General features: G+C 62.1%; 47 protein-coding genes and 2 pseudogenes (2 of these 49 cut by a window edge). 17 read left to right on the forward strand and 32 right to left on the reverse strand.

The window, feature by feature from the left end; translation table 11 throughout:
* Positions 1 to 441 carry the 5' portion of a TetR/AcrR family transcriptional regulator gene (locus CDQ91_RS17085; RefSeq protein WP_088473907.1) on the reverse strand. Its footprint begins 201 nt before the window's first position, so 441 of the gene's 642 nt are visible here — the first part of the coding sequence; it begins with the start codon at positions 439 to 441; its stop codon lies beyond the left edge, outside the window.
* Between the two features lie 96 nt (positions 442 to 537).
* Here CDQ91_RS17085 and CDQ91_RS17090 point away from each other — a divergent pair, with 96 nt between their 5' ends.
* Positions 538 to 1,494, forward strand: coding sequence for a Coq4 family protein (locus CDQ91_RS17090; RefSeq protein ID WP_158213712.1), 957 nt, complete (start codon positions 538 to 540; stop codon positions 1,492 to 1,494).
* Positions 1,495 to 1,523: 29 nt separating this feature from the next.
* Here the strand turns inward: CDQ91_RS17090 and CDQ91_RS17095 are convergent, their stop codons facing one another.
* The gene (locus tag CDQ91_RS17095; protein WP_201791912.1) at positions 1,524 to 2,870 is read right to left on the reverse strand and encodes an oxygenase MpaB family protein; all 1,347 of its coding nucleotides are present in this window, start codon (positions 2,868 to 2,870) and stop codon (positions 1,524 to 1,526) included.
* Positions 2,871 to 2,954: 84 nt separating this feature from the next.
* Between CDQ91_RS17095 and CDQ91_RS17100 the strand changes: the two genes are divergently transcribed.
* Both CDQ91_RS17100 and pgl read left to right on the forward strand, forming a co-directional pair.
* Positions 2,955 to 3,635, forward strand: a complete 681-nt coding sequence (locus CDQ91_RS17100; protein ID WP_088473910.1) for a CerR family C-terminal domain-containing protein — start codon at positions 2,955 to 2,957, stop codon at positions 3,633 to 3,635.
* A 151-nt stretch (positions 3,636 to 3,786) separates the two neighbouring features.
* A complete protein-coding gene (gene pgl, locus CDQ91_RS17105; protein WP_088473911.1) occupies positions 3,787 to 4,497 on the forward strand; it encodes a 6-phosphogluconolactonase in 711 nt (236 codons plus the stop codon).
* Positions 4,498 to 4,944: 447 nt separating this feature from the next.
* On the opposite strand, the gene CDQ91_RS17110 is transcribed toward pgl, so the two are convergent.
* The 8 genes from CDQ91_RS17110 to CDQ91_RS17145 all read right to left on the reverse strand — a co-directional run bounded on the left by CDQ91_RS17110 (position 4,945) and on the right by CDQ91_RS17145 (position 12,648).
* Positions 4,945 to 6,116, reverse strand: a protein-coding gene (locus tag CDQ91_RS17110; RefSeq protein ID WP_088470872.1) for an IS3 family transposase whose coding sequence is annotated in 2 segments (ribosomal slippage) — positions 4,945 to 5,852 and positions 5,852 to 6,116 — 1,173 coding nt in all. Because the reading frame shifts where the segments join, the coding sequence is not laid out codon by codon here.
* On the reverse strand, positions 6,067 to 7,773 hold the full coding sequence (locus CDQ91_RS17115; RefSeq protein WP_158213713.1) for a TonB-dependent receptor: 1,707 nt from the start codon (positions 7,771 to 7,773) through the stop codon (positions 6,067 to 6,069). Before CDQ91_RS17115 ends, CDQ91_RS17110 begins: the two co-directional genes overlap by 50 nt.
* Positions 7,774 to 7,961: 188 nt before the next feature.
* On the reverse strand, positions 7,962 to 8,297 hold the full coding sequence (locus CDQ91_RS17120; RefSeq protein WP_088473913.1) for a 2Fe-2S iron-sulfur cluster-binding protein: 336 nt from the start codon (positions 8,295 to 8,297) through the stop codon (positions 7,962 to 7,964).
* A complete protein-coding gene (locus CDQ91_RS17125; protein WP_088473914.1) occupies positions 8,297 to 9,715 on the reverse strand; it encodes a cytochrome P450 in 1,419 nt (472 codons plus the stop codon). Before CDQ91_RS17125 ends, CDQ91_RS17120 begins: the two co-directional genes overlap by 1 nt.
* A 96-nt stretch (positions 9,716 to 9,811) precedes the next feature.
* Positions 9,812 to 10,615 (reverse strand): helix-turn-helix domain-containing protein, encoded by an 804-nt coding sequence (locus CDQ91_RS17130; RefSeq protein WP_088473915.1) that lies wholly within the window; start codon positions 10,613 to 10,615, stop codon positions 9,812 to 9,814.
* Positions 10,616 to 10,672: 57 nt separating this feature from the next.
* A complete protein-coding gene (locus tag CDQ91_RS17135) occupies positions 10,673 to 11,305 on the reverse strand; it encodes a Dabb family protein (protein WP_088473916.1) in 633 nt (210 codons plus the stop codon).
* A complete protein-coding gene (locus CDQ91_RS17140) occupies positions 11,298 to 11,663 on the reverse strand; it encodes a hypothetical protein (RefSeq protein WP_237246026.1) in 366 nt (121 codons plus the stop codon). Before CDQ91_RS17140 ends, CDQ91_RS17135 begins: the two co-directional genes overlap by 8 nt.
* Positions 11,650 to 12,648 (reverse strand): quinone oxidoreductase family protein, encoded by a 999-nt coding sequence (locus tag CDQ91_RS17145; protein ID WP_201791913.1) that lies wholly within the window; start codon positions 12,646 to 12,648, stop codon positions 11,650 to 11,652. The genes CDQ91_RS17140 and CDQ91_RS17145 overlap by 14 nt, the downstream gene beginning before the upstream one ends.
* A gap of 136 nt (positions 12,649 to 12,784) precedes the next feature.
* Between CDQ91_RS17145 and CDQ91_RS17150 the strand changes: the two genes are divergently transcribed.
* Entirely contained in the window at positions 12,785 to 13,549 is a 765-nt protein-coding gene (locus CDQ91_RS17150; protein ID WP_237246027.1) for an SDR family NAD(P)-dependent oxidoreductase, read from the forward strand.
* Positions 13,550 to 13,590: 41 nt separating this feature from the next.
* Here CDQ91_RS17150 and CDQ91_RS17155 read toward each other — a convergent pair whose 3' ends face one another.
* A complete protein-coding gene (locus CDQ91_RS17155; protein ID WP_237246028.1) occupies positions 13,591 to 14,727 on the reverse strand; it encodes a helix-turn-helix transcriptional regulator in 1,137 nt (378 codons plus the stop codon).
* Positions 14,728 to 14,776: 49 nt separating this feature from the next.
* Here CDQ91_RS17155 and CDQ91_RS17160 point away from each other — a divergent pair, with 49 nt between their 5' ends.
* A complete protein-coding gene (locus tag CDQ91_RS17160) occupies positions 14,777 to 15,706 on the forward strand; it encodes an alpha/beta hydrolase (protein WP_088473919.1) in 930 nt (309 codons plus the stop codon).
* Between the two features lie 28 nt (positions 15,707 to 15,734).
* Here the strand turns inward: CDQ91_RS17160 and CDQ91_RS17165 are convergent, their stop codons facing one another.
* Positions 15,735 to 16,511 (reverse strand): SDR family NAD(P)-dependent oxidoreductase, encoded by a 777-nt coding sequence (locus CDQ91_RS17165; RefSeq protein WP_088473920.1) that lies wholly within the window; start codon positions 16,509 to 16,511, stop codon positions 15,735 to 15,737.
* Positions 16,512 to 16,666: 155 nt separating this feature from the next.
* On the opposite strand from CDQ91_RS17165, the gene CDQ91_RS17170 reads away from it, so the two are divergent.
* A complete protein-coding gene (locus CDQ91_RS17170; protein ID WP_088473921.1) occupies positions 16,667 to 17,461 on the forward strand; it encodes an SDR family NAD(P)-dependent oxidoreductase in 795 nt (264 codons plus the stop codon).
* A gap of 2 nt (positions 17,462 to 17,463) precedes the next feature.
* The gene (locus CDQ91_RS17175; RefSeq protein ID WP_088473922.1) at positions 17,464 to 17,931 is read left to right on the forward strand and encodes a nuclear transport factor 2 family protein; all 468 of its coding nucleotides are present in this window, start codon (positions 17,464 to 17,466) and stop codon (positions 17,929 to 17,931) included.
* Positions 17,932 to 17,940: 9 nt separating this feature from the next.
* Here the strand turns inward: CDQ91_RS17175 and CDQ91_RS17180 are convergent, their stop codons facing one another.
* The 3 genes from CDQ91_RS17180 to CDQ91_RS17190 form a co-directional block, all read right to left on the reverse strand.
* Entirely contained in the window at positions 17,941 to 18,411 is a 471-nt protein-coding gene (locus tag CDQ91_RS17180) for an Lrp/AsnC family transcriptional regulator (RefSeq protein WP_088473923.1), read from the reverse strand.
* Positions 18,408 to 18,929, reverse strand: a complete 522-nt coding sequence (locus CDQ91_RS17185; protein ID WP_088473924.1) for an Lrp/AsnC family transcriptional regulator — start codon at positions 18,927 to 18,929, stop codon at positions 18,408 to 18,410. The genes CDQ91_RS17180 and CDQ91_RS17185 overlap by 4 nt, the downstream gene beginning before the upstream one ends.
* A gap of 77 nt (positions 18,930 to 19,006) precedes the next feature.
* On the reverse strand, positions 19,007 to 19,387 hold the full coding sequence (locus tag CDQ91_RS17190) for a nuclear transport factor 2 family protein (RefSeq protein WP_088473925.1): 381 nt from the start codon (positions 19,385 to 19,387) through the stop codon (positions 19,007 to 19,009).
* 244 nt (positions 19,388 to 19,631) lie between these two features.
* Between CDQ91_RS17190 and CDQ91_RS17195 the strand changes: the two genes are divergently transcribed.
* The gene (locus CDQ91_RS17195; RefSeq protein WP_088473926.1) at positions 19,632 to 20,414 is read left to right on the forward strand and encodes an SDR family NAD(P)-dependent oxidoreductase; all 783 of its coding nucleotides are present in this window, start codon (positions 19,632 to 19,634) and stop codon (positions 20,412 to 20,414) included.
* A gap of 19 nt (positions 20,415 to 20,433) precedes the next feature.
* Here CDQ91_RS17195 and CDQ91_RS17200 read toward each other — a convergent pair whose 3' ends face one another.
* The gene (locus CDQ91_RS17200; protein ID WP_088473927.1) at positions 20,434 to 21,912 is read right to left on the reverse strand and encodes a flavin-containing monooxygenase; all 1,479 of its coding nucleotides are present in this window, start codon (positions 21,910 to 21,912) and stop codon (positions 20,434 to 20,436) included.
* A gap of 214 nt (positions 21,913 to 22,126) precedes the next feature.
* On the opposite strand from CDQ91_RS17200, the gene CDQ91_RS17205 reads away from it, so the two are divergent.
* The 3 genes from CDQ91_RS17205 (at position 22,127) to CDQ91_RS17215 (ending at position 24,293) form a co-directional block, all read left to right on the forward strand.
* Positions 22,127 to 22,366 (forward strand): acyl-CoA thioesterase domain-containing protein, encoded by a 240-nt coding sequence (locus CDQ91_RS17205; RefSeq protein ID WP_144036808.1) that lies wholly within the window; start codon positions 22,127 to 22,129, stop codon positions 22,364 to 22,366.
* Positions 22,367 to 22,474: 108 nt separating this feature from the next.
* Positions 22,475 to 23,095 carry a GNAT family N-acetyltransferase gene (locus tag CDQ91_RS17210; protein ID WP_088473929.1) on the forward strand — a complete coding sequence of 207 codons (621 nt, stop codon included), beginning with the start codon at positions 22,475 to 22,477 and terminating at the stop codon, positions 23,093 to 23,095.
* Between the two features lie 142 nt (positions 23,096 to 23,237).
* On the forward strand, positions 23,238 to 24,293 hold the full coding sequence (locus tag CDQ91_RS17215) for a transglutaminase-like cysteine peptidase (protein ID WP_088473930.1): 1,056 nt from the start codon (positions 23,238 to 23,240) through the stop codon (positions 24,291 to 24,293).
* Here the strand turns inward: CDQ91_RS17215 and CDQ91_RS17220 are convergent.
* The 6 genes from CDQ91_RS17220 to CDQ91_RS17245 all read right to left on the reverse strand — a co-directional run bounded on the left by CDQ91_RS17220 (position 24,290) and on the right by CDQ91_RS17245 (position 42,427).
* Positions 24,290 to 25,540, reverse strand: coding sequence for an HlyD family type I secretion periplasmic adaptor subunit (locus CDQ91_RS17220; RefSeq protein WP_088473931.1), 1,251 nt, complete (start codon positions 25,538 to 25,540; stop codon positions 24,290 to 24,292). The genes CDQ91_RS17215 and CDQ91_RS17220 overlap by 4 nt on opposite strands.
* 12 nt (positions 25,541 to 25,552) lie before the next feature.
* A complete protein-coding gene (locus CDQ91_RS17225; RefSeq protein ID WP_336580042.1) occupies positions 25,553 to 26,650 on the reverse strand; it encodes a cell wall hydrolase in 1,098 nt (365 codons plus the stop codon).
* A complete protein-coding gene (locus tag CDQ91_RS17230; RefSeq protein WP_158213714.1) occupies positions 26,647 to 28,752 on the reverse strand; it encodes a type I secretion system permease/ATPase in 2,106 nt (701 codons plus the stop codon). Before CDQ91_RS17230 ends, CDQ91_RS17225 begins: the two co-directional genes overlap by 4 nt.
* An 83-nt stretch (positions 28,753 to 28,835) precedes the next feature.
* Positions 28,836 to 30,230 carry a TolC family protein gene (locus CDQ91_RS17235; protein WP_088473933.1) on the reverse strand — a complete coding sequence of 465 codons (1,395 nt, stop codon included), beginning with the start codon at positions 30,228 to 30,230 and terminating at the stop codon, positions 28,836 to 28,838.
* Positions 30,230 to 30,952, reverse strand: a complete 723-nt coding sequence (locus CDQ91_RS21900; protein WP_088473934.1) for an OmpA family protein — start codon at positions 30,950 to 30,952, stop codon at positions 30,230 to 30,232. The genes CDQ91_RS17235 and CDQ91_RS21900 overlap by 1 nt, the downstream gene beginning before the upstream one ends.
* A 51-nt stretch (positions 30,953 to 31,003) precedes the next feature.
* Positions 31,004 to 42,427, reverse strand: coding sequence for a beta strand repeat-containing protein (locus tag CDQ91_RS17245; RefSeq protein ID WP_088473935.1), 11,424 nt, complete (start codon positions 42,425 to 42,427; stop codon positions 31,004 to 31,006).
* A gap of 622 nt (positions 42,428 to 43,049) precedes the next feature.
* Between CDQ91_RS17245 and CDQ91_RS17250 the strand changes: the two genes are divergently transcribed.
* Entirely contained in the window at positions 43,050 to 43,538 is a 489-nt protein-coding gene (locus CDQ91_RS17250) for a PilZ domain-containing protein (protein ID WP_158213715.1), read from the forward strand.
* A gap of 22 nt (positions 43,539 to 43,560) precedes the next feature.
* Here the strand turns inward: CDQ91_RS17250 and CDQ91_RS17255 are convergent, their stop codons facing one another.
* The 5 genes from CDQ91_RS17255 to CDQ91_RS21065 form a co-directional block, all read right to left on the reverse strand.
* Positions 43,561 to 44,199, reverse strand: coding sequence for a helix-turn-helix domain-containing protein (locus tag CDQ91_RS17255; protein WP_088473937.1), 639 nt, complete (start codon positions 44,197 to 44,199; stop codon positions 43,561 to 43,563).
* Positions 44,200 to 44,990: 791 nt separating this feature from the next.
* Complete coding sequence (gene gdhA / locus CDQ91_RS17265; RefSeq protein WP_088473939.1) at positions 44,991 to 46,340, reverse strand: NADP-specific glutamate dehydrogenase; 1,350 nt, start codon at positions 46,338 to 46,340, stop codon at positions 44,991 to 44,993.
* A 94-nt stretch (positions 46,341 to 46,434) separates the two neighbouring features.
* Positions 46,435 to 47,100, reverse strand: a complete 666-nt coding sequence (locus CDQ91_RS17270; RefSeq protein ID WP_336580050.1) for an HPP family protein — start codon at positions 47,098 to 47,100, stop codon at positions 46,435 to 46,437.
* 393 nt (positions 47,101 to 47,493) lie between these two features.
* Positions 47,494 to 47,715 (reverse strand): hypothetical protein, encoded by a 222-nt coding sequence (locus CDQ91_RS17275; RefSeq protein ID WP_088473941.1) that lies wholly within the window; start codon positions 47,713 to 47,715, stop codon positions 47,494 to 47,496.
* Between the two features lie 139 nt (positions 47,716 to 47,854).
* The gene (locus tag CDQ91_RS21065) at positions 47,855 to 48,169 is read right to left on the reverse strand and encodes a hypothetical protein (RefSeq protein ID WP_144036809.1); all 315 of its coding nucleotides are present in this window, start codon (positions 48,167 to 48,169) and stop codon (positions 47,855 to 47,857) included.
* Positions 48,170 to 48,371: 202 nt separating this feature from the next.
* On the opposite strand from CDQ91_RS21065, the gene CDQ91_RS17280 reads away from it, so the two are divergent.
* The 3 genes and pseudogenes from CDQ91_RS17280 to CDQ91_RS21755 all read left to right on the forward strand — a co-directional run.
* Positions 48,372 to 49,460, forward strand: a complete 1,089-nt coding sequence (locus CDQ91_RS17280) for a tyrosine-type recombinase/integrase (protein ID WP_237246029.1) — start codon at positions 48,372 to 48,374, stop codon at positions 49,458 to 49,460.
* Complete coding sequence (locus tag CDQ91_RS17285; protein WP_174688521.1) at positions 49,457 to 50,461, forward strand: tyrosine-type recombinase/integrase; 1,005 nt, start codon at positions 49,457 to 49,459, stop codon at positions 50,459 to 50,461. The genes CDQ91_RS17280 and CDQ91_RS17285 overlap by 4 nt, the downstream gene beginning before the upstream one ends.
* Positions 50,462 to 50,545: 84 nt before the next feature.
* Positions 50,546 to 51,334 (forward strand): annotated as a pseudogene (locus tag CDQ91_RS21755) (IS110 family RNA-guided transposase); the annotation flags it as partial.
* A gap of 255 nt (positions 51,335 to 51,589) precedes the next feature.
* Here CDQ91_RS21755 and CDQ91_RS17300 read toward each other — a convergent pair.
* The 3 genes and pseudogenes from CDQ91_RS17300 to CDQ91_RS17310 all read right to left on the reverse strand — a co-directional run.
* Positions 51,590 to 51,802 (reverse strand): annotated as a pseudogene (locus CDQ91_RS17300) (nucleotidyltransferase); the annotation flags it as partial.
* Between the two features lie 60 nt (positions 51,803 to 51,862).
* Positions 51,863 to 52,117, reverse strand: coding sequence for a sigma factor-like helix-turn-helix DNA-binding protein (locus tag CDQ91_RS17305; RefSeq protein WP_088473945.1), 255 nt, complete (start codon positions 52,115 to 52,117; stop codon positions 51,863 to 51,865).
* Positions 52,114 to 53,007: an ArdC family protein gene (locus CDQ91_RS17310; RefSeq protein WP_088473946.1), complete on the reverse strand. Its 894-nt coding sequence runs from the start codon at positions 53,005 to 53,007 to the stop codon at positions 52,114 to 52,116. The genes CDQ91_RS17305 and CDQ91_RS17310 overlap by 4 nt, the downstream gene beginning before the upstream one ends.
* Positions 53,008 to 53,556: 549 nt before the next feature.
* Here CDQ91_RS17310 and CDQ91_RS17315 point away from each other — a divergent pair.
* Entirely contained in the window at positions 53,557 to 53,778 is a 222-nt protein-coding gene (locus tag CDQ91_RS17315; RefSeq protein WP_088473947.1) for a helix-turn-helix transcriptional regulator, read from the forward strand.
* 55 nt (positions 53,779 to 53,833) lie between these two features.
* Here CDQ91_RS17315 and CDQ91_RS17320 read toward each other — a convergent pair whose 3' ends face one another.
* Positions 53,834 to 54,157, reverse strand: coding sequence for a DUF736 domain-containing protein (locus tag CDQ91_RS17320; protein WP_088473948.1), 324 nt, complete (start codon positions 54,155 to 54,157; stop codon positions 53,834 to 53,836).
* Positions 54,158 to 54,785: 628 nt separating this feature from the next.
* On the opposite strand from CDQ91_RS17320, the gene ltrA reads away from it, so the two are divergent.
* Positions 54,786 to 56,294 (forward strand): group II intron reverse transcriptase/maturase, encoded by a 1,509-nt coding sequence (gene ltrA, locus CDQ91_RS17325; RefSeq protein WP_201791914.1) that lies wholly within the window; start codon positions 54,786 to 54,788, stop codon positions 56,292 to 56,294.
* Between the two features lie 975 nt (positions 56,295 to 57,269).
* On the opposite strand, the gene CDQ91_RS17330 is transcribed toward ltrA, so the two are convergent.
* Positions 57,270 to 57,671: the final stretch of a tyrosine-type recombinase/integrase gene (locus CDQ91_RS17330; protein WP_088473950.1), read on the reverse strand. Its footprint extends 840 nt past the window's final position; the window shows 402 of its 1,242 coding nt (coding positions 841–1,242); its start codon lies off the right edge, out of view; the stop codon is at positions 57,270 to 57,272.

Consider the following 57,671-nt stretch of genomic DNA (forward strand, 5'->3'; position numbering starts at 1 on the left):
GTCGGCAATATAGTCGGTCATCAAATCGATCTGAAGCCGCTGATGCCCATACCATACCGGCAAGAGCTCGGGCTCTCCGGCGAGTGCGCGCCCGAGGTTGATCTGACCATCCCCATCGCGTTCATAGGCGTGCGCGATCCGCGCGACCTGATTACGCCAGAAGGACAGCACCGGCACGCCTTGCGCGCGCTGCATCGTAACGACCTCTCCGAAACGCTCCCCTGCCCGGACCGCGATCGCGGCGGCGAGTTCGCGCTTCGACGCAAAATGGGTGAACAGGGTAGTGATGTGGATGTCGGCCGCATCGGCAATCGCCGCCATCGTCGCATCGCCATAGCCGAGCGTCACGAACAGCCGCCGTGCGGCCTCTTCGATACGCTGGCGCGTCCGCGCTTTCGCCGCGGTTCGCCTTGGAAAACTGACTTTGGATGCTTCGCTCATGCCCGGATTATAATCATTGCAGCGCGAAGCGCCAGCTATATAAGTTGATCATTCTATTCTTATAGTGCAATCTCGAAAGAGATGAACAGGGAGGCTATGGCCATGATCGACGTGTCGATGCGAAACGAGTTTGAAAAATGGGTCGAAACGGGTCGGCCACCGCTGGCGGAGGAGCCGGCACTGGGGCTCGCCGCGCTGATGACGACCGCAGCCTTTGTCGATCCCGTCGCGCAGGTGCCGATCTTCGACGCCATCGCGGCGGCCACCGCAGCGACCAGCGACGGCGCCGAGCGCGCCGCGCAGATCACAGCGGCTTTGCCATGGGTGATCGACGGCAAGCCGCGCATCGCGCTGCCGCGCGCCTTGTGGGACGCGTTCTGGACCATCATTGAGCGACCACGGTCGACAGAGGATGGCGAACTCGACCTGACGCTGGCCGTCGTCGCGCTCGGCCATCATTATGACCAGCGGATGATCGATGGCTGCGAGGCCGCACTGCTTGAATTCGACGGGGTCCACGACCTCATCGCCCAGCCCGAGGTGCGGTTGACCACCGCCGATCTCGAAAGCCATGCGACCGACAGCCTCGCCAAGGATCTGCTGTCGATGCTCAACGCCAATGGCTATGACATTGAGGTGATCGACGCCGACACCGTCGTCCTGCCCGGCGACTATCCGGCGCAAAACCGCACCAACCGCCGCATCCTCCAGCTTCACGATATCTGGCATCTCGTCGGCGGCTATGGCTTCACGCCTGCAGGCGAAGTCGCGATTTCGGGTTTTCAGATGGCGCAGTTCGGCCAGAATTACTCGACGCGTTTTCTGGCGACGGTGGCAACCAAGGCCGCGGTCGATGCGCCGGAACTGATCGACATATTGCTGACCGTGATGTTCGACGGCTGGCGGCACGGCCGCGCCACCAAGGAACTGATCGCGGTTCCCTGGCACCAACGCATCGCCGATCCGATCAGTCGCATTCGCGCAGACCTGAACATTCAGCCGATCGACAGCGACGCGGTGCGGATGATGGAAGCCTTCACGCCCGCGGTGTGAGTTGGGGGCGCCCCGGTGGGCGCCTCGCATCACTCGGCCGGAACGGGGGCTGCCGACGGGCGATATTGCGCGGCGTCGGTGGTGAATTCGGCGTGGCCATAGCTGACGAGCTGCGCCTTGAGCTTCGCGACCAACCGGCGGTCGGCAATGCCGCGCACTCCGGGAATATAGGCCGCGAGTGCGTAGAGGCGCATCCGGGCATAGATAAACAGTCCCGCGACCGCCGCGAGCGCGACATCGCCCGAGGTCAGCTTCACGCCGATCGACGCCGCCTTTGCCTTGTCGCCGCCCATGAAGCTTTTGACGAAGAACAGTTTGGCAAAAGCCAGCTCGAAGATCTCATGGACGCGTGCGCCCCGCGAGTCATCCGGTCTCAGATCGGCCGCCATCGTCGCGCGCAGCAATTCGCCGCAGGTGCTGTCGTCATAGCCGCTGCGCAATGTGCCGCTGCGGGCGTTCATCAGGTTGACGATGCCCTGCGGCGTATCGGCAAGCAGTTCCTCGGGCAGGCCGAGCAGGAAGCAGCGATAGCGCGCAAGTTCGACCATCGCGCGTTCGCGCGGCGTGAACTGGGTACGCCCCTCCTCGATCATCTTGTATGACAGAAGGAAGACCGAAATCAGCCCCGCGGGCATCTGGTCGACCTGCGGAATGGGGATGCCATAGACGCCCATGTCCCAGTCCTTCGGTCGCCGCAGCACGTTCGCGCGCACCATCGAATGCATCAGCCGGACCATCGCCGCCGATTTGAAGCCGGGACCAAAGCGCTCCAGCGCGCCGGGCAGCACCGAGGTGGTGAAGAAGGTCGCGGTATCCTTGACGCGCCGCCCAGCCGTCTGACTCGACAGCGTGCCGGTGACCGCCATCGGCAGCGCGGCATATTTGTTCATGAAGGTCGCGATGAAGGCGCCGCGGATGATGAAAGGGCCAAGGTTCGCCGCCGCATTGCGATCGACCCGCGCGCCCTCCTCGACCAGCTTCATGTCGAGCCAGTCGGGAATACGCTCCATATCCTTGATGAAGGCGACGAGCTCGGGCGGTGCGCCCGGCACATTCTCGACACCATGGTCGCAGGCGTTGGTCAGCATATCGACCAGCGCACGAAAGCCATGTTCGCGCATCAGGGCAGCATAGGCGTCCGCGGTGACATCGCCGATCATCGTATAGGCACGGATGAACTCGACCCGGTCGGCGTCCGCGAGCAGCGCATCGCGGTCGCGATCATATTTCCCCGACAGAGCGGTCGCATCGCCCGGCGTCGCGGTAAAGCGTTCGGGGATGGCGCGAAAATCGACCTTCCCATACATAGCGGGCACGCGTTCGCGTTGCGATTCCACCCTGGCCCAAAGATTGTCGAGCGCCGCACGTGTCATCAATGTCCATCTCCCTCTCGACGAGATGGCGCCCCTCATATATATCAGTTGATATAAATTCAAGCGAAACGGACGAAGCCCTTGCCGATGGCCCGCACGACAACCCCGATCACTCCGCTCCGCACCGCCGCCGACGGCTATCGCAAGGGCGAGGAGACGCGCACGCGCATCCTCGACGTTGCGCTGACCGCCTTTGGCAACAGCGGCTTCGCCAGCGTCACGACGCGGCAAATCGCAAAGGAAGCGGGCGTAAACCTGCCCGCCCTCACCTATTATTTCGGGAACAAGCGCGGCCTCTATCTTGCCTGTGCGCACGCGATCGTCGCGCGCTATCGCGAAGGCATGGGTGCGGTGGCCGAAGTATCTTATGCGGCGCTCTGCGGACCGCTGACGCCCGATGAAGCTCGCACCCTGCTCAAGCGTCTGTTCGCGGCGCTCGCCCGCTTCCTTCTCGCGGCACCCGAAGCGCAAAATCCGTCGCTGTTCGTCCAGCGCGAGATCGCGAGCCCCGGCCCTGCCTTCGAAATTCTCTATGCCGAGCTTTGGCGCCCGGGGATCGAGCTTGCCACCAATCTGATCATCCAGACGGCGAACGGGCAACTGGCAGAAACCGAGGCGCAGGTGCGTGCGATCCTGATGATATCGAGCCTGACGGGCTTCCTCTCAGGGCTTCCCGTGGTCGCACGCACGTCAGGCAAAGCCGATTACACCGCGCTCGTCATCGCCGCACTGGAGGGGCAGATCGATTCCCTTGGACGAGGAAATTGACGGCTTTTGGCAAGCGCGGTGCAATCGGAAGTGGCAGACAGGCTGCGCAGTGTGAGATAATGGCTGCACACCCGGCGTTTTGTCGGCACTGAACCAGAAAGAAGTGCCGGCCCAGCACTGGCGTTAAACAATTTTGTTCAAGGAAAATCATGTGAGCGACGAAGTCGAATGGTGGGAATATGATGACGCGGCGGAGATGGCGGCAGCAGTAGCAGGCGATATCGGCTTCATCATCGAAAGCGCGATCGAGGCGCGCGGTGCCGCGGTGATCGCGCTCGCTGGCGGGAAGACGCCCGTACCCATATACGAAAAGCTGTCGTCTGCGAAATTGGACTGGAAGCGCGTGACGATCATCCCCGGAGATGAACGCATCGTGCCGCTGGGCGACCCGCTCAGCAACGTGACGGTCCTCGCCAAATATTTCTTGCCCAAAGGCGCGCGCGTCATGCCGATCGTTCCGAACGCGATCGCGGACTATAAGGCGGCTGGACGTTCTGCTGACGCACTGATGCGCGATCTGCATTGGCCGCTCGATCTATGCCTCCTCGGGGTAGGAAATGACGGACATACAGCCTCGATTTTCCCAGGCCCCGATTTCGACGAAGCCGTAAATGGCCCAAAAGATACCCGGGCGCTGGGCGTGATGCCGGATCCCATGCCTGGCGATGCACCGGTTCCACGCGTCACCCTCAGCCTTGCTGCGATCACCGAAGCGCGCGCCCTGATAATCGCCGTGCGGGGCGACGAAAAGCGCGCTGTGATCGAGACCGCCATCAAGCAGGGGCGGACCTCGGCCTATCCCATAGGGCGCGCATTGGCTGGTACAGAGCTGCCCGTCGATATCCATTGGGCGCCAGGGTGAAGGCTGACGGCGCGGTAACGCTCAGGGCAAATTAGGACCGTTTGCGGACCGCCCGCTTTTGGGCGCAGATCGTGAACAGGCGGCTTTGCGCGCCGGCCACCGGTTGCAGATGAGCTTCAAACGGGGCTCGCGCAACCGGGCCAAATTCCCGTCCCCACATCCGGAAATGCGAATGCGTTGCATTAGTTAGTGGTCCGTGCCACTAGGCGCCGGTCATTCGAAGGGGAACGCCGTGCTGCTGCAACTTCCGGGTGGCGCCGTCCTTGCATTGGCCGGCGCGCTCCTGTTTTACATTTCGGCATCGCATCAAAGGCTCGTTCCCGCCTTTGGATCGAAAGTGGCCGCCCGGAGTGGCGGGCTCCTGGCGCTTATCGTTTCCGCAATCCTGCTATCCCGAGCGCTCAGCGCCACCGTGACCGGCCCCCACCGAGTGGTCCGGGTGGATTGTTAGTGCATTGACGCCTCCCTCGCCAGTGTTGGCCGTAGGTGGAGCGAAGCGGAACCGGAGGGCAACACTGGCGAGGGAACGGCCTCCGGCGCCGGTGGCCGATATCCCAGCGAGCTGTGCGGCCGGACGGTGTTGTAATGTCGCCGCCAGGCCTCGATCAGGATCCGGGCCTCGGCGAGCGAGTAGAAGATTTCGCCGTTGAGCAGTTCATCGCGCAGCGATCCGTTGAAGCTTTCGCAATAGCCATTCTCCCAGGGCGATCCGGGCGTGATGTAGAGCGTCTTCACACCGACCTTCGCCAGCCATTCCTGCACTGCCGTGGCAATAAACTCCGGCCCATTGTCAGACCTGATATGCGCTGGTGGCCCGCGCGTGACGAACAGTTCGGCCAGCGCCGCCAGCACGTCGTCGCTCTTGAGTTTACGCGCCACGGGCAACGCCATGCACTCCCGGCTCGCCTCGTCGATGATCGACAGGATACGATATTTGCGACCATCGTGGGTGCGGCCCTCGACGAAGTCGTAGGACCAGACATGGCCGGGATACTCTGGCCGAAGCCGGATGCACGATCCGTCATTCAGCCAGAGCCGCCCGCGTTTCGGTTGTCTTTGCGGCACCTTCAGCCCCTCGCGTCGCCAGATGCGCTCGACTCGCTTGCGGTTCACATGCCACCCCGCATCGCGCAGCAACGCCGTCACCCGGCGATAGCCATAACGACCATATTGCCGCGCCAGCGCAATGATATCCTCGGTAAGAGCCGCTTCGTCATCTGCCCCGCGGGGCGCCTTGCGCTGTGTCGATCGGTGCTGCCCGAGTACGCGGCAGAGCCGCCGCTCGGACACCGGAATCATCGTTCTGATGTGGTCGATACAGCGCCTTCGGCGCGCGGGGCTCAGAAGTTTCCCCGGGCAGCTTCCTGCAATATCAGCTTGTCCAAAGTGAGGTCGGATATCGCACGCCGAAGCCGAAGATTCTCCTTCTCCAGGTCCTTCATCCGACGCGCCTGGTCGGTTTTCAGGCCGCCATATTCCTTGCGCCACCGATAATAGGTCTGCTCGCTGACCGCGATCCGGCGACACGCTTCAGCCGTCGTGGCGCCCTGCGCCAGCACAACCTCCGCTTCACGCAGCTTGCCAATAATCTCTTCCGGGCGATGCTTCTTGCTCGGCATTCATAATCTCCTTCGTAATCCAAAATATCATCAATTTTGGACCACTCAGAAGGGGGCAGATCATCATGATGTCGTCAGTCCATTGATAGCTGATATTGGCGAGCCAGTTCAGGCGCGTGAATTTGCGCGTCAGTTCGCGCGGCGCGGGCGGTGTCGGCGATGTCTGGATCAGATGCTTCTTGTCCTCAGTATAGCGGATGCCGCCGGTGACGCTCAGCCGGTTGTCGAGCCCGCCGGGTTTCCAGGTCAGCTGGCTGAACGCCGCGGCCGAGCGCGAGACGTGGCGATAAGCCAGGAGCGTTTCGAGGTTGAGCCCGATGCTGTTCAGCGTGATCCCCGGCCCGATCGGCAGTGTCGTGGCTCCGGGGATGACGGCGCCCACCGGCAGGATCGCCGTGAAGCCCTGCGGATTGACTTCGGTCGCGCGCTCGCGGAAATAATAGGCGCCGACGACATATTCAAATTCATCGCCGATCGAGCCGATCAGGTTGAGCTCCTGCGAGAATTGCTTTTGATGGCGTTCGTTGCTGGTGTGGAACAGGTCGATCGGCGCAACGCCAAAGGTCGGGACGGCGACGACGCCAAGCAAGCCGCCATTGCCGTCGAGATCGGACCCGTCGATCTTGTTGTCCCACTGGCGAAAGCCGGTGATCGAGCGCAAGGTCGCGTCGCCGATTTCAAGGTTGAGGGTCAGCGCATGTCCCTTCACCCTGTCGCTCACATTGCCGTCGCGATCGAGCCGGACCTCCGACAATCTCTCGGACGAGACCTGCGGCGCGGTGCCGCCGAAGGCCGGCGAGAAGCTGATATAGTCGAGAATGTCAGGGCGGATAGCGCGCAACTGAAAGGCGTTCGCCCGGCCGTTGCGGTCGCTATAATCATAGACATAGTCGGCGGTAAAACCCGTGCCGCGATCGAAGCGGATCGCGGCGCGAACCGCGTCGGTGTTGCGGGCCCCCGGATCGCGCTTGTTGGATGGCTCGAGCAGATTGTCGACCGTGCCGTCGCGTTGGCTATGGAAATAGCCGAGCTTCAGCGCCAGCCCGGTATCGCCCAGCACGCCGGTGTCGAGCAGCGCCTTCACCGTCATTTCGTCGAAGCTGCCATAGCCGACCTGCAGGCGCGCGCCGAAATCCTTCGCGGGCTTGGCCGAGATCAAATTGACCGCGCCGCCCGTCGTGTTGCGGCCATAGAGCGTGCCCTGCGGCCCGCGCAGAACCTCGACGCGCTCGAGGTCCATCATGTCGAACAGCGCGCCCGCCGAACGCCCGACGATCACGCCGTCGACATAGAGCCCCACGGCCGGATCGGCGGTCAGAATCGGGTCGTTGTCGACGATGCCGCGGATCGAAATCGAAGGATTGGCCGTCGCCGCCGGGGTTTCGGCGATAACAAGGTTGGGCGCCGCGCCACTGAGCGACGCCACGCTGGTGATGCCACGCTGTTCGATCGCCTGTGCGTCGATCGCGGTGATCGCGAGCGGGGTGTCCTGAACATTCTCCGCACGTTTTTGCGCCGTGACGATGATTTCACGAAGCCCTTCGGACGCGGTGCCCTCGGCCTGCTCGGCCTGCTGCGCCTGTGCGGCGCCGGTCATCCAGGGTGCGATCAACGCAACGGCTGCGATTTGCGCGCGATGATAGGTGCGTAGCTTCATTAGTCCATCCCTCCACTTTGCCATTTTCTGCGTATTATGTGATATTTTTTGTCAAAAAATCACATCATGCGTATTTATTGCAACAAATAACTACGCAATCAGCCAATAAGGCGCAGGCGGCCGTCAGGAGGGACGGCAATCAGCAAGAGGGGACGGCAACGCCATCCCCTTCCATTTCCGTAACCGCTTCAAATCCCCGGCTGTTCTTTGGGAATATGGACGCGCAGCCCGTCGAGCTCCTCGGTGATATGAATCTGGCAGCTCAGGCGACTGGTCGGCTTGACCTCGATAAAATCGGCGAGCGCGTCGAGCATCTCTCCCTCTTCCGGTCCCGGCGGTCCGACCCGTGCGCTCCAGGCATCGTCGACGAAGACGTGGCAGGTCGCGCATTGGCGGACGCCGCCGCACAGCGCGTCGATTCCGTCGACAAGATTGGCGATGGCGAGGTGCATCACAGCCATCCCCTCGAAATTGGTGCAGGTCCGCTCGCTGCCGTCAGGCTGAACATAGGTGACGCGCGCCATCAGTTCTGGCCCTTCGCATGCGCCGGGCATCCCGCCGCCTCCGCGAGCGCGCCCACATCGGCCGGCGCGCGCGCCGCGATCGTACGGCGCTTGTAACGCACCCGGCAGGGTTGTTCGGGCCAGTAAGTTCCCGCCCCAGCGATCGGCCGCGGGGTATCGATCAATTCCATGTCATAGCGCTGGAGCAGGATGGCGATCAGCACCTTCATTTCCATCCGCGCGAAATTGACCCCGGCGCAGCGGTGCATGCCGCCGCCAAAGCCAATCAGGCTGTTCGATTCGACTTTGACGTCGGCCCGTTCGGTGTTGAACCGCTCGGGATCATAGTCATCGGGCCGGTCGAAAATCTCGCTCATCCGGTGGGTGACCGACGGGGCGAGCAGGATCCAGTCGCCTTCGCGGACCTGATAGCCATCGCGCTCGAAGTCGGCGGCTGCCTTGCGGATCATCGTGAAGGCCACCGGGTGCAACCTTTCGGTCTCGCGCAGCGCCAGATCCATCTTCTGCATCGCGATCGCCTGTTCCCAGCTGAGATCGGCGCCCGACGCCGAGCCCAACAGATTCTCGATCTCGCTGCGCAACACGTCCTGATAGTCGCGGTTCTGGAGGATATCGATCATCGCCCAGCTGACCTGCCCGGCGGTGGTTTCATGCCCCGCCCAGACGAGGAGCAGGATCATATGGATGATCAGTTCGTCGGGGATCGGTCGGCCGTCGGGATAGGTTGAGGCGACCATGTCCTGAAAGAAATCGGCGGGTTCCACCGGATTGGCGCGGCGCTGCTGGATCCAGTCGCCGAGGATGCGGTGGAGCTTTTTCTTCGCGGCCTGGCTGCGGCGCATCTTCCTGGTCGGAAGCCACAGCGGCAGGACGAATTCCATGCCGCCCGAAAAATCGCGGAACAGCTCGAAAAATTCATGGCCCAGCTTTTGCTTGAAATCGCGGCCCATGAAGCTGTGCGCGGCGATGTCCATGACCACCGGGCCCAGCGTCGAAATGAGATCAAATTCACCGCTGTCGCCGAGCCGATGAACAAGCGCCATCGCCTCCTCGGCCATCAAAGGCACATATTGCTTCATCGCCGAAGCCTTGAAGCGCGGCATGATCACCGCGCGCTGGTTCAGATATTCCTCCATCTCGGCGAAGGAGTAGAAGTTCGGCGAGAACATCTTGTGGAAGAAGGGCATCGATTCGCGGATCGACAGCAATTTGTCGGTTTCCTGGAAGACGAAGCGGTTGTTGTCCGGCCCCAGCATCACAACCATATTCCGTCCGGCCATGCGGAAGGAATAGATCGAGCCATGATCCTCATAACCCTTGCGCAGCAATCCGACGGGGTCTTTGAAAAAGTTCGTCAGATGGCCAAGGAACGGAATGCCGCCGCTCATCGCTGGCGGCTTCATCGCGATTGCCATCATCCTATATCTCCTCTCGTATCGGCTTCAGGACCGATTGCGACGGATATTGCGCGATCGTGTCGCGGCGCCGAGGGGATCGCACGGCTGTAGCGAATTTTAATCCTTAAAGGATCGCCTAGAACGACTATCGGTACCAAGCGAACCCGATCCGACATCGCGGGCGACCATCGGTAGCGGGATCGGGGTCGATGCGATCAACAGCCCGACGTTGGTCTTGACGCTGGGTGGCAGCAGCGCGTCGCGCGCGATCAGATCGCGTACTTCGCGGAACAGGCTGGTCAGCCGCCGCTCGAGCAGGACGCGCGAGGCGTCGGACAGCTCGCCAATCTCAAACTCCCAGATCGAACCCGCGGTCGAAAAATCATATTGGAGGAACTCCTCCTTCACGCGCCGGTCAAAGAAACGCCGCATCGGCCCGCCGCGCCGCCAGCTGATGCTGCGCGCGGTCAACAGGCGGATGACGTTGCCGGGAAGCAGCTGGATCAGCCCGATGCGTTCGAGCTTGAGCAGCGCGGGGACCAGCATCGTCTGGTCGATCCCGTAATCGGCCTCGATCCGGTCAACGGTCCAGCCGCCGAGCGCGAGGTGGAAACAGAAAAGCGCCAGCGGCTCATCAACCAGCGCCTGTTCCTGCGCGTCGGTCAGCATATCGGGCATCGCGGGCTGCGCCGCGTCGGCAAGCCGCGCGAGCTCCAGAAAATTGATGCCAACCAGCTCGCAAATCTCGTCGATCCGCGCGAGCGTGAAGCTGCGCTGCGCAAAGGTACGCCGAACGCTGGCGTGGCTTATGCCCAGCGCCGCCGCGACGTCGGCATAGGTCAGCCCGCGCTCCTTGAGCACGCGCTTCAGCGCCTCGACCAGATAGATGCTCTGCGTGTGCAATCGCTCCGCCGCCGTCATTTGGGCCACCTTTCGTCACCACCACCATGCCTGCGGATCGATGTCGGCGCCATGCGATTATAGGACGGATGCCTGCATCGCGCAGAAACTGTGGCAGAGCCGCGCATCGACAATATGGTCAGGACATTCAGGGTCGAACCAGCGGTCGATCCGCGCCCAATGATAGGGATGCATCATATAGGGGCCCATCAACCCGGCGGCGTCGGCATATTCCTGTTCCCAGACATGCGTCCAGCGGCGCGCGCCCGTCGCCGTGTCGAAGCGGCTGAGCTGCCAGTTGCGAATGGCGGGAATATAATGCGGCATCATCCGCGTCTCGGCTTCGAAGCGCTCGACCAGCGCGGGATCGGTGCCTTCGTCGACGCTGAGCAGCAACACGCGGTAAACGCCGTTGGCAAGCCCGGGGTCAGACCGCCCGCCCGCCCCGCTCTGATAGGCGACACCATCGACCGATACGACCGTCGGAACCGCGAGCAGCGGCGCAAGCGCTGTGTCGAAAGCGGCACATTGCGCCGCATCGTCAAACGCGAAATGCGCGATCAGATCGCCACCAAAATGGCTGCCGGGAAGCGTGGGCGCGACGAGCTGGCGAGAAACGGAATACGCCGCGGCCAGCGCACGGATATCGTCGGCCAACGCCGGTGCGCTTGCGGGATCGGCCAAAGTGACAAGCCGGGTCAGCTTATACATCGCACAGCCCTTCGATATCGGCAGGTTCGGACGCGAAGAAACGGCGGCGGCTGACCGCCCGCACATCGACCTCCGCCCACCAGGCGGCGACATCGGGGTCATTGCCGCCGACAAAGCGCATCTGCCACCAGGCTCCGGCACCAGCGAGCGACCAGCGAAAGGTCAGCGTGTTAGACTGATCATCGAGCCACATCGGCGGGCTGACCAATATCTGTTCGAGCTTCATCCCTCGCGCCCGCGCGCCAAGGGCGTAGTGCGCCAGATAATCGTCGAGCAGCGCCTTGCCCTCTCCCGGCTGTGCCACAATTTCGTCGATCGCATGGACCATAGGCGTTACCGCCGTGTCACCAGTCGTCATGGGACGCTACCTCCAGGATGATTTTGCCGCGGACATGCTGGCCTTCGATGCGGCGATGCGCCTCGCCGGCTTCGGCGAGCGGCATGATCTCGATTGCGGGCGGTTTCACCCCGCCGGCGGCACAAAGCGCGGCCAGTCCGCCGAGATGCTGCGGAAGGCGCATGACCGCGTCCATGTTGGACAGGATGCTCACCCCGTTCGCCGCCGCGTGCGCGACGTCCTCGACGCTCGCTTGCGATATCAGCGTCGCGATCTCGACATAGCGGCCGCCCGGCGCGACGATGTCGAGCGCCGACGGCAGCAAGCTATCGAGCCCGACCGCGTCGAGGACAAGATCGACCCCGTCGGGCGCCCATTTACGCACCGCCTGCGCAACATCGCCAGCGCGATAGTCGATCGCATGGTCGGCCCCGAAACCCCGGACATAAGACATATTGTCCGGGCCGCAGGTCGCGGCAACGCGCGCGCCGAGCGCATGCGCGACCTGAATGGCGATGCTGCCGACGCCGCCCGCCCCGCCGTTGACGAGAACGCTCTGCCCGACCTGCAAATCGCCGACGTCGACCATACCGCCATAAGCCGTCGTCCCCGCAACCGGCAGCGCCGCCGCCTGTGCGAAACTCCATCCGGTTGGCAGGGGAGTGAGAAAAGCCGCGTCGGCGATGCAATATTCGGCATAGGAACCATCGCGGCCCTGCCCCTGTTTGGACATGCCGAAAACGCGGTCGCCGGGTGCTAAGGCGTCGAGGCCCTTCCCCACCGCCTCGACAATGCCGGACAGGTCGAAACCGAGCACGAACGGAAAATGATAATCGATATAGGCCGACAATTTGCCGACGCGCGTTTTCCAGTCGGCGGGATTGACCCCCGCGCAGGCGACCCGGACCAGCACTTCGCCGGCACCGGGTTCGGGCATAGGCAGATCGCCCCAGACAAGCTGTTCGGGGCCACCGAACGCATTGATCACCATCGCGCGCATCGTCATTTTTCCCTCTCCGCCATTGCGGTTCGTGCGCGAGCTTAGGACGCGCGCTCATCCTCCCACCTCCTCCAATTGGATCAATTCGCCCGTTGCCGCCGGTGCTACCGAGGTCCCAACAAAAGATAGGGAGAGGATCGACATGGGTATGTTCGCAGGCAAGGTCGCGCTGGTAACCGGCGGCGCATCGGGAATCGGCGTCGCGGCAGCGCTGCGCTTTGCTGAAGAGGGCGCGGCAGTGGTTATCGCCGACCTCAACGAAGTCGGCGCCGAAACGATCGCCGCGGAGATTCGCGCCAAGGGCGGCCGCGCGTGCGCTGTCCGATGCGACGTCGCGAGCGAGGCCGACAATGCGGCGATGGTCGCGCTGGCCAAGAGCGAGTATGGGCGGATCGATGCGGCATTCCTGAATGCCGGAGCCTATGCCCAAACCGGCTTTGCCGAAGCCGACGCCGCGACCTTTGACACGATGGTCGCGATCAACCTGAAGGGCGCATGGATGGGGCTGCAGGCGGTGCTGCCCGCGCTCGAACCCGGCGGCGCGGCGGTGGTGACCGCCTCGACCTCGGGCGTCACCGGCCTCGCGGTCGCCGCCGCCTATAGCGCCGCCAAGCATGGCGTAATCGGGCTCGTGAGGTCAAGTTCGCAGGCCTTTGCCGCGCGCGGACTGCGCGTCAACGCCATCTGTCCCGGTCCGGTCGCCACCGCGATTCTCGGCGTGACCGAACAGCCGCCGCTGCAGGTCCCCGATGCACTTGAGGTCCCGGGCTATGCGGGGACGATGCAGCCGCAGCATATCGCCGAAATCGCGCTGTTTCTGGCGAGCCCCCGGTCGGGCGCGATCAATGGGCAGGAAATTATCGCCGACGCCGGCTTCCTCGCCTCCTATCCGCCGATGCCGCAGTGATCCCGGCGCCGTTCCTCAAGGGCGGCGATGGCGATGCCGGGCTAGGCGCCCGAACCGCTAAGCTCGGTCATTCCGGCATGGATCAGGTGCACAAGTTGCGACTGCCGGCGCGCGCCGGTCTTGGCGAAGATCGACCGCAAATGCGTGCGCGCGGTGTTGTGCGCGATGCCCAGCCGGTCGGCGGCCTCGACCAGCGAGCCACCGCCGGCCAGCGCCGCCGCCAGTATCGCCTCCATCCGCGTCAGCTGGAACAGGTCGCGGATCGCCGCGGGATCGGGCGCGGCATCCTGTCCAGGGTCGCTGATGAACAAGGCCAGCGCGGCGCCCTTGCCACCGCGCATGAACGCCGGGGTCGTCACCGCCTTGGCGACGACGCCCAGATCGCGCTCGCCCGAGGGCCGCTCGATACGAAAGCGCTGCGGCGGCGACGCAGCAGGATCGGCCTGCCCCTTGAGCAATTTGAGCAATTTTTCGAGCGTACGGTGCGCGTCACCCGCCGCGAGGCGCAGCCGTCCGCCCGCGAGCGTCAGGCCATCGGCCGCGGCGAGCAGCCTTTCGGCGACCGCATTGGCGCGCATCACCTTGCCGTCATGGTCGAGGATGATCGCCGCGACCCCCATTTGCTCGACGACGCCGCGATAGACGCCATCCTCTGCGCCCGAGGCTTGCAGCCGTTCGAACAGGCGGATCGCATCGCGCAGATGCGGGACGATTTCCTGCAAGGCATCGCGTTCGGCACTGCCGAAATCGCTACGACTATTGTCGCGCATCACGCGCAGCCGCGCCTCGAACCCGCTGTCGAAACGCAGATCGACGCCAAGTATCTGGTCGCCGCCCGCGGCTTCGAGGAAATCGCGCCAGAAATCGCTCACACGCGCCGCGCCCTGGACGAAATCGGTGAAGGACGTCACCTGACCTTCGGGCAGTCCCTGAAAGGGATCGCTGGCGAAGTAGCTTTCGGCATAATCTTCGCTGGTTTGCGGATCGGCGTCGGGGGTCACGATGGTTCCGGGCTTGCCGGTACCCGGCATCGTCAGGATCAGCGTCGCATAGCTGCCGTCGAGATAGAGCGCGAGGCGGCGCAGGAAGTCTTCCCACGGCACGTCGGCGAGCAAACCGCCGAACAGGTCGGTCAGCAGCTTCGAAAATTCTGCGGTTGTGCCGCTTTGTCTCACCACCGCCCTCTCATTTCCGCGCATCCCATCTCACAAACAGAAAGGCTTTGCCATGCCCATTGATCCCGCACTCGCACCGTTGCTCGATATGATGAGCGCGCTGCCGCACATGAACCCGCCGTTCGACGTCACCGCGCTGCGGCTGGGCGACGAACAGCCGATGCCGGTGCCCAAGGCCGAGGTCGCCGAGGTCCGCGACGTGACGCTCGACACCAGCGCAGGGCCGGTCGCCGCACGCCTCTATCATCCCCAGCCCGGCACGATGTTGCCGCTGCTGGTTTTCCTCCACGGCGGCGGCTGGGTGTTCGGGACGATCGAGACGCATGATCCGCTGTGCCGCGCGATCGCTGCGGCGGCCGAGATTGCGGTGCTCTCGATCGACTATCCGCGCTCGCCCGAACATCGCTATCCGACCGCCCTCGACACCGTCCGCGCCGCCATCGTCGCGGCGGCCGCCCAGGCCGACACGCTCGGCATCGACGCCAACCGGATCGCGGTCGGCGGCGACAGCGCGGGCGGCAATTTGTCCGCCGCGCTGTGCCTTGCAACGCGCGATGCGGGCGGTCCCCCGATTGCCCATCAACTGCTCCTCTACCCCGTCATCGACAATGATTTCACCCGCGCCTCCTATGCCGAAAACGCGACCGGCTATATGCTGAGCAGCGAGATGATGCAGTGGTTCTGGGCTCAGTATCTGGGAGATCAGGCGGTCGATGCACTCTCGGCACCGATCCGCGCCGACAGCCTCGCGGGCCTGCCATCGGCGACCGTCATCACCGCCGAATTTGATCCGCTGCGCGACGAAGGCGCCGCCTATGCCGCGCGGCTGAAGGCCGATGGTGTCGCGGTGACGCACGATCATGTTCCCGGCGTGATCCACGGCTTTGCCAGCATGCTCGGCATGTTGCCGCAGGCCGACGTCGCGGTGGGCACCGCTGCGCGGAACCTGCGCGCCGCCTTCGGGATGACCCCAGCCGCGTAGTCGGGTGACCGGGGTCTGAGCGCTGGCGTCAGACCCCGTAACCGCCCGCAACCGCAATCTGCTGCCCGGTGATATAGGCGGCTTTCGATGAGGCAAGAAAGACAGCGGCATGACCAATTTCCTCGGGACGACCCCACCGCTTGAGCGCAAGATTCTTGTGAACCTCGGTCGTCCAGGCGTCGTCGAACACGCCCTGTTTCGACAGCTCAAGAAACATGCCCGCCTCGATCACCCCGACGAGGATGGAGTTGGCGCGGATGCCATGCTTGCCCTCTTCGCGCGCAAGCCCCTTCACCAGCGCTTCGTTCGCCGCCTTGGGCGCGACCGACAGGCCATCCTTGTCGGGCCAGCGCAGCGCGCCCGCCGACCCCAGATGGACGAACGAGCCGCCGCCCTGTTCCCGCATATGCGGGACGAGGTGCCGCGTGGCGTTGAAAAAGCCATGAACCTCGACGTCGATCGCGCGGCGCCATTGTTCGGGCGTCGTATCGGCGAGATGAACCTGCGCGACGAGCGGCCCGGCGCCCCACAGCATCGTGTGGATGCGCCCATGCGCAGCAATGGCGTCGGCGATCGCACTGGCCAGCGCCATATCATCGGCAACGTCACACTGGTGCAGGCTCGCCTTGCGCCCCTTCGCCTCGATGGCCTTGGCCAGCACCTCGGCCTCCGCCTGTTTCGAGCGCCACATGATCGCAACATCGCTCCCCGCCGCAGCAAATTCGCCCGCGACCGCCGCGCCAATGCCGCCCGTTGCGCCGAAAATCAGCGTCGCGCCTTCGGGAAATTGTGCTTGATCGGTCATGGCCACTCTCCTGGATCTGGAAATTCTTGTATGACGTTATCATTTTTGCAATAAAATATGCAAATGCGTTTTAATTTACACATTATTCAACGCAAAACATATATTTCTTAACGCCGATCATCGGCGACACCACAGACTGAAAGTAAGGAAATCCCATGAATAGACTGGCAGACAAGGTCGCAATCATCACTGGCGCAGCACAGGGTATGGGCGCGGCAACCGCGCGGCTGTTCGCCGCCGAAGGCGCCAAGGTCGTGCTGTGTGACGTGATCGAAGACAAGGGCCAGGCACTCGCGGCCGAGATCGGCGATGCCGCCATCTTCCACAAACTCGACGTGCGATCGGACGGTGAATGGGAAGCCGCAGTCGCCGCCGCGATCCAGCGCTTCGGCAAGCTCGACATATTGGTCAACAATGCCGCAGTCGTCCATTTCAGCCCGATCGAGGCGATGCCCGCCGAGGATATCGAGCGGGTACTGGCGATCAATGTGATGGGAACGATGCTCGGCGCCAAATATGCGGCGCGTGAGATGATGAAGGTCGGCCGCGGTGTCATCGTCAACATCTCGTCGGTCGACGGGCTGCGCGGTTGCAACGGCCTGTCGGCTTACACCCCCAGCAAATGGGCGGTGCGCGGGCTGTCGAAGTCGCTCGCGCTCGAACTCGGCCCGCGCGGCATCCGCGTCTGCACCGTCCACCCCGGCGGCGTGAACACGCAAATGGGCAACCCCGGCGGCCTGACCGGCGACGCACTCAACGTCGGCTATGAGCGCGTGCCCTTGCAGCGCATCGGCGAACCCGAGGAAATTGCGCGCGCGACCCTGTTCATCGCGTCGGACGAGGCCAGCTATATCAGCGGTGCCGAACTCGCGGTCGATGGCGGCTGGTCGGCGGGCTATTATCAGACCATGCTGCCGGGGTCGCCCGACAGCCTGACCGGATCGCTGTAAAGATGGTCGACATCGAATCCCGCATCGCGCGGCTGGAGGCCGAAAGCGACATCCGCCGCCTGAAGGCGCGCTATCTGAACGCCTGCGACGCCAAGGATGTCGCCGCAATCCGCGCCTGCTTCACGGCGGACGCGGTGATCGACTTCCCGCCGATCGGCGAATTCGATGTCGACGGGCTGATCGGCGTGTTCACGCAAATGGCCGTGAGCACGCCGATTACCGACGTCCACCAGGGGCATAATGGCGAGATCGAGGTCGACGGCGATGACGCGACGGCGCGGTGGAACCTGGGCTTTGCGACCTATGACCCACGCGAGCGGAGCTTTCGTCTGCTCGCGAGCTTCTATCACGACCGCTATCGCCGCACCGCCGAAGGTTGGCGGATCTGCTACACCCGGTCGGAACCGCGCGCGGTCGTCGATGGCAAATTGGCGGAGGATGGGATCAAGGCCGATTGGATCGCGGGATAGCGCGCCAGATCAATCGATCAGCGCGCACCAGCGATAGTCGTGCTTGATGAAATTCTGACCCAGGCTGTAATTGACCCGTCGGACCCCGGGGATCTTGTCGATCGTCTGGTGGAGGAAATCGGTCAGCTGATTGCCATTTTCCACCAGCGTCATCGCCAGCACATCGGCGCGTCCCAGCGTCGTGGCGACAAAACCGATTTCGGGCAGGCGCGCGAGGCTTTCCGCGACATTTTCGATATCCGCCGCAGTATCGGCCTCGACCCAGAGATAGGCGAGGATCGGGTTGCGGAGACGATTGGCGTTGGTCACCGCCGCGACGCGGATCACCTTATTGTCGAGGAGGCGCTTCAGTCGCGACCGGATCGTCCCTTCGGTCAGGTCGAATTCGCGGCCGATCTCGCGGTTCGACACCCGCGCGTCATGCCCCAGTCGCTCGATGATCTTGTGGTCGAGCTCATCGAGGTTGATCTTGCCGGTCATAGCGGGGCCCATTCGGGATTATATTTGAGGACTTTGAGCGCGAGGCTGGGAAAGATGCGTTCAACCCCGTCGATCTTGGCGATCACACCGGTCAAAAGATGCTGCATCTCTTCCAGCGTTTCGGCGACGACCTGGATTTCCAGATCATGGGTGCCAATCGCGACATTGACCGTGATGACACGCTCTAGTTCAGCAATGTCGGCCCCGACGTCGCCCGCGGGCCGCCCCTTCACCTGCACCCCGACGGGCGCCAGATAGCCAAAACCCATCGCCGACAGGTCGCGCATCGCGACAACACGCACCATCCGCGCATCCTCCAGCCGGCGCAGCCGTGTCCGCACCGTGGCTTCGTTGAGCCCCATCTCGCGTGCGATATCGCGGTTGGCGATCCGGCCGTTCTTGCGCAGTTCGGCGATGATCTGCTCATCGACGTCATCGAGCGTCGGCAGGTCTTCGCCCTGATCGGCATTTGCCGCCTTGCCGCGCGTTCGTTTCCCGGCCTTGGTCGCGGTTCGCAACGCCTTTTCTCCCCAATTCGCCTCAGGCTTCTCTCGCGAAGCACAGACCGCATCAATGCGGCGCTGTCAACGCCGCGTCATGCCGCTGCGGTATCGCGCATATTGGCTGGATTCCAGTAAGCCCGCATCTCCATCACCTTCCCCTCGGCGTCGAATTTGAAGGTGTCGATCACCTCGATCTCCTTGGGCCCGCCGAAATCGACAAGGACCGTGAAGGCAAAGGCCGCGTAGTCGCCGCCGGTGCGCACGGGTCCGTCGAGGCGAAGCTTGGCATTCGCCTGCATCGATGCCGCATAAAAAGCATGGATCGCATCGCGGCCGCGGTGAATCGGAGTGCCGATCGGATCCTCGACCGTCGCATCGGTGGCATAAAGATCGGCTGCCATCGCGGCGTCATTCTTGTCGAACGCCTCGACATAGCGTTCGACGGTGCGGACCATTTCGTCATGGCTGGGCATAAGATATCTCTCCAGGGATGCGGAAAATGACGAGGTGGAAAACACGCCGGATGGCCATTGCAGAACTCGCCATTTTCTTCTTCATATTACGTGTTTGCGTATTTATTTTTTCAAATTGATACGATATTGATGATAAAAGTCCATCGAAAATCGAAATATGCATGAGCGCGATGAAATCAACGCAAAGTATCGTCGAGGAAGCCCTTATGGCGAACCACCCTTTCCTGTCCCGGAGAATATTAGCATGACCGACAATCTATCCCCTTCGCTCGGCGCGCCCGGAACCGCTGTGATCGTCACGGGCGGCGCATCGGGGATCGGTCTCGCCTCGGCGCAGGCGCTGGCGGCGGTCGGGCGCGGCGTCGCGCTTTGGGATATCGACGCCGCCAAGGCGGAAGCCGAAGCGCGCACAATTGCGGAGCGGTTTGACGTGACGGCACTGGCAGTCGGGGTCGACCTGTCCGACCTCACGGCCTATCCCGCCGCGATCGCGACGAGCCGGACGGCGCTGGGCCCGATCGGCGGCCTCGTCCACGCTGCAGGCATCGTCGACATGGGTTCGCTTGAGGGGATTACGGCGGAAAGCTGGGACGCCGGGATCAACACCCACCTGCGCCCGCTCGCACTGCTGACACAGCAGCTGTACGATGATTTTGCGACGAACCCCGGATCGGCGGTGGTCGCCATCGCGTCGATCAATGCGACGCTCGGCAATGCGATCAACCCGATCTATAGCGCGGCGAAGGGCGGCATGTTGTCGCTCGTGCGCTCGCTCGCCGATCGGCTGGCCCGCGATAATATCCGCATCAATGCGGTATCGCCGGGCCAGATCCTGACCGCGATGACCAAGCCCGCGGTCGACAATCTTCCCGAGGGCTGGTTCGAACGACGCATCCTGCTCGAACGGCTGGGCGCCGCCGACGAAGTCGGGCGCGTCGTGCGCTTTCTGCTGTCCAATGAAGCCAGCTATATCACCGCCGCCGAGATCGTCGTCGACGGCGGCAACATCTCGTCGCAGCGACAATAAGCGGCGCCGCGGCGCACCCTCAGGCGGCGACCTCGGCCGTCACCATGTCGAAATCGCCGAAATCGGGGGCGGCCATCACCTCGGCGAAGCGGCCATAGCTCCACGGCCAGGTCATCGGCACGCCGTCCTTGCCGAGATACCAGCTCGAACAGCCCGAAGCGAAGATCGTGCCCTTCGCCGCCGCGATGCGCGCTTCTTCATAACGCGCCATCGCGTCGCCGCTGACCGAAATCTCGGCACATTCGCCTGTTGTCACCTTGTCGAGCAACTGCTCGATATAACCCCATTGGCGTTCCGCGACGTCGATCAGCGAGAAGTTGCCGACCGGCCCGGTTGGCCCGTTGAGGAAGAAGAAGTTCGGGAAATCAGGCAGCGAGATCGCGTTGTAAGCGGTCGCATGCTTGCGCCAGACATCGTCGAGCGCGACCCCGCCGCGCCCGGTGACGACCGCCGGACGAATGAATCGGTCGCTGTGGAAACCCGTGGCGAGGATGATAAGGTCGAGCTCGTGCAGTACGCCGTCCCTAGTGCGGATGCCCTCGGCCTCAATCCGGTCGATCCCCTCGATGACGACGTCGACGTCGTGCTGCTGGACCACCTGATAATAGTCGGGCGAGAAGATCAGCCGCTTGCACGCAGCGCGGTAATCAGGACGAAGCTTCTCGCGCAGCACCGGGTCGACGACACCTTGTTCCAGATAGCCCAACACCATCGTCTCGATGAACTGCATTTCGTCTGAATCGGGCCGGATGATGCCTTCGGTAAAACGCAGAACATTGGCGAGATATTCTTCGTCATAGCGGATCGCGTCGATCAGTGCCGGGTCGCGGCGAAAGGCGTCGCGCTGCGCCTCGTCATAAGGCTCGTTGATCACTGGCATGATCCATTGCGGCGAACGCTGGAAATGGCTGAGCTTGTCCGCACGACTGCCGAGGGCGGAGACGAGTTGCACCCCCGTCGAACCATTGCCGACCACGCCGATGCGCTGCCCGTCGACCGGGGTCGCCTCGTCCCAGCGCGCGCTGTGAGCGATGGTTCCTGCAAAATCGTCCAGCCCAGCAATGTCGGGCATGCGCGGATGGTGGAGCACGCCGGTCGCGGTAATGACGACATCGGCCTCGCAATTCATCCCCGCTTTGGTCGTGATCCGCCAGACGCCGCTTTCATAAGCGCAGCTGTCGACCTCCTGCCCGAAGTGCGCGATTTCATGCAGCCGGTAATCGGCGGTTACCTTTTCGAAATAGTCCTGAATCTCGGGCCCGGGGGCGAGATAGCTGCTCCATTCGGCATTGGGCGCAAAGCTGTAGGTATAGGCGTGGGCGGGAACGTCGCAGTTGAGGCCCGGATAGCGGTTCTCGCGCCATGTGCCACCAACGGTCTTTGCCTTTTCGAGCAGTATGACGTTGCGACAGCCCTTTTCGCGCAGGCTGATCGCGGCCAATATGCCCGACATACCGGCGCCGATGACGACATATCGCAGGTCCAAATTGCGTTGCATGGGCGATCCACTCCATTTCCTGTTTTGCATTGCCCCCTCCCTAAAGTCGCGGTCGGATGCCCACATCACTCAAATGGATGAATTCGGAAGGGGGCCGAAAGTGCGATCACCCGGTTCGAGATACTGGACCTTTGGTCGAAAATTGGCATTGGATTAATGCCTTCCCCCGCCTTCTGCGGGCGACGACGTCGACTTTCTCCTGCAAGGAACGGTATTGGCCCATAGTTCATCGCCCGAAGCACCCACCTTGCCCGCCGCGGTGTTTGTCCAAGAAGATAATGTGTGGCATCCCAGCATCCTGGCGCGTGGCCCGTGGGACCCGCATGCGCAACATGGCGGCGCCCCCGGCGCCCTCTTCGCGCATCTTGCCGAAGCCGCCGTACCGGACCCCGAATGGCAGTTGTCGCGCCTGAGCATCGAATTGATCAAGCCAGTGCCTGTCGCGCCTGTATGACATGCACGGCCCGATCGGCGTCGCGACGCAGACACTGGTGCTGCGCGAGCGCGCGCCGGCGCGATAGCCCGGGAACAGAGGCTTCAGAGAGAGAGGATTGTTGGGAAAATGAGCGCGCCACCAACGACACGGCTCGACGTGACCGCGCAGGAGGCAGCGACCATATGCGCCGCCGTTCGCAGCGCCGACCTTTCACTCCTCAGCCCTATGCATCGCATCGCCGGCCCCGAACATGTTGCGGGTCTGATCGTCCTGCTGTCCGACCCCGCGGTCTCCGACCCCATTTATGACCTGCCCCGGCCGTTCACCCCTGATGTAATCGCAGGCTGGATTTCGGATGCGCGCAACAAGCAGACGCGCGGCGAAGCGATATTGGCGGTAACGGTCGACGATCAGGAATCCGTGGCGGGCTATTCCTATTTCACCATCTGGCCCGAACGTTCGGCGGCCGAACTCGCTGGCGCGCAGCGCGCCGATGCACAAGGTCAGGGCCGAGGAAAAATGGGCGCCGCGCGCAGTTTTGGATGGATATTCGAACATCTGGGGGTTCGGCTGATCGGCCTCACCGCCGCGAGGGACAACGCCCGATCGGCCCGCGTTATCGAGGCCGCCGGCTTCATAGCCAGAGGCGAACGGCAAAGCGTCAGGGCCGACGGATCGACGCGACTGTCACTCTATTGGGAGCTCACCCGTGACCAGTGGCGAAACGCGTCGCAAGCCATGACGTGAGCCAGGACATTATCATTTTTTGAGAAGAGCGTGGCTAAGCGCCGATTTTGAGCCGCCTGTTTCCAATATGTTAACATACTGAAGACGGTGTTTACTATCGTCATGAAACGAATCCTCATCCCGCCGCGGCAAATTCGGCAGCATGAGAAAGAACGCCCATCTTGTCGCTGGCGAATCGCGATGGCTTCCCGTCTCGATCGCACTGGTCGCCACCCTGCTCGTGCCGTCGGCCGCGCTGGCCTCGCCAACGCTTCTCGACGCTGAATCCGAGGTTCAATGCACGGCCGCATCCAGCAACGCGGTATGGAACCGGCCCGATGTTTCGCGCATCATTTTGGGTGGCGCTCCTAGCGCGCTCGATCGCATTCGCGAAACCCAGCAGGATGGCCCCATCGCCGCACCGGCATCGCGCCGTATGCCCGTGCCTGTCACCGCCGGCCTGGGCAATTTCCCGGTCCGCATGACGCTGGAGCCCGCAAGCCGCGCACCAATCGCCCTCACGCCGCCCGGCGCCGGGAACTGTTCGTCGGAGGGATTATTCCCGAACGGCAATACGCCGTCGATCTTCGACAATGCCTCGGACAGCGGCGGCGCCTATGACCCGGAAGCAGAACTGGGCACCCGGGCGATCCCCGTCAAGCGGACCCGCTTTGACGATCGCTGGGATCGGGTTCGTCGCGCTGCACCCGCGGGGCTGATGCAGACGCAGTTGCGCCGCGCCAATGCGACGTCAAGCCTGAGCGAGCGCGACCTGCTGGCGCGCGTCAATCAATGGGTCAATCAGCAGATCGCCTATGTCAACGACGACCGCAATTATCGCCAGAGCGATTTCTGGGCGACGGCCGAACAGACGATCGCACGCGGCAGCGGCGACTGCGAGGATTATGCGATCCTGAAAATGCAATTGCTCCGCGCCGCCGGCGTCGATGCCAGCCGGATGAAGCTCGTCCTGCTACGCGATCTCGCGGCGAACAGCGACCATGCCTTCCTGCTCGTACAAACGGCAGAGGGGAAAGTCGTCCTCGATAATATGACCGACCGCGTCTATGATGGCAGCCACCATAATTCGGTACGCCCCGTCCTGTCGTTCAGCGAGAATCGGCGCTGGGTGCATGCCTATCGCGGGTTGCAGCCGTCGCCGAATCTGGCTTCGCTACCAGCGTCCGGGAAAGGCGTCGCGCTGGCGCTGAACGATTAGCGTTCGGTCAATGCCGACCCGCTGACCTTCAAGACCGGCTTCAGCAAATAGCTGAGCACCGATTTTTTCCCGGTCACGATTTCAACATCGCACATCATCCCCGGCGTGATCGGCAGGCGCCGACCATTGGACGTGAGATAGGCGTTGCTCGTCTCGACCACGACGGTGAAATAGGCCTGTCGTTCGACTTCGTCATAAATGCTGTCGGCCGAGACACGGACAACCCGCCCCTTCAACCCGCCATAGATGGAGAAGTCATAGGCTGTGACCTTGACGTTGGCGGGGTCGCCTACCTTGATGAAAGCAATGTCGCGCGGGGTCACGCGGGTTTCGATGAGCAATTTATCGCCCAGCGGCACGACCTGCATGATCTTCTCACCGGCGTTCACATATCCGCCGACGGTGTTGACGAGCAGGTCGTTGATGACACCGCGCGTTGGCGAACGAATTTCAGATCGCGCGAGCCGGCCTTCGGCGCCACGGATCGTTTCCTGATTTACCGCCATCTTGGTCGTCAGCTGGCTACGCTCATTCAGCGCCTCCTGCTGGAAGTCGAACCGCGCGCGCGACACTTCGGCGCCCGCTTCGCGTACCGCGGCCTGCGATCGCGAAATCGCCTGACGCGCCGCGGCGAGCCGCCCCTGAATATCGACGACCTCGCGCTGCGCGGAGAGAAGTTCGGTCTGGGGGACGACGCCCTTTGCAGCGAGCGGTTCGAGCATATCGACCTGCTGGCGTGCCAGACGCAGACTGCTCTCGAGCGAGGAGGCGGTGGCCTGCGCTTCCCCCATATCGCGGCGGCGCTGTTCGACCCCGGCGGACAGCGCCGCCAGCTGGCTTTGCAGCGACGAGCGGCGGACCTGGGCAAGCCGCATTTCGTCACCACAGCTTTCGCCGGTGCATCCGGCCCCGCCGCCTTCGCTGGCGAGGCGCGCTGCGCGCTGGCCCAGTCGCTCATTCTCGGTTTCAAGCTGGCCAAGCTCCGACTGCGACGACGTATTGTCGAGCCGAACGAGCAACTGCCCCTTCTTCACCGTCTGCCCCGAGCGGACGAGGATTTCGCGGATCGTCGACGGTTCGGCCGACTGGATGATCTGGACCTTTGACGACGGAATAACGCGCCCCTGCCCACGCGTCACCTCGTCGACGCGGGCGATGCTCGCCCACAACAGGAACAGGACGAAACCGGCAGCGGCTGCCACCATAATCTGTTCACTGCCGCGCAAGCGCTGCCAGAATTTCAACATGAAAACGCGCCTCTATTTATCACTCTGGGGCTCGGATACCGCCTGCGTCCCTTGCTGGGTCGTCAGGCTGTCGAACCGCGATTTGCTCTGCGTCGGATCGGGAATATTGGGAATCCAGCCCTTGCTCACATCGACGCGGCCGCCGACGTCGATGTCGGTGCGGCGGTCGGTCGGGTCGCGAACCGGGGCAATCGCATCGATCGGGACGATTTCGCCCGGCAAACCTTCGATCGCTGGGCCGCCGTGATAGAGCTGGCTGAACGCCGGAATCCATTCCGCGCCCGCATACGCATCAGAAAAGGCGCGGGGCTTTCCCCACGAACCCGGCCAGCGATAGAAGATATGCGCGCCAATCTGTTCAATCTTGGTCAATTTGGGCGCCCAGCGCGGCAGGACATAATTGGCGTGATAATGCGTTGCCATGCCAACGCTCGTTTCGACATGTCCGCTTAGCGCGGCGCGCGCAATCTCCGCGGCACGACGCCAGAGCGCGGGCACGGGCGGACGGCTCATCGCGCCGTCGCAGGCAAAGCTGAACTGGCAGCCGGGGCGCGAACTGCCCTGATAGATCACGCCGCAGACGGTATTGGGATAGGCCGGGTGCCGCATACGGTTGAGGATCACCTGCGCGACAGCGGCCTTGCCGGCATCGGGTTCGGTCGCGGCTTCATAATAGATAGCCTGAGTCAGGCAGCGCTGAGCGTTCGTCGCCTGGACCTGCGAGATCGTCGGCATCAGGAACGGTCGTGCCGCCTCCACCGGCAGGGTCGAAATCGGAAGCAAGGCATTGCCGGCGACGGCATCGGCGCCCTCGGCCGTCGGGACCACCGACCCCGTCTCGGTCTCGGTAATCAGTTTCGCGATCGCCTTTTGCTTGGCGGCCTTGGCCTTCACGGCCGGATCGGCGGTCCAGCTGGCGACCAGATTTTCGAAAACGCGCGCAAGCCGGTCGTTGGTCGAGGCGAAAAGGAGCATCGCTGCCGCCAATGCAAGGACGAGCAGAACCAGCATCACCTTCTTCGAAGACTGCGGCGGCAGGACGTCCGGATCCACCCAAGGCGCTTCGGTCGCGGTGGCGCCGTCCCCTGCGATGTTGAGCTCCACTCTCATGACACCGGTTCCTTGGTCGTCGACCGCGCCAGGATTTCGGCGCGCGGGCCATCGGCCATGATCCGTCCGCCGTCGATGACGATGATGCGATCGCACATCTGCAGGATGGCCTCGCGATGGGTCGCGATCACCACGGTTTGCGACGCCGGTACGGCATCCTTAAGCGCGTTGATGAAAAGCCGTTCGCTTTGCGAATCCATCGCGCCCGTCGGCTCGTCGAGAAACAGCAGGCGCGAAGGCGACGCCAGCGCGCGGGCGATGGCGAGAAAACCACGCTGGCCACCCGAAAGCTGGCTTCCGCGTTCGCCGGTGCCGCGGTCAAGCCCCGTCTCGTCCCGGCCCATAAACCGGTCGGCGCCGATCGACTGCAGCGTCGCCATCAGATCGGCGTCAGATGCCGACGGCGCACAATATTGCATATTCTGCTTGATCGAACCGCTGAACAGGACTGCGTCCTGCCCGACGAAGCGAAATTGCGACCGCAAATAGATGGGCGAATATTGGCGGCTGTCGAGGCCGTCGATAAAGATATTGCCGGCTTCGGGGGCGTAAAGCCCGCACAAAAGCCGCCCCAGCGTCGACTTGCCCGACGCGACCCGGCCGACGATCGCAATCCGCTCTCCGGCATCTATCGTCAGATTAATGTCCGAAAGCGATGGCGCCGACGCGCCGGGATAAGTGAAAGAGACGCCTTCGACGACAGTATGCCCCTTGTCGATCGTCAGGTTCAGCGTGCTGCTGCCCATCCGGCGTTCGTCGTCGGCCTCGATCATCTGCTGGATGCTGGCCATTGTCGTCCATGCCTGACGCCCGCGCGTCATCAGGAAGGCCAGTTGTCCGATCGGCGCCATCGAACGTCCCGCCAGCATGACGATGGCGATGATTGCGCCCATCGAAATCTTGCCGGAATCGAACAGATAGAAACCGCCCACAACAAGGGCGAGGCTCGAAAACTGCTGCGCCCATGTCGCAAGGTTGATCGCGGCGGCGCCGGTCCGGCGCAGGCTCGCCTGCGTCCGTGCGCTTGTGTCGACCATCCGGCGCCACTGGCCCAGAATCTGTCCTTCGGCCGCGCAACTCTTGATCGTTTCGGTTCCCCCGATCGCTTCGACCAGCATCGAATGCTGGATGCTCGAATCGGCCTGATTGTCGAGCGAGGCCTGCACCATCTGCCGTTGCAGGAAATAGCCTGCGACGCCCATCACCACGATGATCGACAGCGGAATCAGCGCCAGCCAACCCGCGAGGACGGAAATCATGATCAGGAACAGAAAGAGGAAGGCGACATCGACCAGAAGGACGATCGTTGTCGAGGCAAAGAAATCGCGCACCGATTCAAATTCGGACACCCGTCGCGCGAGCATCCCGGTGCTGCCGCGGCGATCCGCGAGCGGCATGTTCAGCACCTTCGAGAAGATTTTTTCCGACAATTTGACGTCGAGTTCGCGGCCCAGATCATCGAGCAGCGTCGCACGCGCAAGGCGCAGCGCAAATTCGATGGCAAAGGCGAGCAACGCCCCGACGGCAAGAACCCAAAGGCTGGAAACCGCCTTGTTGGGGATCACGCGATCATAGACGTTCATCGTGAACAACGGCAGGGCGAAGCCGAGCAGGTTGATCATCAGCGCTGCGCCGAGAACGGGATAGAAAGAGCGGCGTACCCGCCGAATTTCGCTCCAGAACCAGTGGCGCTTCGAGGTTTCATCCCACGGCCGCTCTTCAGCGCGGATGGCAGTAGGGTCGGCGGTTACGGCGATCGCCTGCCCCGCATAATTTTCTTCCAGCGCGTCTTCGTCGGCCCAGACGGGCGCGTCGGCGCCTGGTTCCCAGACGAGATATTGATCGCCCTGCGTCTCGAGCAGAACCGCGCAGCGTTTGTCCTTCTGCCGGATGATCACCGGCAGGTCGCGCGACAGATTGCTTATCTTGCGCGCGCGCAGCCGTTCATTGTTGATGAAGCACAGGTCCAGCGCCGCTTCGGCCTGGTGAAAGGGCAGAAAGCCCCTCTCGTCACGGGCCAGTGCAGATAGCGCCCCACGCTGAAAATTCTGGCCGAAATGTTGCGCGACAAAGAGAATACAGACGATCAGTGGATCGTCCATACTCTCTTTGCCTATACGTGCCACCGAGGATTGATTCCGTGTCATCTTGATATTTTCTTTTTAGAATCAAACCTGTGAATAAATTATTGAGGGTAGCGGCGACGCTGTAGTTCTGCCGGAGCCGGCGGACCATAATTGACCTTCTCGCGCGCATAGACGCGGCGCGATTCCGGGGCGGTCAAGTTGAACGCCTCAAGAAAGCTGTTGGTCGAAGCCAGCACCTGATAGGTTGCGAACAGCTCCGAGAAACGCGCCGTTTCTGCCCGCACCTGAACGTTGAAGCGCGTATTCTGTGCATCGAGCACGTCGAGCAACGAGCGGCGGCCTACCGAAAATTGCTGACGATAGGAAACGAGCAGATCGTCGGTCGCCTTGCTTTGATCAACCAGGTCGCGGAACACTGCGGTCTGGGTTTCGCGGCTGTTCCATGCGCGGCGGGTGTCGGCTTCGGCATCGCGCTCGGTTGCATGGAGGCGGAACCGGCTTTCGCTCGCCCGACGAACCATCTCCTGATATTTCGCGCGATTGATCCCACCATCGAAAAGGTCCCAGCGCATCACAACGCGCCCGAGCAGATCGTTGGTCTCACCGCGGAAGGCATCGATATCGTCACCGACCCGACCCGACAGTTCGAGGCCGATGGTCGGGAAAAAATCACCCTTCGCCTTCTTGGCCTCCGCGTTGGACGCATCGACATCGGCCTGCGCCTCCAGGACTTTCGGATGCTTCGTCCTGGTCAGGCCTACGGCTTCGCTGAGGCTGCTCGGAAGCTTTTCCGCCATCGCCGGCGGCATTTGCACTTCCTCGACTTCCAACCCGCTGAGCGCGAGCAGTTCGATCTTCGCGTTGGCCAGCGCTTCCCTGGCTTCCGTCACACGCACGCTTGCCGCCTTGGCGCGCTCCTGGGACTGCTGCAGATCAGCGACGCTGATCGAACCCGCCGTCACACCGCTCGACAAGTCGGACACCAGGCTGTTGTGGAAGGTCAAATTATCTTCGGCGGCCGCGACGACCCGCTGTTGCAGCAGGACATCAAGATATTGCCGCGCAGTTTGCAGGGCAATGAATTCGGACCGTTCGAGGACGCGCAACGCCGCACCATCGACCCGCGCAGCCTGGCGCATCTTTTCGCCACGCCGCCGACCGAAATCGATCAGCGTCTGTTCGGCTCGCATCGACATTTCAAGCGGATAAAGCTCGTCATCGGCAATGCCGAGGCTGCGACGGGTCGCATTTTCAAGCCGCCGGATCCCGGCCGACATTTCGAGCGTGACCCGCGGCAGATACAGGCCCTTCGCCTGCTCGAGTTCAAACTCGATCGCCTGCTTGTTCATTTCGGCCTGGTTGATCTGCGGATTGGAATCAATCGCGACCGCCATGGCGTTCTGCATGGTGACGGGCTCGGCAAAGGCCGAGCTTGCGAAAAGGGATATGGCGATGGCCGAAGCAAAGCCGGTCCACTTGAGCTGCGGTTTCATCAACGTTCCCCCATTCCATTCACTCTGACTTCGACACGCCGGTTCGCTGGCGTTCGTTCACCATCCAATGTTTCGACCCGAAGATCCTTCTCGCCGCGTCCCGACACGGCAATCGTATCGGCCGGGATACCCGCAGCACCCATCATGTCGGCAATCACCCGCGCACGCGCGACGGACAGCTTGTCATTATAGGCGTCGGACCCCGACCGGTCGGTGTGCCCGACGACGGTGAATGCCGTCCAGCCGCAGCGGGCGCGGTTGTCGGACATGAAAGCAACCGACTGACCGGCATCGGCCGGCGCAACGATCGAATCCCAGTCGAAGAAGAAGGTTGATGCCACCTCCGGCGGACAATTGTCGGCGGGTGGCAGCGGCGGCGCAATCGGCACGTCGGGCGTCGGCGACGGGCGGCGGGTCATCATGCCATAAGCAAAATCGCAACGCCGCAGGCTCTCGCCATCCTTGATACCCGACTTCAAAAAGCCGAGCGCGATACCGCACTGGACCTTTGCTTCGGATGCCCAGGTATAGACATTGCTATTCGCCGAAACGACCGACGTATCGGTCGCGGCCGCGAGCGCCGCGTCATACCGTTTTTGCACTTCACCGCGCAGCTCGCGGACCGGAAGGTCGGCAAGCGCCTGGGCAAAGACGTTTCCAGGCTGGACACACGCCAGCGCAACAACCGCCCCCGCCATCCATTTTGCCTTTTGGTGTCCCATGCTCCTATAGCCCCTACTTTATTGATCCACTGGTTTTTTATCGTAATGCGATCAGACGTGCGGCGCGGCCTGATGCAGATCATGTTCGACCGATTGATGGGCGAAAGCACCCATGTCGGCCGGAACCTTCACGTTCAGCAACTGCGCCAGATCGACATTCGCCGCGTCATCGTTCGCGGCATGCTGGCTTTCGCCACCGACAACCGCATCAATCAGATGGTCGACACTGCCGCCCTTGAGTACTTCGGCGAGCACCGCTTCTGCGGCCGCCCCCTTAACCGTCGCGTCGGCCGTCTCAGCGGCAGCTTGCCCCGCCGCAATAAGGCCGAGCGTCAACAGCCCGTCCATCGGCGAGTCCGCGTGCACCGACACCATATCGAACAATGCGTCCGATGCGTTCGTGTCGGCGGCCCCCTGATCGTCGCTGGCAATGTTGCCCTGCCCGTCCTCGATCGAAGCCGGAGCAGCACTCGCATCATCGGAATGCGATGAAGTGCTGGTGCTGGCCGGGGCCGCGTCCTTCGTGGCCGACAGATCTTCGCCGCCAATCGGCGCCGTTTCGGCCGGTACCACCGAAGCGCTGTGCGCCGCAGCGTCATCGACCGGCAGCGGCGTCGGCAGATCGTGGGCGACGGGCTTGTCTTCCGTCTCGGTCTGGGCCTGCGCGCCCTGCGCCATGGCAACCAGCGACGCCGCGACCAGCGAAGCGGTCAGCGCCTGATTACCCGCCGAGCGCTGGGCATCTTCCGCCTCGCGGTCGGCACCGCGCGCGCCAAGCTGGGTGTCGAGTTGAACCTCGATATAGTCGCCCTTGCTGCCGTCGGCGCGGGTAAAGCTGCCGTGAGCTGTCACGGCCTGGCCGTCGATGAACTCTTCGGTCGCGACCGCACCCGTGGAAATCGAAGTGATGCCCTGATCGGTAAGGCTCGAAAGCTCGCCCGCATCGCTTACGCCGTCGGCATTGGCATCCCGCCACACCAGCAGCTTGGCAAAGGCCGCATCATTTGCGTCGACGACGCCGTCGCCATTGTCGTCGAGCGAAGCAAGCGCCGCGACGCCATTAGCGAAATTGCCGCCGCCAAAGCCCGGAGTGAAGATCTCCGTCCCGCTGTCGATCTTACCATTGCCGTCGAGGTCGACGGCGAGAATGCCGTCGTTCGAGGAATTCCACGTCACGCGATCGGCCGCGCCATCGGCGTTGATGTCGAACGCCGCAGTCGGGCCAAAGGAATAGCCGTCGCCATTCAGATCAAGGATGATCGGGTCGGCGGCACCGACGAAGTTGGCGGCAGTAAGGTTGCCATAACCAACGCCATTGATGGTCATGATATGCTCGACGGTCATGCCGCTGTTGCCGGGATTGGTATTGTCATTGATCGTCACCGAATAAATACCGGCATTGGCGGTGCCTGACGTGTTCGAATAGACGATAAAGGTATAGGTGCCGTTCGGGATATCGTCCGTTGCGGCCTGAATAAACCCTTCGATCGTCGAACCGTCACCATCATTGCCAAGCGAGGTGGTGACCCAAGCATTGTTGACCAATTCGATGATTTCAACACCGGCACCAATATCCGTCTGACCAGCGGTGACTGTAAGGAAGCTGCCGTCGGTTTCGCTGGTTCCGCTAACCGCAATCGCAATCTTGTCCTGAACGACGTTGAAGCTGGAAACGGTCACCAACGTATTATTCGCAGGGTTTACCGCGTCATGCTTGAAGACAATAGTGTCGGCAGCGCCGTCGCCATTGCCCAGATCGACCGTCCAATTGCGCGCAGTCAATGCGGCAACTTTGATGGTGACCGTGTCAGCACCCGTGCCGGCGTTGACGATGCTGCCGTCGCCCGTGCTTGCGATGATGGCATCGTTACCGGTGCCGCCAGTGATTGTACCGTTGCCCGAACCGCCATTGATAAAATCGTCGCCGTCGCCGCCGTCGATCGTGTCATTGCCTTCCTGGCCGTAGATGATGTCGTTACCGGCGCCACCATTGATGACATCATTACCGGCAGTCCGGCCGCTTTCCTGGCCCAATATGGCATGGTTGGCGCGGATATAGGCAATCGTGTCCTGACGGTTCCAGTTCGCGCCATTTCCCGCCGGGTCGAGCGATTCTGCATTAGGCCGGCCTTCGAGGGTCTGGAAAACCGCCCAGCCCGATCCGGCCGGGAGGCTCACGCCAAGCTCGGTCGCCAGCGCATCGGTGAACAGAACGTCGCCAAAAATGACGTCGGCACCGTCGCCGCCATTGACGACATCATTGCCTGCCGCCGCGAGGTCGGTCGATCCGCCCAGATTTTGGAGGATGCTGGCGAGTTGTTCGGCCGAGGTCGCGTTGCTCGCGCTACCGGTTCCGCCCGAAGCATTGCCATCCTCGACATTACCCAACCGGGTCAGCAGCGTCCCGTTGACGTTGACGCCGATCGCATCGATTGAATAGCCGGTCGCGAGTATCTGCTGCGGTTCATTCGACCCGTCGGTTCCGAGGATCTGGTTCATCGCATCCTGCACATTGTCCGAATCCTCGGAGCCGTCGCCGCCGTTGTTCCACAAGGTCGGATTGCCGTCGGAGACGAAGACCACCTTGTTGACATCAGCGCCGGGGATGCCGAGGCCCCCGTTGATCCACGTCAGTGCGTCCTGAAGACCGTCTTCATAATTGGTACCGCCCGACGCCGTCATGCCATTGACCGCCGCCTTCGCCAATGTGATCTGGCTCGCCTGCACAACGCCGTTCACGATCAGATTGAATGTCCCGAGATTCGTGCCAGCGGCGTCGAAATCGATCACCGTGATCCGGACGTCCTGCGCGCCCGATTGCGACAGGCTGTCGATCAGCGCGTTGACGCCATTCTTCAGCGCCTGCATCCGCGAAATACTGCCGCCGCCAAATGTGATCTGATCGGTCATGCTACCCGAACTGTCGAGCACGAGCACCACGTTTGCCTGTTGTCCTTCGGTAATCGTTACCGAACCCGGATCGCCGACGAGCGTATCGTCGAAATTTCCGCCCTGAATCACGCCATCGATCGAACCTTGCGGATTGGCGACGACATGATCCGTGGTCTGGCCGGTCGCGTCACCGGTCGCCGAGCCGATGACCAGCAGCGGGGCTGCCGTCGTGATCGCCAGAGATCCCTGCGCCGTATCACCGTCGCCATCGACGATGGTGACCGGAACATTGAAATTCACCGGATTTTCGGTCTGCACAGCCGCGCCGAAATCGCCGATCTTGAAGGTATCGCCGCCAGCATGGTGGAATTCGATGCTGTTATATCCGTCGGCAGTGAAGCCCGCGAGACGAGTATCGGCCGTCACCCCGGTGACGGTCGCTTGGCCGCCACTGAAGCTGACGGTATAGCTCTGCCCGCCCACACTATACGTACCGTTGGCAGTCACAAAGACCGTCACGCCGTTGAAGCTGATCGCGACCTTGTTAATCGTATCCTGGACGCCATCGCCGACGTCATTGTCGGTGTCGATGTCATCGCGCGCAACGAGCCGGACGCTGGAACTGGTTTGGATATTAGAGAACAGCGCCGACGCCCCGTTCGCGGTGTAGTGCGAATCAAAGGCGTGGTTTTGATTGGCCAGCGGCCCATAGTCATTGTTGCCGGGCGATCCAGTGAGATCCACGACGAAATCGAGGCGCACCGCTTCGTTCGTTCCGACGCTATTGCCACTGGAAACACCGGTGTTGGTGGCATTTGCGTTCATCGTGCCGCCGTCGGCCCCATTGGTCATCGGCGTGATCAGGACGTCTTGGCTGTCGTTGTCGCCCGGCTTCACAAAGCCGATCCATGCGGTGTTGCCGCCGACGAAATCATAGCCGCCATCGTTGAAATCGACCGTTACTGTCGAATCGAGCTTTTGGACCATCTGAACCTGATACTGGTCGGCATGGCCGGCAGGCTGCAGGCGGATGATGAACACATCGTCGCCATTGGGCTTTTCGGCGGTCAGGACGGTGCCATTCGCCGAAATCGTATAGGTCAGCGCCTGGCTGCCCGACGTCAGATTCTGCGCCTGGAGCGCCGCGACCGTCGCCGCCGTAAAGATCACACTGCCCGGACCGTCGCCGCCATAATTATTGTCGACGTCACCATCGGTGTCGAGCGACTGATAGACCGACGAGCCAGGTGCGTTCAGCAGCTGCGCATTGAGCGGTGCGATGGCGATCGGCGAGTCATCTTCGAGCCCGATGGTCAGCGCGGATGCATTGGTGACGGTCGTCGTGCCGTCGTTGACATTGACCGGTACCACCAGCGACAGCGCGTCTTCGAGCGTCGTGTTGGGATGATCGATCGGACCCAGCAACGACACGGTGAAGTTACCGCCATTGTCGATCGCCACGCTGATGATCGTGTCGGCGCCGACCTTGCCCAGCAGAAGCTGCGGGTTGGTCGTATCCCAGACGATCGGCTGGCCACCCGACGACAATGCAGTCGCGGGCGCGCCAAGGGAGAAGGTCAGCGGATCGCCATCGGGATCGGTCGCCACGATCGTTCCGGTACGGACCGTGAGGTTGGTCGTATCCACGGTTCCAGTCGCATCGGGGAAGCCGCCGGCCAGTCCTTCGTCCGATACGGCGGTCGTTGCCGTTCCTATCGTCGGCAGGTCGTTAGAGCCGTTGATCGTAATCGTCAGCGTCGTCGTCGTCCGGTCGCCGTCGCCATCGGTAAGCGTATAGGTGAAGGTCTCGGTCAGCGATTCGCTCGCTCCGAGCGCCTGCACCGTCGCATTGCCGTTGTTCAGCGTATAGGTGTAGCCGCCACTGGCGTTCAGCGTGAGCGAGCCATAGGATCCTGCGACCGCCGCGCCGACATTGCCCGTTACATCACCCGCCGGCGTACCGGCAGCAACGCCTGACACGGCCGCGCCATCAGCACCCGCCGTGTCGGCGCTTCCCGGCGCGTTGGTCGTGCCAACGCCGGTCACGACATTGCCGGTTGCAACACTTGCCGTGTCTTCGATCACGCTGTCCGTGTCGGCACGCGCCGTCGGGACATCGTCGATGATATTGATCGTGACCGTGCCGCCGACGCTGTTCCCGTTAGCGTCGGTCGCGGTGTAGTTGAACACACGCACACCATTTTCGGTGGTGATGTCATTGTCGAGCGTCGCACCGTCGAACGCCGATTTCAGCGTGTAGGTGTATGTGCCATTAGCGTTGAGCACAAACTTGCCGAGCGCATCTTCGACGGTTTGCGGCGCGTAAGTGATGCCGGGGCCCGTCACGGCCAGCGCGCCCGTCACCGTTTCCGTGGTGGCGGCAGGATTGCTGCCAACAACGGTGCCCGCCGCGACGTCATTGCCGTCCGCGACCAGATCGAGTCCGGCCTCGTCCACCGTCTTCGTCTGGTTGTCGGGTGCCAGCGTTACCGGCTGGATTGTGATCGTCAGCGTCGTGGTCGACGTGTCTCCGTCAGCGTCGCGGATCGTGTAGACAAAGGTGTCGGTGACAACAGTCGACGTCGTGTTCGGCTTGGCATCATAGCTGTAGGTGCCGTCGGCATTGAGCGTCAGATCGCCACGCGCGGTCGAGATCACCGAGCCGGTGCCAGTGGTGACCGGCGTCGTCGTATCGCCGCCGGCAACCCGTACGCCAACAACCCCGCCAGCAGGCGACGTCGTCGCCGCACCATCGGCGCCGAACACATCGTCATTGTCGGTCAGCACATTGCCGGTCGCGACTGCACCTTCGATGACCGAGTTCGTATCAGCATTCGCCGACGGACCATCATCGAGGAAGCTGATCTGGTCGCCGATCTCGGTCTTCGCCGTCGCCGTATCGTCGTCGCCGTCCTTGATCGTCACCGTCGCGCTGATCAGCCCATTGAGCGTCAGCGCGTCATTGTGAAGCGCCACCCCGCCGTCCTGAAGATGCTCGAGCGCAACAAGCTGCTGCACCGTCAGCGTGCCATCGGCGTTGATCGTCACCGTGAAGGCATCGCGAACCACGCCGCCGCCATCGGTGTAGCGACCAACAATCGTCGTCGACGAGGTTTCGAACAGCGTGATCGCAAAGTCGCCCACCGCCGTCACGATGCCGCTCGCGACACTCGTGCCGCCACCGCTCAGTTCGATACCGTAAACCGCCGCACCCGTCGCCGCCGCGCCATCGGCGCCATAAGCCAGAGACGCCGCAATAACCGCCGTCGCCGACGTCACCGTGTCGAAGCCGCTCGTTTCGTCAAGCGTCACGCTGCCCCCGCCGGCAACATTGCTGATCGTCGGACCGTCATCGTCGAAGCGGATCTGCGCCGATATATCAATCGTGCCCGAAGTCGCGGTGTCGCCATCACTGTCGGTCGCGGTGACCACCACGCCCAGCGTGTTCGCCAGCAACTGAACCATATCGTCGGGGTTCGCCGCATTGGGATGGTCGAGCGACAGATATTGCTCGACCGTAACCACACCCGTCGTCGGGTTGATCGCAATCGCGAAGGCGGCCTGCCCGGCAAACGCGCCGCCACTGACCTGACCCACAATCACATTGCCGTCCAGAACGAGGTTGATCGCCGACCCGTCGGTAACCGTGAGGCCCGACGTCGCATTGGTGACCGCCAGCGCATAGGTCAGCGCGTTGCTCGCAGCCGCGCCGTCAGCGCCATAAACCGGGGTCGCCGTGACAACCGCCGTACCCGACGTCGCGGTGCTGATCGCACCCGTGCCGCCGACATTCGGATCATCGCCCTTGACGATCGCACCGGTGTTGATGGTCGCAGCCACGCTGCTCGTCGCGCTCTCGTCGTTCAGGACAAGTGCGGCGCCCGATGCGCTCGCGGTAACCGACGGACCATCATCGAGGAAGCTGATCTGGTCGCCGATCTCGGTCTTCGCCGTCGCCGTATCGTCGTCGCCGTCCTTGATCGTCACCGTCGCGCTGATCAGCCCATTGAGCGTCAGCGCGTCATTGTGAAGCGCCACCCCGCCGTCCTGAAGATGCTCGAGCGCAACAAGCTGCTGCACCGTCAGCGTGCCATCGGCGTTGATCGTCACCGTGAAGGCATCGCGAACCACGCCGCCGCCATCGGTGTAGCGACCAACAATCGTCGTCGACGAGGTTTCGAACAGCGTGATCGCAAAGTCGCCCACCGCCGTCACGATGCCGCTCGCGACACTCGTGCCGCCACCGCTCAGTTCGATACCGTAAACCGCCGCACCCGTCGCCGCCGCGCCATCGGCGCCATAAGCCAGAGACGCCGCAATAACCGCCGTCGCCGACGTCACCGTGTCGAAGCCGCTCGTTTCGTCAAGCGTCACGCTGCCCCCGCCGGCAACATTGCTGATCGTCGGGATGTCGTCGACGATCGTGACGCCGAACGAGCCCGGCGCCGCAGTGCCGTCGCTGTCGGTCACGGTGAAGCCGATACCCGACAAAATGTCAGTGTCTTCACTGCCCGCGACGGCCTGATCGATCGCCTGCGACAGCGTAACCGTATAGCCATAGGTAACCTGGGTCGCGCCGGGGCCGGCGGTCGGAGTGGTCAGCGCGACGCGGATCACCTCATTGCCTGCAACCGAACCGACGAGATCATCGCCAACCTTCTCAAAGGTCACCGCGACGCCATTGACGGTCAACTGCGTATCAAGCCCAGCACCGTAGTTGAGGACGAGCGAACCCGCCAGCGTTCCCGGCACGTCGCTACCGAAATCGACGGTGAGCGAACCATTGGCGGTCGCGAGGCCGGTGGAAGTGACTTCGCCGGCCAAGCCATTGTCGGCATTGGCACCCGGCAGGCCGTCTTCATCGACGACGACATTGGCGGGGTTGCGGAATTGCGGCGCAGAATCGGCAACCAGCGTGATCGTCGCGGTGGCGACCGACGTGTCGCCGTCGCCATCGGTGATCTGATATTGGAAGCTGACTTCGCCGGTCTCTTGCGCCGTCGGCGTGTAAGTGAAGCTGCCGTCATCATTATAAACAAGCGTCCCGGCGCCCGTGAGCGAATCCGCGACCAGTTCCACTGCCGAAGGCTGGACACTGTCCGCGCCCTGCACGTCGTTGGCGAGCACGTTGATCGTCACCGGCTGGTTTTCTAGCGACTGAGTCACGCCGTCATCGGCGGCCGCCGGAACATCGTCCGTGATGCGAATGTCGATATTGGCGCTGGCGGTGCTGCCGTCGATGTCGGTGACGGTGACGCCGACACTATCCGTGAGACCATCCTGGCCCTGCGCCGGATGGTCGGTGCGGTTGTCGGTCAGGGTGTAGGTGTAGGTAAAGGTGCCGCCGATCACCGATCCGTCTTGGCCCGTCACCGGGGTGAAGCCGGTGATGTCGAGCTTGCCATAAGCAGTCGTCACCGATTGCGGCGTAAATGTGCCATTGCCGACGACGAGTGTCAGCGGGGCGCCGAGCGGTACGCCGTTGAAGCTGTCGAGCACAACCGTACCCATGCCGTCAGGGGTGGCGACCGAGAAGCTGTCACTGTCGGCCACGCCGTCGGGCGTCGTGTCCGACCCGGCGGCTTCGCCGACGCGCGCGGCCAGATCGTCTTCATCGACGCGGAGTTCCGAGCCCTCGGCATCAAGCCCACGGATCGTCACGCCGTCGTTGGCGCCGTTGATCGTGATCGTCAGCGTCGCGGGCGAAGTATCGCCATCGCCGTCGGTGATCGTATAAGTGAAAGTTTCGGTCAGCGTCTCGCCTGCCGACAGCCCCTGCACCGGCTGCGCCTGATTGTTCAGCACATAAGTGTAGCTGCCGTCGCTGTTGAGCGTCAGCGTGCCATAGGTGGTCGGGAAACCTTCGCCGATCGTGCCCCCCGTCACAGCGGTGACAGTCGCGCCATCGGCGCCCTGAACATCCTTCGCGCCGTCGGTGGCATTGGTGTCCGTGCCGCCTGCGCCGGTCAGTACATTGCCATCGGCGGTCGGCGGATTGTCGCCGTTGCCGTCGTCTTCGGTTACGCTGTCGGCATCATTCGCCGCCGCCGGAACGTCGTCGATGATGCGGACGTCGAGGCTCGCATTACCGGTCGATCCATCGCTGTCGGTGACGACCACCGCAAAGCTGTCGGTGACATTGTCCTCACCCTGCGCAGGGTGCGTCAGCGTGTTGTCCGAAAGGACATATTCATAGGTGAAGGTTCCGCCAATCACCGATCCGTCGGTACCGACAACCGGCGTAAAGCCGGTGATGTTGACGACCCCGAGTGGGCTATTGGCAGTGCCTGCCGTGAAGACGCCATTCGTCACGACCTGCGTGCCGCCGATCGTCACATTGCCGAGCCCGTCGGGGGTCGACACGGTGAAGGTTCCCGGCTGGGTCAGCGCCGCCGCATCGGGCGACGAACCATCGATCAGATTATCCTCGTCGACGGTGACCTCGCCGCCTTCGACGTTCAGACCGTTGATCGCCACCCCGTCGTTGGCGCCGTTGATTGTGATCGTCAGCGTCGCCGTGCTGGTGTCGCCGTCGCCGTCGGTGATCGTGTAGGTGAAGGTCTCGGTCAGCGTTTCGCCGACCGACAGGCCCTGCACCGGCTGCGCGTCATTGTTCAGCACATAGGCATAACTGCCGTCAGCGTTCAGCGTCAGCGTGCCATAAGCGGCGGCAAAAGCCTGCCCAACCGTGCCGCCGGTCACCGCAGTAACGGTCGCACCGTCGGCGCCTTGAACGTCGGCAGCCCCGTCGGTGCCGTTGGCGTCGCTTCCACCCACGCCGGTCAGTACATTGCCGTCGGCGGTCGGCGGATTTTCTCCGCTTCCGCCATCTTCGGTCACGCTATCGACGTCGTTTACCGCCGTCGGGGCGTCGTCGATGATCCGGATGGTGAGATCGCCCTCGGCCGCGTCGCCGTCGAGGTCGGTCACGACGACGTCGAAGGTGACATTGGTGCCGCTGTTGTTCAGCGTATTGTCGTTCAGCGTGTAGGTATAATTGATCGCGCCCTGGCCGGTCGCGGGGTCATAACTATAGCTGTTGATTACCAGCGTGCCCGTTGCGTCGGCGAAAATCTGTTGCGGCAGCGCTCCGGGGTTGACCGCAACGCCGTTGATCGAGACGCTACCGACGCCGTCGGGCGAGACGAAGGTGAGCGTGTCGGTCGCGGTTTCGGAACCGCCATCGAACGCCGAGCCGGCGGGTTCGCCTGCGCGCGGCGCAAGTCCCGATTCCGCCACATCGGAGGTCGGTCCGTCGGTGCGAATAAAGGAGATGACGCTGGGGCTGTCGCCGATCGAGATCGTCAGCGTCGCCGTCGACGTGTCACCATCGCCGTCGGTCAACCGATAGGTAAAGACGTCGCTGACGCCGCCCGGGGTGTTGACGTTGCGGACATAGCTGTAGTTGCCCTGCGCATCGATCGTCAGCGTGCCATATTGGCCCTGGACCACGCCGCCCGGTGCCGCAAACTCCGTCCCGGTCGTACCCGCACGGATTCCGGTAAGCGAGGCGCCATCTGCGCCCGGCGTATCCGCACCGGCAGCCCCGCTGGTGGTGCCCGTGCCCACAGGTACATTGCCCGTTTCGGGAGCGAAGGTACCGGCAGCGACCGTATCGGTGTCGGGACGAGCGATCGGCGCGTCGTCGATGATCGAGATGGTCAGGTCGGCGGTCGCGGCGTCGCCGTCGCGGTCGGTAACCACCACCGCGAATACATCGGTTACATTGTTGTTCGCATTGGTGTTGTCAGTCAGCGTGTAGCTATAACCGATATTGCCCGCTGCAATGCTGGTGATGGTCAGCTGACCGATCGGGGTCGTGATGACCTGCCCGACTGCGGTGATCGCGACGCCGTTCAGCGTAACCGACCCCGCCCCATCGGGCGTGTTGAACAGGATCGATCCCGTCACCGTTTCGCTGTTGGCCGCGCTGTTGCTGCCCGCCGACTCATTGCCGCGCGCCGGAAGCCCGGCTTCATTGACGTTTGCAGTGGCGTTGACCGATCCCGCCGGTTGGTCGGGTGTCACGATAACGACTGTCGGATCCTCTTCCTCCGGAATCGCCGGGAGGAGTTCCCTGTCTTCGGGCTGCGGGAAAGCAAGCTCGGTGTAGGGCAACAGATCACCGAGCGCATAGGGATCCTGAATCGCGCCTTCGGGGTCGGCAAAATTGCCGCCCGAACTGCGGACGCCGGCTTCGGGATTGAGGTCGCCCAGATTTTCCAGCAGCTGCGCGACCGTGCTCGCGGGCACCGTGTCGCCATCGACGACGATCGAGGGAATGTCGATCGCGCCATTGGGAATGATCATGACCTGACCATTCGGCAAGGTGATGATCAGATCTGTCCCGGAAACCGTAATGTCGTCGATCGACACGCCGGCGGGCAGGACGATGCGCCCACTCGCGTCGGGAACAAGAATTGCCTGGATCGCCAGCGTTATGGCCGATGCCGTCGCTGTAACGCTCGCCGATGCGGCGAGCAATTCGCTCCCCCCGACCGCCTGGTTCGCCTGTTCAGTTGACACGCCATCGCGCTGCGGGCCAGCCATTCCATCGCGGGCCGGGTTGTCAAAAGCGTCCATGTCTGTTTCCCTCGCATACGTCGCAACTTGCGCCCAAACGGCACAGTAAAATCCATAACAATTCGGTGCGACCCATCAGTCCGACGACTCGGACTATCCCCATCCACTAGAAAAACATGCTTTTCCCGGACTCCGCAAGCACGTTAACACATTTTTACGGGCGCGAAACTTACTCTGAATGCAAGTCCCACACCCTCGTTCAGCCAAAGAAAATATTTATAATATTCAGATAGTTGAGTTAATAAAAATCGAATGCCGGGGCCGCGCAGATGACGCAAAACTGTCCCGATCCGAGCCATAAAATGTTACGGTTTGCCGCATTTTCTTGCCCTCAAAAAGCGGGCGCAGACGCGAATCTTAATGTCGCGCGACAGAATCGCCATGAGGCCTGGTAGTAATAATCGCACTTCATACTGTAATAATATTACGAACCCTGGAGAAAAATTCCCCGGCGCAATACCGGCCAAAGGCACTTTTTCGGGTCCGCCATATATATATGCTGGACCTCTGGCAGAGAGCGTCGTGCCACCTCAACCCGACGGCACGCTGTTAACCGCGACGGTCGCAGCGGCAATGCAATATTAACATTGTTAAGCGATGACGGTTCGCAAAGGAGATGGTTGTGAGGTCATTGCTGGCACATATTGCCGACCCGGTCGAAGCGACCGATCGCAGAAGGACGGAGCGGCGCACCCTCCGGCTCGACGTCGCCGCGCAGTCCTCGACCGAGGAATCGGCTGTGATCATCCGCGATTTGTCGCGGACAGGCCTGTTGATCGAAACCGACACCAGTTTTGCTGTCGGCGAGACCTTTCTGCTGGTCCTCCCCGAACTCGGCGCCACTCCGGCACGGATTATTCGCGCCGATGGCAAGCGTTTCGGGTGCGAGTTTCTGTCGCCTGTCCCTGCGGGCGCGATCAGCGCAGCGCTGCTTAAGGCGCCTCCCAGCGGAGAAGTAGGCGAGATTGCCGAACCCGCGATTCAGATCCAGGATGATGAGGAAGATTTCAGGCGACCAACAAGCGCCCTCCTGTTCACCGTACTGACGACCTTGTTTACCGCTGCAGCCATTCTCTTCGTTTTCGCTCTCGTCTCGCTGAACTTTTCATAAGTCACCCCACAAGACGGGCGCGTTACATGTCGATCGTAATCCGGACGTTATGGACGTTGGCGCCCGCCGCCCTAGCAATCTCCTCCTTGGCCTTATCAACCAGCTTGCGCAGCGTTTCGGCGTCATCATAGCCCAGCAGTTCGGGCATGGGGACGCCCAGGATGACTGCCAACATCTGCATCCGCCCGGCCTTTGGCCGCGACTTATCCGTCTCCCAGTGCGAGATTGACGGCTCGCTGACCTTGAGCTGCCGGGCCAGTTGGGATTGTGTCAGTCCTTTCGCCAGCCGGAATTGATGAAGGCGAAGACCAAAGCTTTCACTCCCCCGCTCGCAATTGGCCTGGTTCGTCGCGACCGCGTTGTGCAGCATCGCAGCGTCAAGCGTCGCATCCGAGACTGGGATCCTGAACATGCACCCCCGCAACCGCTGACTGACCCAGTTCACCGTCGCAACCACAGTTTCGCCGTGCGGAAACGCAACCTCGAAATCATCGTTCAGCGCAAGCCGAATATCGCCTTCGAGTAGGAGTCCGGTCGTAGAGATATTGTGCACAAGCACCTCTGCGTCAGACGTGGTGGCCGCCGCGCGCAACCCCAGTTTGACGCGACCACCTTGCTCCGGTTCGCCCGGGTGGCTCTCAATATGCGCGGCGACGACCATCAGGCGCTCCCCACTAATTCACCATCAGTCCGGCGATGATTCCGGCCTGAACCGCCGGCTCGACCATCGGCATCAACGGCGCTGGCCACGACAGGCCCGATCAAGCGCGTCACAACCCGTGCGAGCGGGCGTAATATCCAGAAAATAGGGTACAAAAGACCGGAATATCGAAAGCACGAATAGAAGCTTAATGCCAAGTAGTCTTGGCAACGTCGCATCGTCTCTACCACTTCCACATCCGGTCTCTCATTCCATTTTCGTGAATGATATACCTATTCATTAGCTATCTGCGACTCGACTATAAGTTCATTAAGCCATAATTTTCTGAACTTCGAAAGCCCCTGCTGGAAGCGGCGCCTATCCTGACGAAATAAAACCCACCATTGGCCCCAGACCTCCAATTCCCGGGCAAGCTTCATCGCGGGCCGAGAGAATCTGTTCACCTGGTCGGAACAATATTCCGCAAAGGCTCAGTGCCACAATATTGCTTGAATATCATAGCCAGACCGCACTCCAAAAAAATCCGGCATCCCCCGCAAACTGCTGAACGATATGCCGATCTGGCGATGCACGCTGCCGTCGCTGCCGTCGCTGCCGCCTGCTATTAAGCCTGCCGGCCTGACCACTCGCCGCCGATGCTGTCGGGACAAGACGTCGCGGCTGACGAACTCACAGTCCTGAGCGCAGTCGATGATCTGCGCAAACCGGACAGGTGTCGCTGTCATTAGGGGCGCGCTTGTCGCGCCACATTGAGACTCCGGCCGACACACAGGCACCGGCCGGCCCCTGGATCAAATAACGCCGAGCGAGCGCATCGCCTCTGCAACGCGGACGAAGCCCGCTATATTGGCGCCGAGAACATAATTGCCGGGGGCGCTATATTCCTCCGCCGTCGCGGCGCAATTATCATGGATATTGCGCATGATCTGCGCGAGCCGCTCTTCGGTCTGCTCAAACGACCAGCTGTCGCGCGATGCATTCTGCTGCATTTCGAGCGCCGAGGTCGCAACCCCGCCAGCATTGGCCGCCTTGCCGGGTGCGAACATCACGCCCGAACTCTGGAACAGCTCGACCGCCTCGGGAGTCGAAGGCATGTTGGCGCCCTCACCGACGACAATCACGCCATTTTTGATCAGCGTTCCCGCGTCCTTGAGCGTCAGTTCGTTTTGCGTCGCGCACGGCAGCGCGATGTCGCACGGCACGTCCCAGATCGAGCCATTCTCGATATAATGGGCGCCCACGCCCTTGACCCGGGCATATTCCGACAGGCGTTCGCGGCGGACTTCCTTGATTTCCTTGAGCAGGTCGAGGTCGATCCCATTCTCGTCGAGGATATATCCATTGGAGTCCGAGCAAGCCATGACCTTGCCGCCGAACTGCTGCACCTTGTCGATCGCATAGATGGCGACATTTCCCGAACCCGACACGACGACGCGCTGGCCCTCCATCGCCATATCCTTCGTCGCGAGCATGCGCTGGACGAAATAGACGAGGCCATAGCCGGTCGCCTCGGTCCGCGCCCGCGAACCACCATAGACGAGGCCCTTGCCGGTGAGGACACCGGCTTCATAGCGGTTGTTGAGCCGCTTGTACTGGCCGAACATATAACCGATCTCGCGCCCGCCGACGCCAATGTCGCCCGCCGGAACGTCGGTATATTCGCCAAGGTGACGCTGAAGCTCGGTCATGAACGCCTGGCAGAAGCGCATGATTTCGCCGTCAGAGCGTCCGCGCGGATTGAAGTCCGATCCGCCCTTGCCGCCGCCGATCGGCATTCCGGTCAGCGCATTTTTGAAAATCTGTTCAAAACCCAGGAATTTGACGATCCCAAGGTTGACCGACGGGTGGAAGCGAATCCCGCCCTTATACGGCCCCAGCGCCGAGTTGAACTGGACGCGAAAACCGCGGTTGATCTGAACCTGCCCGGCATCGTCGACCCACGGCACGCGAAAGATAATCTGGCGTTCGGGCTCGCAAATCCGCTCGATCAGCGCATGATTGGCATAATCGGGATGCTTGGCAACAACGCGACCAAGGCTTTCGAGCACTTCGCGGACGGCTTGGTGGAATTCGGCCTCGCCGGCGTTACGACGCAATACTTCATCAAGAACTGGCTGTAATTTTTCATCAATCTTGCTCAAAAATACCTCCTGACAGCATGTTTCGATCGGGCCTGTGGACCAATCGCCCTATGCTTCGCAAGCTAAATGATGAGCGCGCGGCTTGTGCGCATAGCTATCTTTTATGAATCCGCTCCGCGGCGTGAACTTCGGCCCGTGCCAGCAACAGCGCTAAATCTTCGCGGCTGATATCAAAGGTTTCGCCAAGGTCGGCGAGCGCACTGTCTATATCTTCCATCAGCAGGCCGGAAACCGAGTCCGGCGGCAGCACCCTGCCTTCGACCGGCGCGGGACGGTGCGGATAGGAATGGCCCGAATAGCGGTGAAACAGCCAGCCGACGGAGGTAAGCAACAGCGAGTTGACGACAACCGGGATCAGGAATGCGCCAGGGCCGCCTGCCTCGATCAGCGACGAAGCCAGCACCGCGCTGAGCGCCGCCGCGCCGCCGGGAGGATGGAGACAGCGCAGCAACGACATCACCAGGATCGCCGCCGCCACCGCCAACGTCGCCGCAGTCACCGGATCGTGGACATAATGCACCACCAGCACGCCGACGACGGCGGAAATGCTGTTGCCGCCAACGATTGACCAGGGCTGCGCCAACGGACTGGCTGGAACAGCGAAGAGCAGCACGGTCGATGCGCCGATCGGCGCGACGATCCACGGGATCGATGCCGGGAACAAGGCGAGACCCGCCACGCCGACAACCGAGACGCCGATCAGCGCACCGAGGCAGGCCAGCACCCGATCGCGCAGACTGGCGCCCGCCAGCAACGGCACAAACAAAAGGCGCGCAGCCGCTTTCGATCGAAACAACATAATCCCTCCGGTATCGGGTGGCTCCGATGCGACGTTCGAAGCGGTTCGGCCAGAGAGGTTTGATTGATGCCTGACAAGCCCATTTATTGGCGAAGACGCCGAAACACCCGCAACCGGCCCATTTCATTATGTGCCGGTCGCGGGTGTTTCGGCGTCTTCGCATGAGCGGGCATTGGAGAACTCGCCGGTTGCGTTCACCGTAGGCTCGGTGAAGCGCCCCTTCTTGTCCTGAGAGAAGTAGCCATCGTGCGCGCAAGACGCGTCGGCGGGCACGTCGACGAATAGCGAGCGGAATTCGTCCAGTGCAGCGAACTTGGCATACTCCTACTCGAAAATGGACACCAGCGCCCCCGGCTACGGATTCCCGTCATCGTCGTGACGACGGAAGTAAGCCACGAATGCGACGCAAAACAGGCTGAGCGTCTTGATACCAAGCGGCCGGTTCCGCATCCTTGCGGCAATGATGCTCGGTCGTCTGGCGCTCCATTGCGCGGGAAAGCCATGCGGTATCGATATCGCCCAACCGTCACGCACCTCCTGCATTTTGAAGCCGTCGCCCGCGAAGATCAGCTGCATCGATCGGGACCCGCGCATTTTCTGGATGGCACCGATGCGATAGCTACACCCGCCTGAGATTCGGCCGCCTTCCAGCATGTCATTATCACCGACCCTGACGGACTGGCGCGATACGCCACCCCTCATCTGCCTGGCGATCTCAATGCGCGCACATCGTGCCGGGAGCCATACACCCCATTTTTACAAAGCCCACGGCTAGGTGCCACAGGGGCTCGGCCTCCGCATTCATACGCAAAGATTCGTTTTTGGTCTCAGATAGTGGAAAATCCGCACCGGCTGGCTGGGGCGGCAGGTTGAATATAAAACTACCACCACATTGAAATAACGTATTTTTATTCCAATATTTTTGCAATTTACCACCGAGTCGCCCGCTTTTTTGGAGCGCTGCAGTGAGCCATTTTGAGATGCGGGTGACAAAATCGGCAGACCGTTCATCTACCGAGACAAACGGCATTCTAGATCAGCTCGCGTGCCCAATGATGTGTGAATAGGCGTGCAGAATGGAACCCCACCCAATTTGAATTATCGCATTGAGATTGCTCCGGAACGACGGCTTGCGCGATACTGAGATCGGCGTGCATCGGGCCCCCTAAGGTGAGAAAAAAAGGACACATTCTCAGCGACCTGTTTGAAAAAACGGCGGGGTCCCGGTTTGCATGCCTATCGACAGCGATGAGTGCAATATCAAGCAGTGCATGCCGATCTGGCGGGCATTGGCGTCGCGGAATCCGGAAGAGGCACTTGCCGAACTACACCGGCCCAGACCGTTCGGCAGCGTGCTGGGCGAAATGATGGCCGAGCATGTCGCGATGATGCGGCGCAGAGGGTACAAATACACATCGCAGCCCCAGTTGCTTCTTCGGTTCGACCGCTTCCTCCAGTTGCATCCAGGACCGGAAGCCGAGCCGCTAAGCGCCATGATCGATCGCTGGGCCGCAACGAATGCGACCCGTCATCACGCCGATGAATGCGAACAACTCACGCGCGTCTTTGCGAAAATCCTTCGTCACGGTGACCCGTCGATACCTATGCGACGACCGGACCCGAGACCGAAGAAGGAGGCCTCGAAGCAATGGCGAAAGCCTCATATCTACTCGCCTGCCGACGTGCGGCGGATGCTCGAGATCGCGCGTAACTACCCGTCGCCGCGGGCGCCACTTCGCCCGCCGAGCATGTACACCATGCTGCTCCTCGCCTATTGCGCGGGCTTGCGGCGCGGTGAGCTTGCTCGTCTCGATCTTGGTGATGTTGACCTGCACGCGGGTACCATCATCATCCGGCAGACCAAGTTCTTCAAGACCCGCATTTTGCCGCTACCGGACAGCGTTGTAGTCGAGCTTCGGGCCTACATCGATGCGCGGCGGCGTGCCGGTGGAGCACAGGATGCGCGCTCCGGCCTGTTCTGGCACGAGCGAGGCGATGGCCATTACACCCCGGAAATGATCACCTGGCTGCTCTCCGACGTCATACGCCGCGCCGGGTTGAAACCATCGCGAGGAAAAGCAGGCCCGCGCGTGCACGACCTGCGTCACTCGATGGTCGTGAACAGAATCCTCGAATGGTACCGGACGGGCATCAATCCGCAGGATCGCCTGCCGTTCCTCGCGACCTATCTCGGCCATCGGGATATCAACTCTACCCTGGTCTACATCACCGTGACGCAGGAGCTGCTGCATTACGCAAATGAGCGGTTCCGGGCAATCGGCGCACCATGCCTCAATCTGGGGCAGGAGGTGCTGTCATGAGAAGGGTTGATCGGCTCCCAGACCTGATGCGCGCGTTCTTCTACGAATGGCTGGTCGAGCAGCGCAACGCATCCATCCATACAGTCCGGTCCTACCGCGACACCTGGCGGCTGTTGCTGCGGTTCGTCGAGCAGCGCGCTGGGAAGAAGGTAGCGATGATCACGCTGACCGACCTTACCGCCAGCGAGGTTGCCGCGTTCCTCAGTCACGCCGAACATGAACGCGGCGGTACGATCGGCACGCGCAACTGCCGGCTTGCCGCGATCCGCAGCTTCTTCCACTTCGTGGCCACCAAGGATCCCGCGTCGATCGCGCAATGCGTCGAAATCCTCCATATCCCGATCAAGCGTGCTCCCGTGTCGGAACCGAGCTATCTGGATCCGGCGGAAGTGACGGCGATCCTCAGTCAGCCAGACCGTTCGACCGTTGAGGGCATGCGCGATCATGCGCTGCTCTCGTTCCTCTACAACAGCGGCGCACGAATACAGGAAGCGCTCGACCTGTGCCCCGAAGCAATCCGGTTCAAAAGCCCGAACTGCGTGCGTCTGATCGGCAAGGGTCGAAAGGAACGCATCTGCCCGCTCTGGCCGGAAACGGTCCTGCTGCTGTGCAAGCTGCTCGAGCGGCAGCCACGGGCACCGGACCAGCGGCTGTTTGTCAACCGCTATGGCGAACCGCTCAGTGCCTCGGGGGTCCGGTTCAAGCTTGCTGCCTACGTGAGGGCAGCGGCCGAAACCATGCCAACGCTGCGTGCCAAGCATGTGACGCCACATGCCTTCCGACACGCCACAGCCGTGCATCTCATCTCGGCGGGCGTCGACGTTACGGTCATCCGAAGCTGGCTCGGCCATGTGAGCCTCGACACGACCAACCACTATGCCAGGGCCAATCTGGAAACGAAGCGGAAAGCCCTGGAAAAGGTCGCCGTTCCGACCACACCCCGCGGCAAGCCATCCTGGAAACGCGATGCAAGCGTACTCGCCTGGCTCGATACGCTCTGAAATAATGCGGAGGAATACGGGCAAAAACGGCGAAAATCCGCCAATCAGGCCGCGTTCCTCCGCATTATGGCGACCTCGTGATTAGTGAAACGCGGAAAGACCGACGCTGCAGACGCAGAGGCGATTTGCGAGGCGGTTTCCCGCCCGACGATGCGCTTCGTTCCAATCAAATCGAAAGAGCAGCAGGCGCTACTCTCTATGCACCGCGCACGCGATCTTTTCGTGAAGCAGCGAACCCAGCTCATTAACATGATGCGCGGGATGCTGGCAGAGTTTGGTATCACCATACCTGAAGGTATCGGGCGCGCGCTGATAAAGGCGCGTCAGATCGTAGAAGGGGAAGCCCTCGATACGCCAGCTGAGGCTTCGCAAATGGCGGCCGTGCTCGGCGAGCAAGCCTTGAACATCCATTTAAGGTTGCGAGAGATCGATCGCGCTCTCGCGGCTTGCCAGCGTGAGAACGCTGCTGCTTTACGTGTCGCGACCGTTCCTGGAGTCGGCCCGATCACCGCAACGGCAATCGTCGCTTCGGTGCCTACCCCGGAATTGTTCGCCTCAGGTCGCCAATTTGCAGCCTAGCTGGGACTGACGCCGCTACAGAAATCGAGCGGCGGCAAAGAGCGGCTTGGGCGCATCAGCAAAATGGGCGACAAGTATATCCGGCGGCTCCTGATTACAGGCGCGACCTCAATGGTGCGGCGTGCGAAGGAAAGACCAGAAACCGTAGATCCGCGCTTGGTCGACCTCTTGGCACGCAAACCTACTCGCGTGGCGACGGTCGCGATGGCGAATAAAATGGCTCGCATGATATGGGCGATCATGCTGCGAGGCGAAACCTACCGCCCACACCATACTCCAGCACTAGAAGGCTGATATCCTGTAGCTATCTGACAGGAGGAAAGATTTACGAGGTTGTAAGCGCGATGTGAAATGATGGCGATACCGGTCAAGCCGGGAGCAGAGACAACCCGCTATAAGTCAGAGGCATAAAAGCCTGTTAGTCCGATTGGGACTTTGCTCACGGACCCCATCATGGCCAGCAGTTATCATTGGCTGCACAAACAGGCCGAACAGACGACTGCACTTGACTATCGCAAACATTTATATTGAACTTGCAACGCGGGGGCCATCCACAGAAGACTGATAGCCATTCTCGGGGGCATCGACCCAATCGCCGCGCGCATAGCTGCCATAAAGCACGATCTTGAAGATGCGGCTCTGCTTCTTCCATTTGGAAGTGCCCATCGCATGCGCTGCCTCGAACTCCTCAAAGAGGACGCGCACGACATGCGCCAGTTCGCGCTGCTTGGATTGCGGAAGATGATCGAGGGTCGTTCGCATCGGCACAACCTTAGAAAGCCGTTCGACCGGATGGCAAGCACCATCCGGTCGAACCCGATATTATAGCCAGGGCCAGACCGCTCGTGGAAAACGCGCATGGAGGCAGCGTGACCACATCCCCAGTGCGCGAGCAAAGTCCTGTATCACCTGCTCGACGGTGATCCCATGACGGGCAGCAAGCTCTTCATAGCTCGCATCGTCGAACCGGACCGACAGAAAGATATCACCCTGCCGCTTGGTCATCTTGGCAATGGCGATGGCCAAGCGGCGCTCGCCATCCGCCTTGGTAACGGTGGACAGATCGCGGCGTCTCATTTCCCTTCCCCTACTAAGGCCAGCAGATAATCTGCGGCCTTGCTGGCCTGGGACGCTGCGCGGAAGATCGCCTTCTCGTCGCCGCGCAGTACCGACAGCCAGGACGCGATATAGTCGCTATGCCGCACCGTCGGGGCGATCCCGAGCGAAGCGCAGGTAAATGCTGCCGCCATCTCGGCGACAAGTTCTTCTTTCGCATAGGCTTCGGAACCGAACCTGCCCGTCTGGTCGCGATCCAGCCTGCTACTGTGGCCAACCCAATGGCCAAGCTCATGAAGCGCCGTCCGAAACCAGTTGATCGGTTCGTGAAAGGCCATCTGCGGCGGCACCTGCACGAAGTCATGGCTCGGACTGTAAAAGGCTTCGCCGCCGCCAATGTTGAACCGCGCGCCGCTTGCAGCAATCAGCGCGTCGACCTCGACGATGGCAAGCACCGGATCGGCAGATGCAACCGCTGCGGTAAAATCTTCGGGCAACCCGTCGCACTGATCGACGTTGAACACGGTGAAGCGCTTCAGGAAAGCCACCTGCCGCGCTTCGCGATCCTCTCCCCGCGCAGTTTCCGCTTCGGCTTTCGGCGTGAAGCGGTCGGCGTAACAGATAATCGTGCCCTTCTCGCCGCGCCGGACATGTCCGCCCGCCGCCTCGGCCTGCCGGTAGGTGAGCCAGCGCTGCGACGCAAAGCCCCGCCCGATAACCTCTGCCCACAGGATCAAGACATTGATCCCTGAATAGCGCCGAGCAGTTCCGGCGTTGTGCGGCATGGTGCATCCGCACGCCGCGCTATCCCAAGGCTGCACCCAAGGCAGCCGCCCTTCTTCCAGTTCGGCGCTGATCCGGCTGGTGACCTCGGAATAGAGGCTCTGCCGCTCGACATTATGCTTGGCCATTTCCCTTCTCCTTCAAAACCACCGCAGCCCGGCCCGGAAGGGGCGCAGGGGGGCGGCAGGAAGGAGTCGGCAGGCCCGCGACATCGGGCGGGCTGCACCCGAAGGACCGGAACGAAGAGGAGGACCCGCGAAGCGGGTTGCGGCCCGACCGGGCGGGGCTAGAGGCGAGTGACGCCCTCCTGTGCTCCTGCCGTGCCCGGTTCAATAACGCCGCCGCGAAGCGGTGTCCGCATGCGCGCCAGCGGCGCCCTACAAACAAACGACTCGAACAACGATCGCGCCGGTCATGGCGCGTCATTTGCGAACGCGGCCGTCGCCGACGGCCTCATTTACCGGATGAGCACGTCCGCGAGACACTATGAGAGAAAATAATTCAATCTACGCCGCAGCCGCACGGAACCGCCCATAGATGCCGGTGGACGCACGCAGCCCTATGCCAGAGCACGAAGCCAAAAAGCGCAGTTTTCTAGGGTGTTGACGATGGCGTTCGTGATCCCCTTCTCTGTCCCCCGTCGACGCAAGTTCCTTCAACAGATGGAGAAGCAAGTCATGGTATCTCAGTCCCCCCTCCGCTTGATGCGCTTGAATGAAGTCCTCGACCTGACCGGGCTCAGCCGGGCAACCCTCTACCGGAAAATCCAGGCCGGAACTTTCCCGGCGCAGCATAAAATTGCAGAGCGCTGTTGCGGCTGGCGCGCGGGCGAGGTCGATGTGTGGCTGCGCAATCCCGTCAGCTTCACCGTCGACTATCTCCAGCGCGAGCCCGCATGACCGACCATAAGCGTAGCCCCGCGCCGCCGCAGCGGCGCGGGGTCGAACATTCGGCTCAGTCGGCCGGGTTCCAGATGAGCGCGTAGCCGTCTTCGCCGTCCTGACCGGCGGCGCGGCCGAGGTTGGCATAAATCCGGCGCGGCCCGAACTCGGGTGCGGCGAGCGTCAGCGACACATAGGGTTTGCCCGATGCTTCGCCGGTGCGGACCCAGCCGGCGCCAATTTCGACGCCTTCGGAATAAACGCGATAGTCGGGCTGGACGTCGCCGCTCTTCGAGCGGTTGGTGCGGATCTCGATGCTCGCGCGGATCGAGAGGGTCTTGAGCTGGCCCACGAAACCTTCTTCGATGGTGCCGTTTACAAAGCCGATGGATGCCATTGGTCGTCTCGTGCGCCAAGAGTGGTGGGTAGGATCCACCACGCGCGATTATTGTCTCTGCGGGGTGAAAGGCCCCGTCCTCCACGTGCCGCAACACGGGGAGCGAAGTGGATGGGTGAGGTGAACCGGGTGCCTCCGGCGAGCCGTAAATGAGCAGAACCCGTCAAAGCCGGACGACCGGAGGACTTCCGCCCGAGGTTGGTCCGGCGAGCGTATCTGCAATGGAAAGGGTAACCGAACCGATGGCTGAAGCCCCGGGACAAAATGGAATCCGCCAAGCCGGAAGTGGGCGGATCGGTCGCAAGACCGGCGGAGTGCCGATGCCCGCTGAGATAACGGGCGTCAGGGGCGCGCGGATAGCCGCGCGTCAGTTGCAGGGCCAGCTTGCGGTGCCCTGCAACCGGAATCCGAACGGGGTAGAGTCGGTTCCTAAAGCAGATGAGGGGACGATAGTTGAACTTGGGAACCTTGCTGCGGCATCTCCTAACGAGATGATCGAGGCGACCGATGATCGCCGCAGCAAGGGGCGGAGCCTCCGTAGTAGTCCGCGAACGGGAAAGCCGTTCACATGGCGAAGGGAGGCAGTGGGTTGAGCAGGCCAGCAGGAGGTGGGCGCAGGCCCGGCGCGGTGAATACCGCGTTCGTCCTCGACATGCAGCGCAAGCTCCACCGGTGGAGTACCGCGAAAGCCGATCGGGTCTTCGCGGATCTGTTTAATATCGTATGCGACCGCAGAACGCTGGACGAAGCATGGCGAAGGCTGGCCCGCAATCGGGGCAGCCAGACACCCGGTACAGATGGCGTTACGCGGAAAAGGGTCGAAGAGCGGCCCGGCGGAGCGGCGGGGTTCCTCGAGGACATCCGAGAGGAGCTACGCGGCGGCATCTATCGCCCGGAACCTGTACGGCAACGGCTTATCCCGAAGCCAGGCAGACCGGAGAAGATGCGCCCGCTGGGCATTCCGACGCTCAAAGACCGACTGGTGCAAATGGCTTTGAAGCTCGTGCTGGAGCCAATCTTCGAGGCGGACTTCTACCCGACCTCGTATGGCTTCCGGCCCGGTCGAAGCACTCATGATGCATTAGGTGCCATCCAGCGCAGAATGCACCCAACGGCACACGGTCCATCACTGTACCGATATGTGATCGAAGGGGATATCAAGGGCTGCTTCGACGCCATCGATCACCATGTCCTGATGAATCGGGTGCGCAAGCGGATCGGGGACCGAAAAATCCTCCGGATCGTGCGTGCGTTCCTCACTGCAGGCATCATGGTCGAAGGCACCGTCCGCCACCCGGTAACGGGAACACCGCAGGGTGGCATCATATCGCCATTGCTGGCCAATATATATCTGACGGCCATCGATGAACGATACGGGCGGTGGTCGCTTCGCCCCCGTGAACGACCACAGAACGCGGCCGACCGCCGTCACTATGACCGGCAACGAGGAAAGCCGACGTTTTATATGGTCCGGTATGCAGACGACTTTGTCGTATGCGCCGACGGGACTCGCGAAGAGGCCGAAGCGGAAAAGCAGGCGCTGGCGGCGTTCCTGAAAGAGGAACTCTGCATGGAGTTGTCGCTGGAGAAGACCAAGATCACGGCGGTCGAGGAGGGCTTTGACTTCCTCGGCTACAACGTGGTGCAGACCAAAGCGCGTCGAACCGGTAGACTGGTCGGCAATCTCTTCATACCGAAGAGCAAGCTGAAGGACCTGCGCCGCAAGATCAAGGTCAAGGTACGGGGAATGCCGACAGGTCGACCCCTCGCCTATCTCCTTGGCAGCCTCAATCCCATCATCACCGGGTGGCGAAATTATTATCGCTACGCCACCCACGCCACGAGGGACTTTAACAATCTCGACTGGTGGATGTGGGGTCGCGTCTGGCGCTGGCTCAGGAAGAAGCACAAAGGCCGCAAGTTGCACGAACTGCGGCGGCGCTTCACAGACCCAGCGAAGAGCAACTGGCGATGGGCCGAAAATGGCGTGTCGATCAGGACGTTCCTTGAAGGAGGATCGTTCCGCTACCCGTACCGGGGCATACGAATACCGAATGGATGGAACGAACCCAGCGAGCAGTTCCGAAAGGGCAATGTTCACTTCTGGTCTTCGATCAACACCCTCGCCAAACTGTGAGGGCCACCCACGGCCTCGGCCGTGCATGGAGAGCCGGATGCAGGGAAACTCGCACGTCCGGTTCGGCGAGAGGCGCGAAGAAACCGGCCACCGCGAGGTGGCACGGCGCTTCGCGCCTACTCTACCTTGAAATTGCCGCAAGGACCATCCCTGCGACATGGGCGGACCTAAGACCGGCGCATGAGGCGTCCCGCGTACCCGCAGGGCCGCAGCGTCAGCGGAGGACTTGAGGCGGTCGATTATTTGAAAGCGAAGCGGCGGCGAGGAGACGGCGCAGCCGGCGGGGAAATAATCGCACCGCAGATGGTTACGTCGGGCGCCGTGCCGGTCCAGGTCAACTCGCCCGTCGCCGGGGATGGTCTTCGGCTGAATGGGAGGAAACACTGCAGGATCGGATCAGAGGCAAGATCGGAGGAAAGTGGGGAAATGAGACGCACGAACTGCGGCGCCGCGAATGCCCACACGCTGACGGCCCGACGTCTGCATCCTACTGGTCGCTTTGCCGCCAGGACATCCAGAATCGCGACGGCGCACCGACATTTCGAAAATGCGATGAGTTGCCCATCGCTCCCGTCGATTTGGCGCGTTTGTACAATCCGGCCCCACCGGCAGCGGCCATAGGCGGTGCAACACGATCTTTCATCGGTCGGTCTCTGATTGCGACCCAGGGGCCGTTCGGTGATGGAGGCGATATTCTGCAATGCAGATATCGTTTAGGGCGGCGCGAGTTTTCGCTCCGCCTTTTCACCTTTCCTCTTCCCCGCTTCGTGTCGCGGGAGCGGCGCGGCGCCATCATCGAACCGTGCTTAGAAAAACGCACCCTTCTCACGGCCGCAGGCGCAGCGGTGCGTGCCCGAGCCTGCGGGCTAGCCGTCGTAGCGCCAAGAAGCGAGACAAGAGTGGGCGCGAGACCGCTGGCGGCCCCCAGCGCCGTCAGTGTGCGCTCATTTGAGGCTGCGCTCGATTGGTGGACTTTCACGCCGCTTTGGCGCGTATGCCCTTTGCCTCGGCTTCATCAAGATAGTCGGCCCACCACTGCATCATCGGCCGGCGATGTGCGAGATAGCGCGCTGAGTTATATGCCGCGCGCACGCCCCTTGGCTGATGGGCAAGCTGATTTTCGATCCAGTCGGGCTCGAACAAACCGCTCTCATTAAGCACGGTGCTGGCAAGTCCCCGAAACCCATGGACGGTTGCTTTCCCGCGCAAGCCCAGACGATACATGATGTCGAGCATCCTGTTGTCACTGATGACTCGCGACTTCGAATGCGCGACCGGAAACAGGTATCGGCCCAACCTATAGTTCCCAGCCTTGCGATAGACGTTAAGCTCCTGAATTTCGTCGAGCAGGGCGAGGGCCTGTCGCGGCAACGGCAC

Source organism: Sphingopyxis witflariensis, assembly GCF_002205635.1.
In the GTDB taxonomy this organism is placed as follows: Bacteria; Pseudomonadota; Alphaproteobacteria; order Sphingomonadales; family Sphingomonadaceae; genus Sphingopyxis; species Sphingopyxis witflariensis.

Coding starts and splice junctions, on each gene's coding strand:
- CDQ91_RS17090 (WP_158213712.1), top strand. CDS start 538: ATGGCCATGATCGACGTGTCGATGCGAAACGAGTTTGAAAAATGGGTC.
- CDQ91_RS17100 (WP_088473910.1), top strand. CDS start 2,955: ATGGCCCGCACGACAACCCCGATCACTCCGCTCCGCACCGCCGCCGAC.
- CDQ91_RS17115 (WP_158213713.1), bottom strand. CDS start 7,773: ATGAAGCTACGCACCTATCATCGCGCGCAAATCGCAGCCGTTGCGTTG.
- CDQ91_RS17120 (WP_088473913.1), bottom strand. CDS start 8,297: ATGGCGCGCGTCACCTATGTTCAGCCTGACGGCAGCGAGCGGACCTGC.
- CDQ91_RS17125 (WP_088473914.1), bottom strand. CDS start 9,715: ATGATGGCAATCGCGATGAAGCCGCCAGCGATGAGCGGCGGCATTCCG.
- CDQ91_RS17130 (WP_088473915.1), bottom strand. CDS start 10,615: ATGACGGCGGCGGAGCGATTGCACACGCAGAGCATCTATCTGGTCGAG.
- CDQ91_RS17135 (WP_088473916.1), bottom strand. CDS start 11,305: ATGTATAAGCTGACCCGGCTTGTCACTTTGGCCGATCCCGCAAGCGCA.
- CDQ91_RS17140 (WP_237246026.1), bottom strand. CDS start 11,663: ATGACGACTGGTGACACGGCGGTAACGCCTATGGTCCATGCGATCGAC.
- CDQ91_RS17145 (WP_201791913.1), bottom strand. CDS start 12,648: ATGACGATGCGCGCGATGGTGATCAATGCGTTCGGTGGCCCCGAACAG.
- CDQ91_RS17150 (WP_237246027.1), top strand. CDS start 12,785: ATGGGTATGTTCGCAGGCAAGGTCGCGCTGGTAACCGGCGGCGCATCG.
- CDQ91_RS17160 (WP_088473919.1), top strand. CDS start 14,777: ATGCCCATTGATCCCGCACTCGCACCGTTGCTCGATATGATGAGCGCG.
- CDQ91_RS17165 (WP_088473920.1), bottom strand. CDS start 16,511: ATGACCGATCAAGCACAATTTCCCGAAGGCGCGACGCTGATTTTCGGC.
- CDQ91_RS17170 (WP_088473921.1), top strand. CDS start 16,667: ATGAATAGACTGGCAGACAAGGTCGCAATCATCACTGGCGCAGCACAG.
- CDQ91_RS17175 (WP_088473922.1), top strand. CDS start 17,464: ATGGTCGACATCGAATCCCGCATCGCGCGGCTGGAGGCCGAAAGCGAC.
- CDQ91_RS17180 (WP_088473923.1), bottom strand. CDS start 18,411: ATGACCGGCAAGATCAACCTCGATGAGCTCGACCACAAGATCATCGAG.
- CDQ91_RS17190 (WP_088473925.1), bottom strand. CDS start 19,387: ATGCCCAGCCATGACGAAATGGTCCGCACCGTCGAACGCTATGTCGAG.
- CDQ91_RS17195 (WP_088473926.1), top strand. CDS start 19,632: ATGACCGACAATCTATCCCCTTCGCTCGGCGCGCCCGGAACCGCTGTG.
- CDQ91_RS17200 (WP_088473927.1), bottom strand. CDS start 21,912: ATGCAACGCAATTTGGACCTGCGATATGTCGTCATCGGCGCCGGTATG.
- CDQ91_RS17210 (WP_088473929.1), top strand. CDS start 22,475: ATGAGCGCGCCACCAACGACACGGCTCGACGTGACCGCGCAGGAGGCA.
- CDQ91_RS17215 (WP_088473930.1), top strand. CDS start 23,238: ATGAGAAAGAACGCCCATCTTGTCGCTGGCGAATCGCGATGGCTTCCC.
- CDQ91_RS17220 (WP_088473931.1), bottom strand. CDS start 25,540: ATGTTGAAATTCTGGCAGCGCTTGCGCGGCAGTGAACAGATTATGGTG.
- CDQ91_RS17225 (WP_336580042.1), bottom strand. CDS start 26,650: ATGAGAGTGGAGCTCAACATCGCAGGGGACGGCGCCACCGCGACCGAA.
- CDQ91_RS17230 (WP_158213714.1), bottom strand. CDS start 28,752: ATGGACGATCCACTGATCGTCTGTATTCTCTTTGTCGCGCAACATTTC.
- CDQ91_RS17235 (WP_088473933.1), bottom strand. CDS start 30,230: ATGAAACCGCAGCTCAAGTGGACCGGCTTTGCTTCGGCCATCGCCATA.
- CDQ91_RS21900 (WP_088473934.1), bottom strand. CDS start 30,952: ATGGGACACCAAAAGGCAAAATGGATGGCGGGGGCGGTTGTTGCGCTG.
- CDQ91_RS17245 (WP_088473935.1), bottom strand. CDS start 42,427: ATGGACGCTTTTGACAACCCGGCCCGCGATGGAATGGCTGGCCCGCAG.
- CDQ91_RS17255 (WP_088473937.1), bottom strand. CDS start 44,199: ATGGTCGTCGCCGCGCATATTGAGAGCCACCCGGGCGAACCGGAGCAA.
- CDQ91_RS17275 (WP_088473941.1), bottom strand. CDS start 47,715: ATGCAGCTGATCTTCGCGGGCGACGGCTTCAAAATGCAGGAGGTGCGT.
- CDQ91_RS21065 (WP_144036809.1), bottom strand. CDS start 48,169: ATGCCGTTTGTCTCGGTAGATGAACGGTCTGCCGATTTTGTCACCCGC.
- CDQ91_RS17280 (WP_237246029.1), top strand. CDS start 48,372: ATGCCTATCGACAGCGATGAGTGCAATATCAAGCAGTGCATGCCGATC.
- CDQ91_RS17285 (WP_174688521.1), top strand. CDS start 49,457: ATGAGAAGGGTTGATCGGCTCCCAGACCTGATGCGCGCGTTCTTCTAC.
- CDQ91_RS17305 (WP_088473945.1), bottom strand. CDS start 52,117: ATGAGACGCCGCGATCTGTCCACCGTTACCAAGGCGGATGGCGAGCGC.
- CDQ91_RS17310 (WP_088473946.1), bottom strand. CDS start 53,007: ATGGCCAAGCATAATGTCGAGCGGCAGAGCCTCTATTCCGAGGTCACC.
- CDQ91_RS17315 (WP_088473947.1), top strand. CDS start 53,557: ATGGTATCTCAGTCCCCCCTCCGCTTGATGCGCTTGAATGAAGTCCTC.
- CDQ91_RS17320 (WP_088473948.1), bottom strand. CDS start 54,157: ATGGCATCCATCGGCTTTGTAAACGGCACCATCGAAGAAGGTTTCGTG.